At 71.8% G+C, this 57,027-nt stretch carries 50 protein-coding genes and 1 tRNA gene (2 of these 51 running past the window's edge); 29 read left to right on the top strand and 22 right to left on the bottom strand.

Annotated elements, in window-relative coordinates:
* Nucleotides 1-1,808, bottom strand: the 5' portion of a protein-coding gene (gene malQ / locus OG959_RS25960) for a 4-alpha-glucanotransferase (RefSeq protein WP_326662197.1). 433 nt of this gene lie to the left of the window's left edge; the window shows 1,808 of its 2,241 coding nt (coding positions 1-1,808); the start codon lies at nt 1,806-1,808; the stop codon falls past the left edge of the window.
* A complete protein-coding gene (locus OG959_RS25955; protein WP_148018713.1) occupies nt 1,809-2,081 on the bottom strand; it encodes a hypothetical protein in 273 nt (90 codons plus the stop codon). It abuts the gene before it with no gap.
* A 310-nt stretch (nt 2,082-2,391) separates the two neighbouring features.
* Here OG959_RS25955 and OG959_RS25950 point away from each other — a divergent pair, with 310 nt between their 5' ends.
* The 4 genes from OG959_RS25950 (at nt 2,392) to OG959_RS25935 (ending at nt 8,133) form a co-directional block, all read left to right on the top strand.
* Entirely contained in the window at nt 2,392-5,391 is a 3,000-nt protein-coding gene (locus OG959_RS25950) for a beta-N-acetylglucosaminidase domain-containing protein (protein WP_326662193.1), read from the top strand.
* Between the two features lie 114 nt (nt 5,392-5,505).
* A complete protein-coding gene (locus tag OG959_RS25945; RefSeq protein WP_326662191.1) occupies nt 5,506-6,063 on the top strand; it encodes a PadR family transcriptional regulator in 558 nt (185 codons plus the stop codon).
* A complete protein-coding gene (locus OG959_RS25940; RefSeq protein ID WP_326662189.1) occupies nt 6,060-6,800 on the top strand; it encodes an ABC transporter ATP-binding protein in 741 nt (246 codons plus the stop codon). Before OG959_RS25945 ends, OG959_RS25940 begins: the two co-directional genes overlap by 4 nt.
* Nucleotides 6,790-8,133, top strand: coding sequence for an FtsX-like permease family protein (locus OG959_RS25935; RefSeq protein WP_326662187.1), 1,344 nt, complete (start codon nt 6,790-6,792; stop codon nt 8,131-8,133). The genes OG959_RS25940 and OG959_RS25935 overlap by 11 nt, the downstream gene beginning before the upstream one ends.
* A 37-nt stretch (nt 8,134-8,170) precedes the next feature.
* On the opposite strand, the gene OG959_RS25930 is transcribed toward OG959_RS25935, so the two are convergent.
* Entirely contained in the window at nt 8,171-8,707 is a 537-nt protein-coding gene (locus OG959_RS25930; RefSeq protein WP_018552807.1) for an HNH endonuclease, read from the bottom strand.
* 366 nt (nt 8,708-9,073) lie between these two features.
* Between OG959_RS25930 and OG959_RS25925 the strand changes: the two genes are divergently transcribed.
* The 10 genes from OG959_RS25925 to OG959_RS25880 all read left to right on the top strand — a co-directional run bounded on the left by OG959_RS25925 (nt 9,074) and on the right by OG959_RS25880 (nt 21,428).
* A complete protein-coding gene (locus OG959_RS25925; RefSeq protein ID WP_326662186.1) occupies nt 9,074-10,144 on the top strand; it encodes a mechanosensitive ion channel family protein in 1,071 nt (356 codons plus the stop codon).
* A 269-nt stretch (nt 10,145-10,413) separates the two neighbouring features.
* Nucleotides 10,414-11,637, top strand: a complete 1,224-nt coding sequence (locus OG959_RS25920) for an ROK family transcriptional regulator (RefSeq protein WP_326662185.1) — start codon at nt 10,414-10,416, stop codon at nt 11,635-11,637.
* Between the two features lie 62 nt (nt 11,638-11,699).
* Entirely contained in the window at nt 11,700-13,037 is a 1,338-nt protein-coding gene (locus OG959_RS25915; RefSeq protein WP_326662183.1) for an ABC transporter substrate-binding protein, read from the top strand.
* 10 nt (nt 13,038-13,047) lie between these two features.
* Nucleotides 13,048-13,989: a carbohydrate ABC transporter permease gene (locus tag OG959_RS25910; RefSeq protein ID WP_326662181.1), complete on the top strand. Its 942-nt coding sequence runs from the start codon at nt 13,048-13,050 to the stop codon at nt 13,987-13,989.
* A gap of 1 nt (nt 13,990) precedes the next feature.
* The gene (locus OG959_RS25905) at nt 13,991-14,893 is read left to right on the top strand and encodes a carbohydrate ABC transporter permease (RefSeq protein WP_326662179.1); all 903 of its coding nucleotides are present in this window, start codon (nt 13,991-13,993) and stop codon (nt 14,891-14,893) included.
* A 3-nt stretch (nt 14,894-14,896) separates the two neighbouring features.
* On the top strand, nt 14,897-16,162 hold the full coding sequence (locus OG959_RS25900; RefSeq protein ID WP_326662178.1) for a 6-phospho-beta-glucosidase: 1,266 nt from the start codon (nt 14,897-14,899) through the stop codon (nt 16,160-16,162).
* Nucleotides 16,153-17,127 (top strand): N-acetylglucosamine kinase, encoded by a 975-nt coding sequence (locus OG959_RS25895; protein ID WP_326662176.1) that lies wholly within the window; start codon nt 16,153-16,155, stop codon nt 17,125-17,127. Before OG959_RS25900 ends, OG959_RS25895 begins: the two co-directional genes overlap by 10 nt.
* Before the next feature lie 371 nt (nt 17,128-17,498).
* Nucleotides 17,499-18,899 carry a hypothetical protein gene (locus OG959_RS25890; protein WP_442805627.1) on the top strand — a complete coding sequence of 467 codons (1,401 nt, stop codon included), beginning with the start codon at nt 17,499-17,501 and terminating at the stop codon, nt 18,897-18,899.
* 11 nt (nt 18,900-18,910) lie between these two features.
* Nucleotides 18,911-19,993, top strand: coding sequence for a glutamate ABC transporter substrate-binding protein (locus OG959_RS25885; protein WP_442805626.1), 1,083 nt, complete (start codon nt 18,911-18,913; stop codon nt 19,991-19,993).
* Between the two features lie 100 nt (nt 19,994-20,093).
* The gene (locus OG959_RS25880; RefSeq protein WP_326662173.1) at nt 20,094-21,428 is read left to right on the top strand and encodes a hypothetical protein; all 1,335 of its coding nucleotides are present in this window, start codon (nt 20,094-20,096) and stop codon (nt 21,426-21,428) included.
* Between the two features lie 132 nt (nt 21,429-21,560).
* Here OG959_RS25880 and OG959_RS38745 read toward each other — a convergent pair whose 3' ends face one another.
* Nucleotides 21,561-21,890, bottom strand: a complete 330-nt coding sequence (locus tag OG959_RS38745) for a hypothetical protein (protein WP_442805625.1) — start codon at nt 21,888-21,890, stop codon at nt 21,561-21,563.
* On the opposite strand from OG959_RS38745, the gene OG959_RS25875 reads away from it, so the two are divergent.
* The 5 genes from OG959_RS25875 to OG959_RS25855 all read left to right on the top strand — a co-directional run bounded on the left by OG959_RS25875 (nt 21,874) and on the right by OG959_RS25855 (nt 29,294).
* Nucleotides 21,874-24,348, top strand: a complete 2,475-nt coding sequence (locus tag OG959_RS25875) for a tetratricopeptide repeat protein (RefSeq protein ID WP_442805624.1) — start codon at nt 21,874-21,876, stop codon at nt 24,346-24,348. The genes OG959_RS38745 and OG959_RS25875 overlap by 17 nt on opposite strands.
* Nucleotides 24,345-25,658: a PP2C family serine/threonine-protein phosphatase gene (locus OG959_RS25870; RefSeq protein WP_326666609.1), complete on the top strand. Its 1,314-nt coding sequence runs from the start codon at nt 24,345-24,347 to the stop codon at nt 25,656-25,658. Before OG959_RS25875 ends, OG959_RS25870 begins: the two co-directional genes overlap by 4 nt.
* 100 nt (nt 25,659-25,758) lie before the next feature.
* A complete protein-coding gene (locus tag OG959_RS25865) occupies nt 25,759-27,111 on the top strand; it encodes a vWA domain-containing protein (RefSeq protein WP_326662170.1) in 1,353 nt (450 codons plus the stop codon).
* A gap of 106 nt (nt 27,112-27,217) precedes the next feature.
* Nucleotides 27,218-28,618, top strand: coding sequence for an FHA domain-containing protein (locus tag OG959_RS25860; protein ID WP_326662168.1), 1,401 nt, complete (start codon nt 27,218-27,220; stop codon nt 28,616-28,618).
* A 214-nt stretch (nt 28,619-28,832) separates the two neighbouring features.
* The gene (locus OG959_RS25855; RefSeq protein ID WP_326666607.1) at nt 28,833-29,294 is read left to right on the top strand and encodes a MarR family winged helix-turn-helix transcriptional regulator; all 462 of its coding nucleotides are present in this window, start codon (nt 28,833-28,835) and stop codon (nt 29,292-29,294) included.
* Here OG959_RS25855 and OG959_RS25850 read toward each other — a convergent pair.
* On the bottom strand, nt 29,291-30,388 hold the full coding sequence (locus OG959_RS25850) for an FAD-dependent oxidoreductase (RefSeq protein WP_326662166.1): 1,098 nt from the start codon (nt 30,386-30,388) through the stop codon (nt 29,291-29,293). The genes OG959_RS25855 and OG959_RS25850 overlap by 4 nt on opposite strands.
* A 208-nt stretch (nt 30,389-30,596) precedes the next feature.
* Here OG959_RS25850 and OG959_RS25845 point away from each other — a divergent pair, with 208 nt between their 5' ends.
* Together OG959_RS25845 and OG959_RS25840 are read left to right on the top strand one after the other, a co-directional pair.
* Complete coding sequence (locus tag OG959_RS25845) at nt 30,597-31,001, top strand: globin (protein WP_219572350.1); 405 nt, start codon at nt 30,597-30,599, stop codon at nt 30,999-31,001.
* A 76-nt stretch (nt 31,002-31,077) separates the two neighbouring features.
* Nucleotides 31,078-32,127 carry a DUF2804 domain-containing protein gene (locus OG959_RS25840; protein ID WP_326662164.1) on the top strand — a complete coding sequence of 350 codons (1,050 nt, stop codon included), beginning with the start codon at nt 31,078-31,080 and terminating at the stop codon, nt 32,125-32,127.
* A gap of 28 nt (nt 32,128-32,155) precedes the next feature.
* On the opposite strand, the gene OG959_RS25835 is transcribed toward OG959_RS25840, so the two are convergent.
* The 5 genes from OG959_RS25835 to OG959_RS25815 form a co-directional block, all read right to left on the bottom strand.
* A complete protein-coding gene (locus tag OG959_RS25835) occupies nt 32,156-32,839 on the bottom strand; it encodes a hypothetical protein (protein ID WP_326662161.1) in 684 nt (227 codons plus the stop codon).
* Nucleotides 32,836-33,258, bottom strand: a complete 423-nt coding sequence (locus OG959_RS25830; protein WP_326662159.1) for an acyl-CoA thioesterase — start codon at nt 33,256-33,258, stop codon at nt 32,836-32,838. Before OG959_RS25830 ends, OG959_RS25835 begins: the two co-directional genes overlap by 4 nt.
* Nucleotides 33,259-33,263: 5 nt before the next feature.
* On the bottom strand, nt 33,264-34,928 hold the full coding sequence (gene ettA / locus OG959_RS25825) for an energy-dependent translational throttle protein EttA (RefSeq protein ID WP_326662158.1): 1,665 nt from the start codon (nt 34,926-34,928) through the stop codon (nt 33,264-33,266).
* Between the two features lie 251 nt (nt 34,929-35,179).
* Nucleotides 35,180-35,692, bottom strand: coding sequence for a hypothetical protein (locus tag OG959_RS25820; protein WP_326662157.1), 513 nt, complete (start codon nt 35,690-35,692; stop codon nt 35,180-35,182).
* Between the two features lie 112 nt (nt 35,693-35,804).
* Nucleotides 35,805-36,200 (bottom strand): hypothetical protein, encoded by a 396-nt coding sequence (locus tag OG959_RS25815; RefSeq protein ID WP_326662156.1) that lies wholly within the window; start codon nt 36,198-36,200, stop codon nt 35,805-35,807.
* A gap of 270 nt (nt 36,201-36,470) precedes the next feature.
* On the opposite strand from OG959_RS25815, the gene OG959_RS25810 reads away from it, so the two are divergent.
* The gene (locus OG959_RS25810; protein WP_326662154.1) at nt 36,471-37,307 is read left to right on the top strand and encodes a hypothetical protein; all 837 of its coding nucleotides are present in this window, start codon (nt 36,471-36,473) and stop codon (nt 37,305-37,307) included.
* Between the two features lie 210 nt (nt 37,308-37,517).
* Nucleotides 37,518-38,096: a hypothetical protein gene (locus OG959_RS25805; RefSeq protein ID WP_326662152.1), complete on the top strand. Its 579-nt coding sequence runs from the start codon at nt 37,518-37,520 to the stop codon at nt 38,094-38,096.
* 175 nt (nt 38,097-38,271) lie between these two features.
* Here the strand turns inward: OG959_RS25805 and OG959_RS25800 are convergent, their stop codons facing one another.
* The 4 genes from OG959_RS25800 to OG959_RS25785 form a co-directional block, all read right to left on the bottom strand.
* Nucleotides 38,272-39,684, bottom strand: a complete 1,413-nt coding sequence (locus OG959_RS25800; protein ID WP_326662150.1) for an LAETG motif-containing sortase-dependent surface protein — start codon at nt 39,682-39,684, stop codon at nt 38,272-38,274.
* A gap of 317 nt (nt 39,685-40,001) precedes the next feature.
* Nucleotides 40,002-40,580, bottom strand: coding sequence for a single-stranded DNA-binding protein (locus tag OG959_RS25795; RefSeq protein ID WP_326662149.1), 579 nt, complete (start codon nt 40,578-40,580; stop codon nt 40,002-40,004).
* 103 nt (nt 40,581-40,683) lie between these two features.
* Nucleotides 40,684-42,693: a GTPase gene (locus OG959_RS25790; protein ID WP_326662148.1), complete on the bottom strand. Its 2,010-nt coding sequence runs from the start codon at nt 42,691-42,693 to the stop codon at nt 40,684-40,686.
* The gene (locus tag OG959_RS25785; RefSeq protein WP_326666605.1) at nt 42,690-44,342 is read right to left on the bottom strand and encodes a dynamin family protein; all 1,653 of its coding nucleotides are present in this window, start codon (nt 44,340-44,342) and stop codon (nt 42,690-42,692) included. The genes OG959_RS25790 and OG959_RS25785 overlap by 4 nt, the downstream gene beginning before the upstream one ends.
* Before the next feature lie 314 nt (nt 44,343-44,656).
* Here OG959_RS25785 and OG959_RS25780 point away from each other — a divergent pair.
* The 3 genes from OG959_RS25780 (at nt 44,657) to OG959_RS25770 (ending at nt 46,167) form a co-directional block, all read left to right on the top strand.
* A tRNA-Arg gene (locus OG959_RS25780) sits at nt 44,657-44,729 on the top strand.
* A 214-nt stretch (nt 44,730-44,943) separates the two neighbouring features.
* Entirely contained in the window at nt 44,944-45,633 is a 690-nt protein-coding gene (locus OG959_RS25775) for an SDR family NAD(P)-dependent oxidoreductase (RefSeq protein ID WP_326662147.1), read from the top strand.
* Between the two features lie 219 nt (nt 45,634-45,852).
* Entirely contained in the window at nt 45,853-46,167 is a 315-nt protein-coding gene (locus OG959_RS25770) for an L-rhamnose mutarotase (RefSeq protein ID WP_326662145.1), read from the top strand.
* Nucleotides 46,168-46,185: 18 nt separating this feature from the next.
* Here OG959_RS25770 and OG959_RS25765 read toward each other — a convergent pair whose 3' ends face one another.
* From OG959_RS25765 to OG959_RS25750, 4 genes are all read right to left on the bottom strand, one after another.
* Nucleotides 46,186-46,635, bottom strand: a complete 450-nt coding sequence (locus tag OG959_RS25765) for an anthrone oxygenase family protein (RefSeq protein WP_326662143.1) — start codon at nt 46,633-46,635, stop codon at nt 46,186-46,188.
* Nucleotides 46,636-46,721: 86 nt separating this feature from the next.
* Nucleotides 46,722-48,323: a vWA domain-containing protein gene (locus tag OG959_RS25760; protein ID WP_326662141.1), complete on the bottom strand. Its 1,602-nt coding sequence runs from the start codon at nt 48,321-48,323 to the stop codon at nt 46,722-46,724.
* Nucleotides 48,324-48,456: 133 nt separating this feature from the next.
* Nucleotides 48,457-49,335 (bottom strand): ABC transporter permease, encoded by an 879-nt coding sequence (locus OG959_RS25755; protein ID WP_326662138.1) that lies wholly within the window; start codon nt 49,333-49,335, stop codon nt 48,457-48,459.
* Nucleotides 49,332-51,992: an alpha/beta fold hydrolase gene (locus tag OG959_RS25750; RefSeq protein WP_326662136.1), complete on the bottom strand. Its 2,661-nt coding sequence runs from the start codon at nt 51,990-51,992 to the stop codon at nt 49,332-49,334. The genes OG959_RS25755 and OG959_RS25750 overlap by 4 nt, the downstream gene beginning before the upstream one ends.
* 160 nt (nt 51,993-52,152) lie before the next feature.
* On the opposite strand from OG959_RS25750, the gene OG959_RS25745 reads away from it, so the two are divergent.
* Complete coding sequence (locus tag OG959_RS25745) at nt 52,153-52,572, top strand: GNAT family N-acetyltransferase (protein WP_326666604.1); 420 nt, start codon at nt 52,153-52,155, stop codon at nt 52,570-52,572.
* Nucleotides 52,573-52,581: 9 nt separating this feature from the next.
* Here the strand turns inward: OG959_RS25745 and OG959_RS25740 are convergent, their stop codons facing one another.
* Together OG959_RS25740 and OG959_RS25735 are read right to left on the bottom strand one after the other, a co-directional pair.
* On the bottom strand, nt 52,582-53,337 hold the full coding sequence (locus OG959_RS25740; protein WP_326662134.1) for a hypothetical protein: 756 nt from the start codon (nt 53,335-53,337) through the stop codon (nt 52,582-52,584).
* A 135-nt stretch (nt 53,338-53,472) separates the two neighbouring features.
* Nucleotides 53,473-53,955 carry a nuclear transport factor 2 family protein gene (locus OG959_RS25735; RefSeq protein ID WP_326662132.1) on the bottom strand — a complete coding sequence of 161 codons (483 nt, stop codon included), beginning with the start codon at nt 53,953-53,955 and terminating at the stop codon, nt 53,473-53,475.
* 107 nt (nt 53,956-54,062) lie between these two features.
* Between OG959_RS25735 and hemC the strand changes: the two genes are divergently transcribed.
* On the top strand, nt 54,063-54,998 hold the full coding sequence (hemC, locus tag OG959_RS25730) for a hydroxymethylbilane synthase (protein WP_326662130.1): 936 nt from the start codon (nt 54,063-54,065) through the stop codon (nt 54,996-54,998).
* Here hemC and OG959_RS25725 read toward each other — a convergent pair.
* Nucleotides 54,992-55,606, bottom strand: a complete 615-nt coding sequence (locus tag OG959_RS25725; protein ID WP_326662128.1) for a DUF4291 domain-containing protein — start codon at nt 55,604-55,606, stop codon at nt 54,992-54,994. The two genes, hemC and OG959_RS25725, sit on opposite strands and share 7 nt — an antisense overlap.
* A 182-nt stretch (nt 55,607-55,788) precedes the next feature.
* Here OG959_RS25725 and OG959_RS25720 point away from each other — a divergent pair, with 182 nt between their 5' ends.
* Nucleotides 55,789-56,511, top strand: coding sequence for a VC0807 family protein (locus tag OG959_RS25720; RefSeq protein WP_326662127.1), 723 nt, complete (start codon nt 55,789-55,791; stop codon nt 56,509-56,511).
* A 65-nt stretch (nt 56,512-56,576) separates the two neighbouring features.
* Here OG959_RS25720 and mmsA read toward each other — a convergent pair whose 3' ends face one another.
* Nucleotides 56,577-57,027, bottom strand: partial view of a CoA-acylating methylmalonate-semialdehyde dehydrogenase gene (mmsA, locus tag OG959_RS25715; protein WP_326662126.1) — the 3' portion only. It continues 1,049 nt past the right edge of the window; only the last 451 of its 1,500 coding nucleotides appear in the window; the start codon falls outside the window, past its right edge — the gene reads right to left on this strand; its stop codon occupies nt 56,577-56,579.

Below are 57,027 nucleotides of genomic sequence, written 5' to 3'. Positions count from 1 at the left end.
AGCCGGGCGGCGGTGGACGGCAGGTCGTGGGTGGTGGCGGTGGCCAGGCAGTCCTCGCGCCATTCCTCCGGGGCGAGCGGGCGGCCGGTGCCCGACCAGTCGCGCTCGAACCAGAGCACGGAGGTGCCGAGGACACCGCGGCGGGCGAGCGCCTCGCGGACGCCCGGTTCCACGGTGCCGAGGTCCTCCCCTATGACGACGGTGCCGGCGCGGTGGGCCTCCAGGACGAGGACGGCGAGCATCGCCTCCGCGTCGTGGCTGACGTAGGTGCCCTCGGTGGGCGGGCGCCCCTCGGGCACCCACCAGAGCCGGAAGAGGCCCATGACGTGGTCGATGCGCAGGGCCCCGGCGTGCGCGAGAAGGCCGCGCAGGAGTCCTCGGTACGGGGCGTAGCCGGACGCGGCGAGGGCGTCGGGTCTCCAGGGCGGCAGCCCCCAGTCCTGGCCGCGGGCGTTGAAGGCGTCCGGGGGTGCGCCGACGGACATGCCGTGCGCGAAGGCGTCCTGCTGGGCCCAGGTGTCGGCGCCGCCGGGGTGCACGCCCACGGCGAGGTCGTGGACGATCCCGACGGCCATGCCCGCGTCCTTCGCGGCGCGCTGGGCGGCGGCGAGCTGAGTGCCGGTCAGCCAGGCGAGCCGGCAGTGGAAGTCGACCCGGTCCAGCAGTTCGCCGCGGGCGCGGGCCGTCTCCGGGGAGCGGGGGTCGCGCAGGCCGGCCGGCCAGGTGTGCCAGTCGGAGCCGTGCACCTCGGCGAGGGCGCACCACAGGGCGTGGTCCTCCAGGGCCTGCCCCTGCTCGGCGAGGAAGTCGCAGTAGGCGGCGCGGCGGCCGGGTGTGAGGGGGACGGCGACGAGGATGTCGAGGGCCTGCCGCTTGAGCTCCCAGACGGCGTCCCGGTCGATCAGGGCACCCTTGTTCAGCACGGCCTCGCTGAGTTCGGCGGCCCGGCGGCGCAGGTCGTCGAGGGCGGCGGGGTCGGGCGCGTGCCCGTACTCCGGGACGGACTCGATGCGCAGGTGCACGGGGTCGGGGAACCGCCGCGAGGACGGGCGGTAGGGCGAGGGGTCGGTGGGGTTGCCGAGGACCGCGGCGTGCAGCGGGTTGACCTGGACGAAGCCGGCTCCGAGGCAGCGCCCGGACCAGGAGGCGAGATCGGCGAGGTCGCCGAGGTCGCCCATGCCCCAGGAGCGGGCGGAGAGCAGGGAGTAGAGCTGGACGAGGAAGCCGTGGCTGCGCCCGGGCGGCTGCGGCACGCGCGCCGGGGCGACCACGAGCGTGCAGGTCTCCGTCACCGGCCCGTCCGGGCCGCTCCCCCGGTCCTGCGCACCCGGCACCCGGACGGTCAGCCGGTGCACCCCCGACGGCGGCTCGGTCCACCAGCCGGGCGCGGCCGGGGTCCGCGAGGTCCCTCGCCCGGGTGCCGCGGGGTCCACCACCGCGGCCCGGGCGTCGGCCGGGCGGGATTCGGCCGGAACCGTACCCCCGGCGGGGACGCGCATCGGGGCCGGCGGGGCCTCGGCGGGCTCCTCCGGGCGGACCGTCAGCTCCGTGCCGGGCGGCAGCGCGGTCAGGGCCGGGGGCAGCGGCTCTCCGGCCCAGACCACCAGCGTGGCCGGGAGCAGCCGGGAGCCGGCCGCGGACTCGGCGGCGGCGAGCGCCTCCCGTACCGCTTCGGGCGTGGTGGCGTCGACGCCGAGCGCGGCGAGCACCGCGACGACCGTGCCCTCGGGGACGGGCACCGTGACATCGGCGGACGGGGAGAAGGAGGTGGCGACGCCGTGCAGTGCGGCGAGCCGGGACAGGCCCATTCAGACTCCTGGGGACTCCATGCCCCGAGCGCTGCCGGAAGAAGCCGGCTCGCTGGTCAGCGGGGCGAGGACGGCGAGCGGGGGTTCGCTGGTCAGAGGTGTGGCGTCGGCGAGCGGAGGCTCGCTGGTCAGGGGTATGGCGTCGGCCAGCGGCGCCTCGCTCGTGAGCGGGCCGGGCGTGCTCGGGGTGGCCGGGGGTGCGCTGATGTACGGGGCGGGACCCGGTACCTGTTTGGACAGGGCGGAGAGCAGAAGCTGCGCAGCGGCGGGCATGGTGGCCTCCTGGCCGTGGAGAACAGGACACAGCAGACCTACCCAGCGGACGCGGCCGCAGACGTAGGCGTTATGACAACGAGTTCAACGTGCTCCGGGTCACATTCCGTTCCCCCGGGGCGGGTTCTCCGTAAAACGTCCGCTTGTTTCGGCCATTCGGCGTGGTCTTTCGCGTGTGCCGCCGCGCGTGGAGAACCCTTCACCGCGACCGTCATATCGGGCATTTACCCCACGGCGCCCATGCGCATTGACACTCTCGCGCGCGGGTGGTGGGCTCGGATCCCACCGGTGGGCGCGTAGGGAGACAGGCATGCAGCTCAGGCGCAGGAAGCACGCGGCGGCCGTCGCCGTGGCCGTGCTCGGCGGGCTGCTCTCCGCGGGGGCCCCGGCCGCCGTCGCCGCCCCCTCCCCGCCCGGCACCCATCCCGTCACCACACCGGACCGCACCGACGACGCGGCGCCGCCCGCCGTGTGGCCGCGGCCGCAGAGCATCAAGGTGTCCGGGTCCTCGGTCCCGCTCTCCGGCGAGGTGACACTCGTCGCCGGCGACGGGGCGGATCCGTACGCCGTCGAGGCGCTCCGCCGGGTACTGCGCGACGCGGGTGTGCGGTCCGTCCACGAGTCGCTGCCCGGCGGCGGGCCCGTCATCCGGTTCGGCGGGGACGGTGCCGTGGACGCGCTGCGTACGCTGCGCGCGCCCGACCGTGCCGATCTGCCGTCCGGCGGCTACCGCATCGCGGTCGGCCGGGTCGCGGGCCGGGACACCGTCGCCGTGGACGGCGTCGGCGACGACGGCCTGTTCCACGCGGTGCAGACGCTGCGTCAGCTGGCCGGGGACGGCCGGATCGCCGGTGTCACCGTCCGGGACTGGCCGGCCGGTGCCGTACGCGGGATGACCGAGGGCTTCTACGGTCAGCCGTGGTCCCAGGAGGAACGGCTCGCCCAGCTCGGCTTCATGGGGCGCACCAAGCAGAACCGCTACCTCTACGCGGCCGGCGACGACCCGTACCGGCAGGCCCGCTGGCGCGATCCGTACCCCGCCGAGCGGCGCGCCGAGTTCCGTGCGCTGGCCGCGCGGGCCGCCGCCGAGCATGTGACGCTCGGCTGGGCCGTTGCTCCGGGTCAGTCCATGTGCCTGTCGTCGGACCGCGACGTGAAGGCGCTGACGAAGAAGATCGACGCGATGTGGGCCCTGGGCGTGCGGGTCTTCCAGGTGCAGTTCCAGGACGTCAGCTACAGCGAGTGGCACTGCTCGGCCGACGCCGACACGTTCGGCAGCGGCCCGGAGGCGGCCGCCAGGGCGCAGGCCCGGGTCGTGAGCGCGGTGGCGCGGCACCTCGCGGAGCGGCATCCGGGCTCGGAGCCGCTGTCCATGATGCCGACGGAGTTCTACCAGGACGGGGCGACGGCCTACCGCACCGCGCTCGCCGGGGAGCTCGACGAGCGGGTGCAGGTCGCCTGGACCGGCGTCGGGGTCGTGCCGAGGACCATCACCGGCGGCGAACTGGCCGGTGCCCGCACCACGTTCCGCCATCCGCTGGTCACCATGGACAACTACCCGGTCAACGACTACGCCCAGGACCGGATCTTCCTGGGCCCGTACACCGGCCGGGACCCGGCGGTCGCCATCGGTTCGGCGGCGCTGCTGGCCAATGCGATGGAGCAGCCGTCCGCGTCCCGGATCCCGCTGTTCACCGCCGCCGACTTCGCCTGGAACCCGAAGGCGTACGAGGCGCAGGAGTCCTGGCAGGCGGCCCTGGACGATCTCGCGGGCGGCGACGCCCGCAGCCGGGACGCGCTGCGCGCCCTGGCGGGCAACAGCGCGGGGTCCGTGCTGGGCGGTGACGAATCGGCGTATCTGCAGCCGCTGTTCGCCGCGTTCTGGAAGTCCCGTACGGCCGACGGAGCCCCGGCCCGCGACGAGGCGGCGCGCCGGCTGCGGGCCGCGTTCACGGTGATGCGCGAGACCCCGCAGCGGCTGACCGGACTGGCCGACGGGCGCCTCGACGACGAAGTGCGTCCGTGGAGCGAGCAGTTGGCGCGTTACGGCCGGGCGGGCGAGCTGGCCGTCGATCTGCTCCAGGCGCAGGCGCGCGACGACGGGGCGGCCGCCTGGGAGGCCTCGCTGGCCCTGGAGCCGGCGGTCAAGGCCGTGAGGACGGGCGGCGCAACGGTCGGCAAGGGGGTGCTCGGCCCGTTCCTCGACCGGGTACGCAAGGAGTCCGCCGCCTGGACGGGTTCGGACCGCGACAACGGCACGGTGGCCGAGGCTCCGGGCAGCTACACCCTGGACTTCGACCGGGCGCGCCCGCTGGAGGCCGTCACCGCGATGACGGTGCCCGGCGACGACTCGACGGTGTCGGGCGCGACGGTCCAGGCCCATGTGCCGGGCGAGGGCTGGCGGAGCCTCGGTGCCCTGTCGGCGCGGGGCTGGACCCAGTCGCCGGGCCAGGGCGTGCGCGCGGACGCGGTCCGGATCAGCTGGCCGACCGCCACCCCGGCGCTCACCGGCGCACCGCCTCTCATCATCCCGCCGCTCGCGGGTGCGGCCCCGTCCGCCGGCACGGCCCCCCGGGTGCGCTCCCTGGTGCCGTGGTTCGGCGACGAGCCCGCCGCCCGGCTCGATCTCGCACGCGGGGAGACGGACGCCGAGATCGGCGGCAAGCCGCTGCGGGTCGAGGCCCGGCTCTCCGCGCGCCGTCCGGCCGAGGTACGCGGCGTGCTCACCGCGAAGGCACCCAAGGGCATCAAGGTGCGGGTGCCGAAGCAGACGACCGTGCCGCGCGGCTCCCGTACCGAGGTACCCGTGGAGATCACCGTCCCCGCGGACACGCCCGCGGGTGAGTACGCGGTGCCGTTCTCCTTCGGCACCGAGGAGACCACCCTGACCGTCCGGGCCTTCCCCCGCACGGCGGGCCCCGATCTGCTGCGTACGGCCACCGCCTCCTCGTCCGGGGACGAGACCGCGGACTTCCCGGCGGCCGCCGCCTCGGACGGCGACCTGAAGACCCGCTGGTCCTCGCCGCCCGAGGACGGCGCCTGGTGGCAGGCCGAACTGCCGGCCCCGGCCCGGGTCGGCCAGGTGGTGCTGGACTGGCAGGACGCCTACGCCTCCCGCTACCGCATACAGGTCTCCGCCGACGGGCGCACCTGGCGCACGGCGGCCACCGTCCGCAACGGCGGGGGCGGGCACGAGTCCGTCCGGATGGACGCGAAGGACACCCGTTTCATCCGGGTCCAGGGCGACGGACGGGCGACCGAGTACGGCTACTCGCTCTGGTCGGTCCAGGCGTACGCCGTAGCGGAGTAGCCCGCCCGGCGGGCCGTCGCACCGCACCCGCTCCACCGCTCCGCCACCACCTCGCGCCCTCATGTACGCCGAAGTATTCACTCAGTACATATACCGAGTATATAGTCACGCCCCATGAGCACCCGTCACATTCTTCTGGGCCTGCTTGCCGGAAGCCCCTGCCATGGCTACGACCTCAAACGGCGCTACGACGAACTCTTCCCCCAGGCCCGCCCGCTGGCCTACGGGCAGGTCTACACGACCCTGCAACGCCTGGTGCGGGACGACCTGGCCGCCGTGGAGGGCACCGACTCCGACGGCGGCCCCGAGCGCACCCTGTACCGCTCCACGGACCGGGGGGCGGACGAACTCGCCACCTGGGCCCAAGGGGTCACCCCGCCCGCTCCCTTCGTCACGAACGAGATCTTCGCCAAGGTCGTCATCTCGCTCCTGGTAGCGGGGGCCGAGGGCGGCGACCGGACGGCGGAGGCGGCCACGTACCTCCGGGCCCAGCGTGCCGCCCACATGGTGCGCATGCACGAACTGACCGGTCTCAAGACCACACCGGGCGCCGATCTGAGCACCGTCCTCTCGGCCGACTACGCCCTGGCCCATCTGGACGCCGACGTGCGGTGGATGGCCACGACGGCCACCCGTCTCACCACCCTGACCGCGGAGGTCGACGCAGTATGAACACACAGACCGAGCAGCCCTCCGGGGCCGCGGAACCGATGATCAGCGCCACCGGCCTGACGAAACAGTACGGAAGGTCGCAGGCCCTGCGCGGTGCCTCGGTCACCCTCCGGGCGGGCGAGATCCTCGCCGTCACCGGGGCCAGCGGCAGTGGGAAGTCGACGCTGCTGCACTGCCTGGCGGGCATCGTCCGCCCCGACGAGGGCGAGGTGTCGTACGGCAGGGAGCGGCTCGACCGGGCGTCGGAGAACCGGCTCAGCGAGCTGCGGCGCACCGATTTCGGTGTGGTCTTCCAGTTCGGACAGCTGATCCCCGAACTCACCGTGCACGACAACGTGATGCTGCCGCTGCTCCTCGCGGGGACCGCCCGCGCCGCGGCGCGGGACCGGGCGGACGAGTGGCTGGAGCGCTTCGGTGTGCGCGGCCAGGCCGCGCTGCGGCCCGGGGAGCTGAGTGGCGGCCAGGGTCAGCGGGTGGCGCTGGCACGGGCGTGGGTGACGGGTCCGAAGGCCGTCTTCGCGGACGAGCCGACCGGGGCCCTGGACTCGCTCGCCGGGGAGCAGGTGATGACGGCGCTGGTGCACGCCGCCCGCGAGTCCGGCGCCGCGGTGCTGCTCATCACGCACGACGCCCAGATCGCGGCGTACGCGGACCGGGAGGTGTGGCTGCGGGACGGGGCCGTCCACTCCGGTGCCACGCCCTTCGTCGTCCAGGAGGCCGCCCACCATGAGGGCTGACGCACGCATCGCCTGGAACCTGGCCCGCGGCTCGGACCGCCGTGAGTGGTGGCGGATCGCGCTCACCGCGGTGGGCGCCCTGCTCGCCACGGTGTTCGCGCTCGCCGCGATCACGGTCGCCGCCGTCCGGGGACAGGTGTCCATCCCGTTCGGACACGGCTTGCTGAACCAGCCGGGCGAGCGCGCCGGCGTGGTGGTCGCCCTGTTGCTCCTGCTCATCCCCGTACTCGGCCTCCTCGGCCAGTGCGCCCGGATCGGCGCCGTGCACCGCGACCGGCGGATGGCCGGGCTGCGGCTCGCCGGGGCGTCGCCCGCGCAGGTGCGCCGCATCAGCGCGCTGGAGTCCGCGCCGGTCTGCCTGGCGGGGTCGGCCGGCGGGCTCGGCGTCGTCGGCGTGGCTCTCGCCGCGCAGAGCCACACACCTCCCGCGGCGGCCTGGGTGGCCTTCGTGCTGGTCGTCATCGGCGTGCCGGTGGCCGGCACGCTGGTGAGCGTGCTGGCCCTGCGCCGGGTGATGGCGTCGCCGCTCGGCGAGGTGCGCCGGGTGCGGCCGGAGCGCGGGTCCCGGCCGCTGCTGGTCCTGTCCGTCGCGGCACTGCCGATCGCCGTCGGGGCGTACGCCCTCGTGGTGCGGGGCAGCGACCCGGCCGCCGCGTCCCTCCCGATGCTGGTGTTCGGCCTGGTGTTCCTCACCGGGGCGGGCGCGGTCTGGGCGGCCGGTGCGTCGGCGGCCCACATCGGCCGGCGGCTGGCACAGAGCGCGAAGAGCCCGGCGGTCATGATCGCCGCGGGCAGGCTCAGGGACGACCCGTGGGCCGCCGCGCGCACCCATGCCGCACTGCTCCTGGTGACCGTCGTCGGGATCGCCTTCGTGGGGGTGCGGGAGGTGGTGCTCGCCGACCTGCGGGGGAAGGGCATCCGGACACCGGAGGGCCTCGCCTTCTACACGACCGGCATAGACCTCACGGGGGTCGCGATCCTGGTGGCCCTCGCCATCAGCCTCTTCGGCCTCGCCGTGGGCACGGCGGAGTCCCTCGCCACCCGGCGCAGGGGCCTCGCCGCCCAGACCGCGGCCGGGGTGCCGCACACGGTGCTGGCCCGGGCCACGCTCCTGGAGACCGCGCTCCCGCTGGCCCCCGCGGTGCTGCTCGCAACCATCGGCGGCATGGCGGTCCACCTCGCGTACACCGCCGTGGCCGCGCCCGGCACGGTTCCGTCCATGCTGCCGCTGCTCGTCCCCGTGACGGTGTACGCCGCGTGTCTGCTGGCCGCCGCGACCTCGCTGCCGCTGCTGCGCCGCATGGCTCACCCGGCGGAGCTGCGCTTCGCCTGAGGCCCGGCGCGAGGCGGAGACACGGAAGCCCGGATCGTCAGGCTGAGATGCCGTCGATCCGGGCCATCGCGTCGTCCGCGCCGAACGGTTGCAAGTAGGGCAGCCAGCGCGGGTCGCGGTGCCCCGTGCCGATGATCCGCCAGGCCAGTCCGGTCGGCGGCGCGGGTTGCTGGTGCAGCCGCCAGCCGAGCTCGGGCAGATGACGGTCGGCCTTGACGTGGTTGCAGCGGCGGCAGGCGGCCACCACGTTGTCCCAGGCGTGCTGTCCGCCGCGGCTGCGCGGGATGACGTGGTCGACGCTGGTCGCGGCGGCGCCGCAGTACATGCAGCGCCCGCCGTCCCTGGCGAAGAGCGCCCGGCGGGTCAGCGGGACGGGCCCCCGGTAGGGAACGCGTACGAACCGCTTCAGCCGGACGACGCTCGGGGCCGGAACGGCACGGGTGGCACTGTGCATGAAGGCGCCGGACTCCTCAAGGCAAATGGCCTTGTTCTCGAGGACGAGGACGAGCGCGCGGCGGAGCGGTACGACGCCGAGCGGCTCGTACGACGCGTTGAGAACCAGGACATGCGGCACGTGGACGCCTCCTTGTACGCCGGCGGCGCGTGGCTCGCGCCGGGACGATCCGGTCTCAGTCTCCCCTCCTGCCTGGTCGAAGCGCCACCACGTGCGGGTAACGGGCCGGAAGGATTTTCTTCCGGGACCCTGCCGCCCGTACGACGGGACGCGCCGGAACAGGCGCTTCGGGGGCCTGCCCGCCGCGAGCGCGCCCGGTGTGCGATCGGCCACAGGCCGCACACACACACTGCCTCGCGGGACACGTCCCTTACCTCTTCCCTATCCCCGGGTGAGACGCGTCTCTCCCCTCCGTCACGGCAACGGAGCATTCCGGATGCCCCGTTAGTGTGGTTGTTCAGCGCTCGCCCAACTGGAGGTTTCGCCGTGTCCCTGTCCGCCCTGTTGGCCGCAGCCCCGTCTCCCGAGCCCGGCGGCTCGCTGGACGAAGCCGCGAAGCAGGCCGGCAACGCCGCGAGCTGGGTGGAGGAGAACTGGTCCACCTGGCTGAACACCGGCCTGCGGATCATGCTCATCGCCGCGATCGCGATCGCGTTGCGCATCGCCGTCCGCCGCACGCTGACCAAGCTCATCGAGCGCATGAACCGCAGCGCCCAGGCAGTGGAGGGCACCGCGCTCGGCGGCCTGCTGGTCAACGCGGAACGGCGCCGGCAGCGCTCGGAGGCGATCGGTTCCGTACTCCGTTCGGTGGCCTCGTTCCTGATCCTCGGCACGGCCGCCCTGATGATCCTGGGCGCGTTCGAGATCAATCTGGCGCCGCTGCTGGCCTCCGCGGGCGTCGCCGGTGTGGCCCTCGGCTTCGGTGCGCGCAACCTGGTCACCGACTTCCTGTCCGGCGTCTTCATGATCCTTGAGGACCAGTACGGCGTCGGGGACACCATCGACGCGGGCGTGGCCTCCGGCGAGGTCATCGAGGTCGGTCTGCGGGTCACCAAGCTCCGCGGTGACAACGGCGAGATCTGGTACGTCCGCAACGGCGAGGTGAAGCGGATAGGCAACCTCAGCCAGGGCTGGTCCACCGCCGGGGTCGACGTACAGGTGCGCCCCACGGAGGATCTGGACCGGATCCGTACCGTGATCACCGAGGCCGCCCAGCTGATGGCCAAGGACGACCCGTGGACCGAGCGCCTGTGGGGTCCGGTGGAGATCCTGGGCCTGGACAGCGTGCTGCTGGACTCGATGACGGTCCGGGTCACCGCGAAGACGATGCCGGGCAAGGCGCTGGGTGTGGAGCGCGAGCTGCGCTGGCGCATCAAGCGCGCCTTCGACGAGGCCGGCATCCGCATGGTCGGCGGCATCCCGGCCCAGCCGGACGAGCCCTCGGCCGCCGACCCCACGGCAGCGATGGCCGCCCCTTCGGCGTACGCCTCGGCCACCTCGCCCCAGTCCCTGGCGGCGACCCCGATCCCCCCGGCGACGCCGAACATCACGAAGTAGCGCGCGGCCGTACGCCGCACGGCCGAGGGGCACCCCGCGAAGTCCGCGGGGTGCCCCTCGGCCGTGTTTCCCGGGCAACTCGGTTCTTCATGAGCGGCGTTGGGTATCCGGGCCTCCGTGACGCCGCGCCGTCCCGGGCCGCACCGGCCCCGCGCAGGTAACGCTTTGGTTGCCACCGCGGTGCGGACCATTGACGCCCCGGTGACGTGCGGCCTACGGTCCTCCCACCGAATAGGAAACTTTCCTAACAGAGGGCAGGTGCAGTGACCATGGCCGGAACCACGCCGGGTACCCCCCGCGTCCTGCGCGCCATGAACGACCGCGCCGCCCTGGATCTGCTGCTGGAGCACGGGCCCCTGTCGCGGACCCGGATCGGGAAGCTGACCGGGCTCTCCAAGCCCACCGCCTCCCAGCTGCTGGCCCGGCTGGAGGCGGCCGGCCTGGTCGTCGCGACCGGGACCGCGGCCGGGCGGCCCGGGCCCAACGCGCAGCTGTACGCCGTCAACGCGTCGGCCGCGCATGTCGCGGGGCTCGATGTGAACGCCCAGCGGATCGTCGCAGCCGTCGCCGATGTGACGGGCGAGACGGTCGGCGAGTTCGAACTGCGGACCCCCGGGCGTCGCGCCGACAGTGTGGTCCGGCAGGTCGCGGAAGCGCTGGACGGGGCCGTCAAGGAGGCCGGGCTGACCCGGTCCGACGTGCACCGGGTCGTCATCGGCACGCCGGGCGCGTTCGACCCGGGCACGGGCCGGCTGCGGTACGCCTCGCACCTGCCCGGCTGGCACTCCCCCACCCTGCTGGACGAGCTGGCGGCCTTCCTGCCGATGCCGGTGGAGTACGAGAACGACGTGAACCTCGTCGCGGTGGCCGAACAGCGGCTGGGCGCGGCGCGGGGGCACGAGGACTTCGTGCTGCTGTGGAACGAGGAGGGCCTCGGCGCGGCCCTCGTCATCAACGGCCGGCTGCACCGCGGCTTCACCGGCGGCGCCGGCGAGGTCGGCTTCCTGCCGGTGCCGGGCGCTCCGCTGGTCCGCCAGGTCACCAAGGCGAACGCGGGCGGCTTCCAGGAACTGGCGGGCGCCCAGGTGCTCGCCCGGCTGGCCCGTGAGCTCGGAATCGACGACGAGGCGGTGCGCGGCCCGGGCACCCATCACGAGATCGCGGCCCGCCTGGTGGGCCGGGCGGCCGAGGCCGTGGAGCAGGGCGGGGGCGGGCCGTACGGCCGGCTCCTCGACCTGTTCGCCACCGGCCTGGCCACCGGTCTCGCCTCCATGGTCGCCGTCCTGGACCCCGAGGTCGTCGTGCTGTCCGGTGAGCTGATCGCGCGCGGCGGCGAACCGCTGCGCGCCCGGGTGGCCGCCGAACTCGCCGAACTGGCGGCGTCCCGCCCCAAGCTGATCACCGGCGAGGTGACCCACCGCCCCGTCCTGCGTGGCGCGCTGGAGAGCGCGCTCGCCACCACTCGCGACGAAGTGTTCGACACCTCGCGCTGACCCCGCACCTCCACGTACACCTTCCTTCCCCCTGTCCCAACCCTTCATCGGGAGACATCACCATGTCCGGAAACCGCCGGAAGCCGGCCGTCGCGCTCGCCGCGACCGCCGCGATAGCCCTGTTCGCCTCCGCCTGTACCGGTCAGAGCAGCTCCGGTGCCAGTGATGACGCGTCCAAGGAGACGACCATCAACTTCTGGCACGGCTGGAGCGCCCCGAACGAGGTCAAGGGCATCCAGGACACGGTCGCCGCCTTCGAGAAGGCGCACCCCAACATCCATGTGAAGGTCGTCGGCAACATGACCGACGACAAGATCAACCAGGCACTCCGTGCGGGCGGTTCCAAGGCTCCGGACGTCGTCTCGTCGTTCACCACGAACAACGTGGGCAAGTTCTGCTCGTCGAAGGCGTTCGTCGACCTCAACCCGTTCCTGAAGAAGGACGGGATCGACGCGGACGCGACCTTCCCGAAGGCGATGAACGAGTACACGCAGTTCGACGGCGTGCGCTGCACGGTGCCGCTGCTGGGCGACGCGTACGGGCTGTACTACAACAAGGACGCGTTCGAGGACGCCGGGATCGCGAGCCCGCCGAAGACCTGGTCCGAGTTCGCCGCCGACGCCAAGAAGCTGACGAAGACCAAGGGCGACTCGTACGAGCAGCTCGGCTTCATGCCGAACTACCACGGCTACGAGTCGACGACCGAGCACTACCTCGGCAGCTGGAACCCGTCGTACTTCGACGCGGACGGCAAGTCCAACATCGCCAAGGACCCGGCGTTCACGTCGATGCTCACCAACCAGAAGAAGCTGGTCGACTCGCTCGGCGGCTACCAGAAGCTGGAGAAGTTCCGTACCGGCTTCGGTGACGAGTGGGGCGCGAAGCACCCGTTCCACACCGGCCAGGTGGCCATGCAGCTGGACGGCGAGTGGCGGCTCGGCATGGCCGAGGACACCAAGCCGGAGTTCGAGATCGGCGTGGCCCCGATGCCCGTCGCCGACGACGAGGCCGACACGTACGGCAAGGGCTATCTGACCGGTACCATCGCCGGGATCGCCGCCACCTCCAGCAAGCAGAACGCCGCCTGGGAGCTGGTGAAGTTCATGACGACCGACACCGACGCGGTGGTGAACTTCGCCAACGCCATCCACAACGTGCCCTCCACGCTCGCCGCGCTCAAGTCGCCGAAGCTGAAGTACGACCCGCGCTTCAAGACCTTCCTGGACATCGCGGCCAACCCGAAGTCCACCACCACCCCGCCCTCGGTGAACGGCGGCGCGTACCTGACGTCCCTGCAGAACCTCGGCTTCGAGGTCGAGAAGGGCACCCAGAAGGACATCAGGGCGGGCCTGGAGAAGACCGCGAAGGAAATCGACGCGGCGATCGCACAGGCGAAGTAGAGCCGACGCGATGAGCACGTACACACTCCGTTCGAAGCGCCGTCGCTCGGCGCTTCGGACGGCGGCCTTCATGTCGCCGTGGCTGATCGGGTTCTGCGTCTTCTTCGCCTACCCGCTGATCTCCACGCTCTATTTCTCCTTCACCAGCTACGACGGTTTCTCCGCCCCCGAGTTCAGCGGGCTGCAGAACTGGTCGTTCGTCTTCAACGACTACCCGTTGTTCTGGCCCGCCCTGCGCAACACGCTGTGGCTGGTCCTGGTCATGGTGACCTGCCGGGTGGTCTTCGGTCTCGGCGTCGGCCTGCTGATCACCAAGATCAAGACGGGTACCGGCGTCTTCCGGACCCTCTTCTACCTGCCCTACCTGGCACCGCCGGTCGCCGCCACGCTGGGCTTCGTCTTCCTCCTCAACCCGGGTACGGGACCGGTCAACTCGATCCTCGGCGAGCTCGGACTGCCGACCCCCGGCTGGTTCACCGACGCCACCTGGTCCAAGCCGGCGCTGACCGCCCTCGCGGTGTGGGGGGTGGGCGACCTGATGGTGATCTTCATGGCCGCGCTCCTCGACGTACCGAAGGAGCAGTACGAGGCGGCGGAGCTGGACGGGGCGTCCTCGTACCAGCGGTTCCGCTTCGTCACGCTGCCGAACATCTCGCCGATCATCATGTTCGCCGTGGTCACCGGCATCATCCAGACGATGCAGTACTACACCCAGCCGCTCGTGGCCGGGAAGGTCGCGTCCGGTGTCATGGGCGGCTCGGGGCAGCAGTTCGAGCCCGGCTATCCCGACAAGTCGACACTGACGCTTCCGCAGCTGGTCTACAACCTCGGTTTCCAGCGCTTCGACTACGGCTCCGCCTGTGTGGTCGCGCTCGTTCTCTTCGTCCTCGCCATGGCGTTCACCGCACTGCTGATGCGGCGCCGCAGCGGACTGATCCAGGCAGGTGAGTGACGTGGCGCAGGTACTCGACACCCCGAAGGCCGCCGGCCCGGCGAGCGACCCCGTCACCCCGGCCGAGCGGGTAGCGCGCCGCAAGGCGCTGCTGCACTGGATCGGTGTGCACTCGCTCGGCGTCGCGGCCGCGCTCTTCTTCGTGCTGCCGTTCGTCTTCCTCTTCCTCACCTCGCTGATGAGCGACCAGCAGGCACTGACCCGTGACCTGTGGCCGCGCCCCTTCGAGTGGAGCAACTACAAGGAGGTGTTCGACACTCCGGGGTTCCTGACCTGGTGGAAGAACACCCTGCTGTACGCGGGTCTGGGCACCGTCCTCACGGTCGTGTCCTCGCTGCCCGTGGCGTACGCGCTCGCCAAGTTCCGCTTCCGCGGCCGGCATCTGTCGCTGATGCTCGTCATCTCGATGATGATGCTGCCGCCGCAGGTCGTCGTCATCCCGATGTACCTGTTCTGGGCCAAGCAGCTGGACATGTCCGGCACGCTCTGGCCGCTGATCATCCCGATGGCGTTCGGTGACGCGTTCTCCATCTTCCTGCTGCGGCAGTTCCTGCTGACCATCCCCAACGAGTACCTGGACGCGGCGAAGGTCGACGGCTGCGGCGAGTTCCGCACCCTGCTGCGCGTCGTGATCCCGATGGCCAAGCCGGGCATCGCCGCCGTCGCCCTCTTCCAGTTCTTCTACGCCTGGAACGACTACTTCGGCCCCCAGATCTACGCCTCCGAGAACCCGGCTGCGTGGACGCTGAGTTACGGACTGGAGTCCTTCAAGGGCGCACACCACACCGACTGGAACCTGACCATGGCCGCGACCGTTCTGGTCATGGCCCCTGTGATCGTCGTCTTCTTCTTCGCACAGAAGGCATTTGTCGAGGGCGTCACACTGACCGGAGTAAAGGGCTGATTCATGAAGCTCGCAGTAGTGGGTGGCGGGTCCACCTACACACCTGAACTGATCGACGGATTCGCACGGCTGCGGGACACCCTGCCGGTCGAGGAACTCGTGCTCGTCGACCCGGACGCCCACCGGCTCGAACTCGTCGGCGGCCTCGCCCGGCGGATCTTCGCCAAGCAGGGCCACCCGGGGAGGATCGTCACCACCTCGGACATCGACGCGGGCGTCGCCGACGCCGACGCGGTCCTGCTCCAGCTGCGCGTGGGCGGCCAGGCCGCCCGCAACCAGGACGAGACATGGCCGCTGGAGTGCGGCTGCGTCGGTCAGGAGACCACCGGGGCCGGCGGCCTCGCCAAGGCCCTGCGCACCGTCCCCGTCGTCCTGGACATCGCCGAACGCGTCCGGCGCACCAACCCGAACGCGTGGATCATCGACTTCACCAACCCGGTCGGCATCGTCACCCGGGCGCTGCTCCAGGCCGGGCACAAGGCCGTCGGCCTGTGCAACGTGGCCATCGGCTTCCAGCGCAAGTTCGCAGCTCTGCTCGACGTGACCCCAGGTGAGGTGCACCTCGACCACGTCGGGCTGAACCACCTGAGCTGGGAGCTCGGGGTGCGCCTCGGCGGCCCGGAGGGCGAGAACGTGCTGCCGCGGCTGATCGCCGAGCACGGCGACGCGATCGCGGACGACCTGCACATGCCGCGGGCGATCGTGGACCGGCTCGGCGTCGTCCCCTCGTACTACCTGCGCTACTTCTACGCGCACGACGAGGTCGTGCGGGAGCTCGGGACCAAGCCCTCGCGGGCGGCCGAGGTCGCCGCGATGGAGAAGGAACTCCTCGCCATGTACGGGGACCCGGCGCTGGACGAGAAGCCCGCGCTGCTCGCCAAGCGCGGCGGCGCCTTCTACTCGGAGGCGGCCGTGGACCTGGCGGCCTCGCTGCTCGGCGGCGGCGGCTCCGCGGTGCAGGTGGTCAACACCTACAACAAGGGGACGCTGCCCTTCCTGCCGGACGACGCGGTGATCGAGGTGCAGGCGAAGGTCGACGGGACCGGCGCGACGCCGCTCGCCGTGCCGGAACTGGACCCGCTGCACTCCGGCCTGATCGCCAACGTGACGGCGTACGAGGACCTGGCGCTTCAGGCCGCGCTGCGCGGTGGCCGCGACCGGGTGTTCAAGGCGCTGCTCGCGCACCCCCTGATCGGCCAGTTCGAGTACGCCGAGGCGCTCACCGACAAGCTGATCGCGCACAACCGGGAGCACCTGGCGTGGGCGTGAACGGTTCGGTCCTCGCGATCGACGCGGGGAACAGCAAGACCGATGTGGCACTCATCGGTGAGGACGGCACCGTGCTGTCCACGGCCCGCGGCGGCGGGTTCCAGCCGCCTGTGGTCGGCATCGGCACGGCCGTGGACGTGCTCGGCGCGGCGGTGGAGCGGGTGCTGGACTCCGCCGGTGCGGACGCCGGGTCCGTCGCCCATGTGTCCGCCTGCCTCGCCAACGCCGATCTTCCGGTCGAGGAGGAGCAGTTGACCGAGGCGCTGCTCGCCCGTGGCTGGGGTCGCACGGTGGAGGTGCGCAACGACACCTTCGCGATCCTGCGGGCCGGGGCCGACGAGCCGCGCGGGGTGGCCGTCGTCTGCGGAGCGGGGATCAACTGTGTCGGCATGGTGCCGGACGGGCGGACCGCGCGCTTCCCCGCGATCGGCCGGATATCCGGTGACTGGGGCGGCGGTTCGGGACTCTCCGAGGAGGCGATGTGGTTCGCCTCGCGTGCCGAGGACGGCCGCGGTGAGCCGACCGAGCTGGCCCGTACGCTGCCCGCGCACTTCGGGCTCGGCTCGATGTACGCGCTGATCGAGGCCCTGCACCTGGGCCGGATCGCGTCGGAGCGGCGGCATGAGCTGTCGCCGGTGCTGTTCACGACCGCGGCGGCCGGCGACGCGGTGGCGCGCGGGCTGGTGGACCGGCTGGCCGAGGAGGTCGTGGCGCTGTCCTCGGTCGCGCTGTCCCGGCTCGGCCTGCTCGACGAGGCGGTGCCGGTCGTCCTGGGCGGCAGTGTGCTGGCCGCCCGTCACCCTCAGTTGGACGCCCGGATCGGTGAACTCCTCGCCGTGCGCGCCCCCAAGGCGGTGGTGCGGGTGGTGAAGGAGTCCCCCGTACTGGGTGCCGGGCTGCTGGGCCTGGACCACACGGGCGCGGCACCGGAGGTGCACGCCAGACTCCGGACGCAGTACGTCTGACGGGACGGACGCGCCGGGTGTCGGAGGCGTCCCGTAGCCTTCGGGTTACGGGGCGTCTTCTTCGCATGGGAACCGATCAGTTGCCCCGGACGTGTTCATGAGTGGGGAGATCGATTCGCTGCGGGGATTGCTCAGGGGATCGCTTCGGGAATGCTCGGGGATTGCTCCGCCGATCGTCTTGATCGGCGGCGTCGGCCTTGATCGAATGCTGTGTGACCGCGGCTGATCACAGTCGGCTGCTTCGTGGACCGGTGCAGGATCCGTGCGTTCGCCTGTGGACGCCGGTCCCTGCGGCCATACTTCTGGCCGGGTACCAGTCCCCCCGATCGGCCGGGGGGCGGGCCGCCGTCAGTGACCGAGGGGGAGGTCAAGTGACATACCCGCCGAATGTACGCCCGGCGCCGCACCACGCGCCGGAGCAGCAGCCTGGGCCGGCGGCCGTGCCCGCGCCGCCGCCGCACAGTGTCCGGGCGGTCGTGACGGAGCGGCTGCGTGCCGCGGCGACCACCGAGCCGGGCCGGCTCCAGATCATCGGGGCCGTGCTGGCGCTGCTCGTCGTGGCGTTCGGGGCGGTGACGGCGTTCGAGATCAGCGACCGCGCGGCTGCGGCGAACGACGTGGTGGAACGCAGTCAGCCGCTCAGCGCGGACGCGGCGGGCATCTACCGCTCGCTGGCCGACGCGGACGCGGCGGCCGCGAGCGGCTTCCTGGCCGGACCGCAGGAGCCGCGCGCGGTGCACGACCAGTACGTGAAGGACATCGACGACGCCTCCCGGCTGCTGGTGAAGGCCGCGGCCAACACGGACGCGTCCACGGAGTCCGGCCACGAGATCACCACGCTCAACAAGGAACTGCCGCGCTACACCGGGCTGATCGAGCGCGCCCGTGCCAACAACCGGCAGGGACTGCCGCTGGGCGGCGCCTACCTCCGCTACGCCAACCAGAAGATGGCGAACGAGCTGCTGCCGGCCGCCGAGCGCCTGTACACGGCGGAGACGGACCGGCTCGACCAGGACTACCACTCCACACGGACATGGCCGTTCTTCTCCCTGGGCATCGGCGTCATCGCGCTGGCCGTGCTGTTCTGGGCCCAGCGGCGCAACTACCGCAGGACGAACCGTGTGTTCAACCACGGCCTGCTCGCGGCGACCGCGGCGGCGACCGTGGTCCTGCTGTGGCTGGCGGTGGGGCACACGGTGGCCAGGTCCGATCTGGCCGAGGCCAACACGCACGGCCAGCAGTCCCTGGACGTGCTCAACCGGGCGCGCATCGACTCGCTGAAGGCGCGCTCCAGCGAGAACCTCACCGTGGTCGCCCGCGGTGCGGTGCTCACCGCGGACGGCAAGAACGACAAGTACGAGACCGACTACGGCACAAGCATGAAGGCACTCGTCGAAGAGCTGAACCGGGCCGCGAAGCTCGCCGGCGACACCGACGACGCCGAGGGCGCCAAGCCCGTGGCGGATGCCATCGGGGCTGTCACCGAGTGGCAGGGCCGCCACCGGACCGCCCGCAAGACCGACGACGCCGGCGACTACGACACCGCACTGGAGCAGATCATCGGGTCGGAGAACTCGACGGGTCAGTCCTTCAGCCGGGTGGACGAAGCGCTGCGCAAGGCAATCGCCCACGAGCAGAGTGAGTTCACCCAGGCCGCCAAGGACGGGCGCGGGGCCCTGGGCGGACTGCCGATCGGCGCCGCGGCCCTCGCGGTGCTGGGCGCGGTGGCGGCGATCGTCGGCGTCAACCGCAGGCTCTCGGAGTTCCGGTGACAGGGGGAGCGATGACAGCGAAGGACCCGAGGACGGGCCCGGGGACGGCCCGCGGGGGCCGTCCGCACCGGCTGCGCGGCTGGGGCGGGGTGACCGCCATGGCCGCGGCCTGCGCGGTGACGGCATCGCTGACCCTGCTGCCGCTCTCCCACAGCGGCAAGGACGCCTTCGACGCGCAGGGCACGGGATCGGGGACGGCCCACGCCGTCCAGGCCCGGGCCGACGACTGCACGGACCCGGAGGCCAGCCTGCCGCCCGGCCGGGCGGAGGGCGACGCGATCAAGCGGATCAAGGACCGCGGCAAGCTGATCGCCGGCGTCGACCAGAACAGCTTCCAGTGGGGCTTCCGCAACCCGGAGTCCGGGAATCTCGAAGGCTTCGACATCGATCTGGTGCGAGCCATCGCCAAGGACATCCTCGGCAGCCCGGACAAGGTGATCTTCCGGGCGATCCCCACCAACCAGCGGATCGCCGCCCTGCAGAACGACAAGGTCGACGTCGTCGTCCGGACGATGACGATCAACTGTGCCCGGCTGGACCAGGTGTCGTTCTCCACGGCCTACTTCCAGGCCGGTCAGCAGGTCCTCGCACCGAAGGAGGACCCGAAGAAGGGTCCGGAGGAGGACAAGCCGATCACCGGCTTCAACTCCTCGCTGGCCGGAAAGCGGGTCTGCACCGCCGAGGGCTCCACCGCGTACGAGGCGCTGGAGAAGGAGTCGTTCGGCTCCGTGTTCAAGGACGAGCACGACGGCAGCGCGGCCGACGAGGACAAGCTCACCGTCCCCAACCAGCTGGACTGCCTGGTGCGGCTCCAGATGGGCGAGGTCGACGCGGTCGTCACGGACAACGCCCTCGCGGCCGGCCAGGCCGCGCAGGACCCCGCCGTGGAGCTCAAGGGCGCCCCCTTCACCACCGAGTACTACGGCGTGGCCACGAAGAAGGGCGCCGACGACCTGGTGTCCCGGGTCAACAAGGTGCTGGTCGACTACCGCGCCGGTGGTATGGAAAGCCTGTGGATGCAGTCGTACCGGAACTGGCTGAAGGACGGTCTGCCCGGGATAACGGCGCCGCCGGCGCCCAAGTACCGGAACTAGGACCTGGTTCCCGGCCGGCGAGCAACTGACGACCGGCCGGCGGTCGACAGCACTGATCCTGCCGGGCCCCCGCCCGGCAGGAAGAGCGGAGAGGTGATCGATGGGCGTCGCGGGCCCCTTCCCCAGCTACGCGGCCCGGCCTCCCGGCCCGGTCATGGACCGGGACGAGGCCGACCGAGCGCTGGCCCGTCTCGGCGCGGAGCACGAGGCGATCGAGACCTCGCTCCTCGCCCTTCAGGACCACGCCGGGCGCCGGCTGCTGGAGGGCGCCGACCTCACCGGTGTCACCAGGGAACGCTGGAGCGCCACCGAGCAGTCGATCACCCTGCTGTGGAGCTATTTCGACGCGTACGCGGGCGCCCTGAACCGGGCGCGCGAGGTGCGGGCCCGGCGCCGTCAGCCCAACCGCGAGGACCTGGTGGCGCTCACCGAACTGCTGCGCGGCCAGGGGGTCACGGTGGCGCACGCCGCCGCCGGCCACGATCCGTCGATCACCGGCCCGGCCCGGCTCTCGGAACGCTTCACGCTGGAGGACCTGGTCCACCGGATGAACGAGCTGTACGCGCGCTCGCTCGACATGGTCGTCGCCTCCGACTCCGTGTGGTCGGCGATGCCCGCCCGGATAGATCTGCTCGCCGCCGAGCTGCGCCGCACCCACTCGCTGGCGCACTCGGTCGGCGTCCGTCCCGGGGAGCACCCGGCGGGCGACGACCTGGAGTCGATCGTCCAGGAGCTGACCACGCTGCGGGTGCAGGTGATCTCGGACCCGCTGGCGTTCTGGCTGCCGGGGCCCGGCAGTTCGGCGCCGGGCGGCGGACGCCCGGACACGACGCGCTACGACCGGGCGGCCCGGGCGCTGGACGAGGTACGCCGGGAGGTCGAGGCAGTGCTCGCGGTCCGGCAGGACGCCGAACAGCGCCTCGTCCAGCTGCGCGACGTCCTGTCCCGGGCCGATCGCACCCTGGCCGAGGCCAGGGCGGCGCGCGGTGAGGTCCTGGCGAAGATCGCCGCCTCCGAGGTGCCCGCGGTCAACGGCCCGCCGACGGCGCTCCAGGAGCGGCTGGCCGCCGCGTCGGAGTACCGCAGGCACGCCCAGTGGCACCGGCTCTCACCGCTGCTGGAGTCCTTGGAGCAGCAGGCCGACGAGGAGTTGCTGCGGGCCCGGGAGCAGCTGACGGCGGTCACGGCCCCGCTGGCCGTGCGGGCGGAGCTGCGTGGCCGGCTCGACGCGTACAAGGCGAAGGTGGCCCGGCACGGGCTGGCGGAGGACCCGGTCCTCATCGAGCGGTACGACGCGGCGCGCCGGATGCTGTGGAGCGCCCCGTGCGATCTGCGGGTCGCCGCGCTGACGGTGCAGCGCTATCAGGACGCGGCACTGGACATGCTGGCCGGACGCGGGCCGTCCGGCCCCGAGGACCGGCGGGGGCACCCATGACAGGTGCGGGGACTTCGGGGCACATGGTGTGCGGGACGGGTAGTGACGGAGCGTCGTGGCCGCCGCGGCGGCGGGGCGAACAGGGGGAATGACCATGAGTACGCAGTGCCAGCGCCCCGCGTGCGAGGGCAGTTACGAGGACATGGGCGGCGGTGAGCTGTACTGCGACACCTGCGGTCTGGCGCCGGTCGTGTCGCCAATGGGGTCTCCCCTGTTCGAGCGAAGCCGAGAACTCGGGGATGGGATGGTGAGCTCGCCGCCCACCGGTATCGCGGGCGGCGGGCGGGGCAGCAGGGGCAGTAACAGCTCTTCGGCCCGCAGCGGTTCGCAGGCCTCGTCGAGGGCGTCCTCGCGGTCCTCCTCGCGCTCGTCGACGTCGCGGCGTTCGGTGTCGGGGCGGCTTTCGCGCGCGCTGTCCGGGAGCGCCACCTCGCGTTCGGTCTCGGTGCGTTCCTCGGCCAAGTCCACCGGCACCTCGGGACGCAACCGGCTGGGTGCCGGGCTGGTGCTCGTACCGGATGTGCCGCGCCCCGATCCGCGTACCGCGGTGATGGAGAACCCGGAGGTGCCGGAGCGCAAGCGGTTCTGTTCGCGTTCGGACTGCGGAGCGCCGGTGGGGCGGGCCAGGGGCGAGCGGCCGGGGCGCACGGAGGGGTTCTGCACCAAGTGCGGCCATCCGTACTCCTTCGTGCCCAAGCTCCAGGGCGGCGACATCGTCCACGGCCAGTACGAGGTCGCGGGCTGTCTGGCACACGGCGGGCTCGGCTGGGTCTACCTCGCCGTGGACCGCGCGGTCTCGGACCGCTGGGTGGTGCTCAAGGGCCTGCTCGACACCGGTGACCAGGACGCGATGGCGGCGGCCATCTCCGAGCGCCGGTTCCTCGCCGAGATCGAGCACTCCAACATCGTCCGGATCTACAACTTCGTCGAGCACCTCGACCAGCGGACCGGTTCGCTCGACGGTTACATCGTCATGGAGTACGTCGGCGGCAAGGCGCTCAAGGAGATCGCCAACGAGCGCCGCACCCCGGCCGGGAAGCGGGATCCGCTGCCGGTCGAGCAGGCGTGCGCGTTCGGCATCGAGGCCCTGGAGGCGCTGGGCCATCTGCACAGCCGCAACCTGCTCTACTGCGACTTCAAGGTCGACAACGCGATCCAGACCGAGGACCAGCTGAAGCTGATCGACATGGGCGCGGTGCGCAGGATGGACGACGAGGAGTCGGCCATCTACGGCACGGTGGGGTACCAGGCGCCGGAGGTCGCGGAGGCGGGCCCTTCGGTGGCCTCCGACCTGTACACGGTCGCGCGGACGCTCGCCGTGCTCACCTTCGACTTCCAGGGGTACACGAACGTCTTCGTGGACTCGCTGCCCGACCCGGACAACATCGAGGTGTTCCGCACCTACGAGTCGTTCTACCGGCTGCTGGTACGGGCCACCGACCCCGATCCGGCGCGGCGGTTCGCCTCCGCGGCGGAGATGGCGGAGCAGCTGACGGGTGTGCTGCGGGAGGTGGTGTCGTTGCAGACGGGGCGTCCGCGTCCGGCGCTGTCCACGCTGTTCGGTGCGGAGCTGCGGGTCACCGACACGGAGCTCTTCACGATCCGGACCGGTGATGTCTCGCGTCTGGGGGCCAGGGCGGCGGAGCCCGGCCGGGCCGGGCTCTTCGGCCGGCGGCGGGGGGGCCGAGCGCCGCTGGCACCGCCCGTGTCCCCGCCGGTGGCGGTGGCGCCGCCCGGCGGTGTTCCGGGCGCCCTGCCCGCCGGCCCGCCCGCCGGGTTCGCCGCGGGAGCCGGGCCCCTGCCGTCCACCACCACACATGTCCGTGGCGGCGTCCCGGGCGGCCAGGGAGGCGGGACACCGCTCCCGTACGCGCAGAACCAGGCGGCCATTCCGGCGCCCCGGGTGCCGCTCGCGGATCCGGGCTCCGTTCCGGGGCCGTACAGCGCGAACGGGCCCCGGCTGGCCGGGCTCGATGTGCGCGGGACCTCGCTCGCCCTGCCGGTGCCCCGGGTCGACGCGAGCGACCCCAACGCGGGCTTCCTCGCCGGGCTGATGGCCTCGGCACCCGCCGAACTGATCGCCGCGCTCCAGGCCGTACCGGCCGCCTCGCTGGAGACCCGGCTGCGTGAGCTGCGGGCCGCCCTGGAGATGAACGACCTCGCCGGTGCGACGGAGACCCTGGCCTCGCTGGAGGCGAAGCACCCGGACGACTGGCGGGTCGTCTGGTACCGCGGGCTCACCTCCCTGGTGTCCGGCGACAAGGAGAACGCGGCCCTGTCCTTCGACGCGGTCTATGACGCCTTCCCCGGGGAGCCGGCGCCGAAGCTGGCCCTCGGCATCTGCGCCGAGGTCCTGGGCCAGCTGGACAACGCCGCCGAGTACTACCGGCTGGTGTGGATGACCGATCCGAGCTTCGTGAGCGCGGCGTTCGGCCTGGCCCGGGTGCAGATCGCGGCCGGGGACCGGGGCGGGGCCGTCCGGACCCTGGAGTCGGTGCCGGAGGCGTCGATCCACTTCACGGCGGCCCGGGTCGCCGCGGTGCGGGCCCGGTTGCGCGAACGGGCCCCGGACGACCCGCTGATCAACGATCTGATGGCCGCGTCGGCGCAGGTCTCGGGGCTGGCCGGGCTCGGTCTGGACGCGGTGCGCCGCGAGCAGTTGTCGACCGAGGTGCTGGGGACGGCGCTCGACTGGGTACTCTCCGGTAGTCCCACGGCTCGGTCCTCGGACCCGCAGTCGGCCCCGTACTCCGGGGCGCAGGGGCCGAAGACGCTGCTCGGCAGTGACTTGGACGAGCGCGGCCTGCGTTTCGGGCTGGAGCGGTCGTACCGGATGCTCGCCCGGCTGGCGGAGCCCGGTGACGAGAGGATCGAACTGGTGGAGCGGGCCAACCGTTTCCGCCCCCGAACGTGGGTGTGAACATGTCGCAGAAGCCACAGGAGACTGCCTTGTCGAGGTGTCCCGGCTGCGAGGAGCCGCTGGAGCCGGGAGACCTGTTCTGCGGTGCGTGCGGGTACGACCTGTCGGCCGTGCCCGAGCCGCCGCAGGACCGTCCGACGATCGCCATCGCCACCCCTGCCGGGGAGCCCTCGCCGGGCGCCGGCTCCGGACCGGCCCCGGAGGCGGTGGAGCCCGCCCCGTGGCAGGCTCCCGGTTCCACGCCGGGTGCGGAGCGTTCGGTGCCTCCGGGGACCCGTGTCGACGGGCCCGGCGCATCGGGCGACTTCGAGCTGGCCGCGCCCGGAGCCGCGGGGGCGGCGCCGGATCCCCGTACCTCCCCCGACCCGGCTCTGGCCCCGTCGGCCGGCACCAAGGTGTGTGTGGCCTGCCGGGCGGGCCGGGTCGACAGCGACGGCTACTGCGAGAACTGCGGCCACGCCCAGCCGCGCGAGCGCGACCACATGGAGCAGGAGCTCGAATCGGTCGCCGCGGTCAGCGACCGCGGGCTGCGTCATCACCGCAACGAGGACGCGTTCGCCGTGTCGACCACCGCGTTGCCGGACGGTTCGCCGGCCGTCGTCGCGATCGTGTGCGACGGGGTGTCGTCGGCCAGCCGTCCCGACGAGGCCTCGGCCGCCGCCGCGTACGCCGCCAACGAGGCGCTGCTGGAGTCGCTGCCGCGCGGCACGCATCCGCAGCAGGCGATGCACGAGGCGATCGTCGCCGCCGCCGAGTCGGTCAACCGGCTGGCGCAGGACCCCGGTCAGGCGCAGGAGCACGATCCGCACCGCCATCAGAACGCCCCGGCCTGCACCCTGGTCGGCGCGATCATGGCGAGCGGCCTGCTGGTCGTCGGCTGGGTCGGCGACAGCCGCGTGTACTGGGTTCCGGAGGACCGCACCACCGCACCGGCCCGGCTCACCGAGGACGACTCCTGGGCCGCGCAGATGGTCGCGGCCGGCCTGATGAACGAGGCGGAGGCGTACGCCGACGAGCGCGCCCACGCCATCACGGGCTGGCTCGGCGCGGACGCCTACGAACTGGAGCCGCACACCGCGTCGTTCAAACCGGACCGGCCGGGACTCGTGGTGGTCTGCACGGACGGCCTGTGGAACTACGCGGAGTCCGCGGCCGAGATGGCCGCCGCCGTGCCCGAGGACGCGTACGAACGGCCGCTGCACGGCGCCCAGGTGCTGGTGGGCCATGCGCTCGACGGCGGGGGCCACGACAACGTAACAGTGGCCCTGCTGCCGTTCGCCGTACCACCGCAAGGGGCAGGATCCGCCTGAAGCAGCGGGTGAGTCCCGCTCCGTCCGCCCCCGCACCTCCGATGCCGTTGCCCGCACATCTGTCTTCATCTGACATGTGGAGCCTCAAGGAGCCGATCAGATGGCCAACTTCTCCAAGTCGAACGTGCCGCAGTTCTCCGTCGAGGTGTACCAGAACGAATACCTGCCCGAGGGCGGCCGTGAGGTCAACGGCATCATCACGGTCACCTCGACCGGGGGCGGCACCACCGGCGGCGTTCCGCTGACGGGTTCGACGACCCCGCGCCTGCCCGGCGGGGCCACCGACGCGGCGGTGGTGATCATGGTGGACTGCTCGGGATCGATGGACTACCCGCCGACCAAGATGCGCAACGCCCGCGACGCGACGGCGGCGGCCGTCGACACCCTGCGCGACGGCACGTCCTTCGCCGTGGTGGCCGGGACCCACGTCGCCAAGGACGTGTACCCGGGCAACGGGCGGCTCGCGGTCGCGGACGCGCAGACGAAGGCCCAGGCGAAGGAGGCCCTGCGCCGGCTCAGCGCGGGCGGCGGTACGGCGATCGGGACCTGGCTGCGGCTGGCCGACCGGCTGCTCGGCGCCGCCGATGTGGAGATCCGGCACGGAATCCTGCTGACGGACGGGCGCAACGAGCACGAGGCACCCGAGGATCTGCGGGCCGCGCTCGACGCGTGTGCCGGCCGGTTCACGTGTGACGCCCGCGGTGTCGGGACCGACTGGGAAGTGAAAGAGGTCACAGCGATCGCCTCGGCGCTGCTCGGTACGGCCGACATCGTCGCCGACCCGGCCGGGCTGGCCGCGGACTTCACGCAGATGATGGAGAACGTGATGGGCAAGGAGGTCGCGGACGTGGCGCTGCGGCTCTGGACCCCGGTCGGCGTGCAGATCAAGTTCGTGAAGCAGGTCGCGCCGACGGTGGCCGAGCTGACCGACCGCAGGACCGAGGCCGGTCCGCGCGCGGGCGACTACCCCACCGGTTCCTGGGGCGACGAGTCCCGCGACTACCACGTGTGCGTGCAGGTGCCGGAGGCCGGAATCGGGCAGGAGATGCTGGCGGCGCGCGTCTCACTGATCCTTCCCGACCCGGCCGGCGGCGCGCCCCGGACGCTCTCGCAGGGTCTGGTACGGGCGGTGTGGACGGACGACATGGTGGCGTCGACCTCGATCAATCCGCAGGTCGCGCACTACACGGGTCAGGCCGAACTGGCACAAGTCATCCAGCAGGGGCTCGATGCACGCAAGTCGGGAGACTTCGACGGCGCGACGGCCAAGCTGGGCCGTGCGGTGCAGTTGGCATCGGCGTCCGGGAACGAGGACACTGCGAAACTGCTTTCGAAGGTGGTAGACGTCGTCGACGCGGCGACCGGTACTGTGCGACTGAAGGCGAAGGTCGCGGAAGCGGACGAGATGACACTCGAAACGCGCTCCACGAAGACAGTTCGCGTCAAGAAATAGTCACATATCCGCACTGATGAGCCGCCCGACCGGTCAGGTCCGCCGGGCGGCGACGCAAGAAGAATGACGGCCCACGGGCCGGACGAGGAGAGGGGGAAGCGCCGACATGCCGACCTGCCCGAACGGACACCAGTCGGGTTCCGAGGACTGGTGCGAGGTCTGCGGCCACCGCATGGCCGGGGCGGGCGCGCCTGCGGGCGCCGTTCCCCCGCCGCCTCCCCCGCCACCCGCGCCCGGCTACGGATATCCGCAGGGTTCCGGCCCCGATGCGACCCAGCATGCCGAGCTCTGCCCCCAGTGCCGCACCCCGCGCGAGGCCATGGCCCCGTTCTGCGAGGAGTGCCGCTGGAACTTCCTCACGAACACGGCCACGTCGTACACGCCGCTGGCTCCGCAGCACGGCGCGCCGGCCGGTCCGGTCCCCGGGCTCAATCTGCCGCCCGGCTTCCAGGCCCAGCAGCCGCCCGGCCCGCCGCAGCCGCGTGAGCCCCGCGATCCGTTCGAGTACCAGAGCTCGCGCCCCTCACAGATCAACCGGTCGGCCGAGCCGCTCTCCTCGGGCCCGGGCCGGCCCGGCCCTCCGGGACCGGGTCAGCAGCCCCCTCACCCGTTCCAGCAGCAGGGACAGCAGCAGGGGCAGCACCCAGGACAGCAGCAGGGTGGCCCGCCGCCTCCGCCGCCGTTCCAGCAGCAGGGGCAGCAGGGCGGCCCGCAGGGGTTCCCCCAGGGCCAGCAGCACGCCCAGCAGCAGAACTCACCGCAGGGTTCACCCCCGCCGCCGTTCCAGCAGCAGAACTCACCGCAGGGCTCGCCCCCGCCGCCGTTCCAGCAGCAGCAGAGCGCGCCGCCGGCCTTCCAGCAGACGGCTCCCCCGGTCTTCGAGCAGCCCGGACCGCCGGCCCCGCCGCAGACCGGCGGTGACGACTGGCTGCTGTCCCCGCCCTCGCAGGCCCAGGGTCCGCAGACGCCGATGCAGCAGCCGCCGTACCCGGGGCAGCAGAACCAGGGACCGGGCCAGAACCAGGGCCCTGGCCAGGGTCAGGGTCAGGGTCAAAACCCCGGCCAGGGTCCCGGCCAAGGTCAGGGTCAGGCTCCTCTGTCCATGAACTGGACCGCGGTCATCGCGCCCGACCGTGAGTACTTCCTGGCGATGATGCAGCGCAGCGGCCCCGAGGCCACCGGGCTCAACCTCCCGGCGTACTCCCCGGAGCAGCAGCTGCCGCTCACCGGCAACCAGATCACCATCGGCCGCCGCCGGCACAGCACGGGCGAGTCCCCGGACATCGATCTGTCCGTGCCTCCGGAGGACCCGGGCGTCTCGCACCAGCACGCGGTGCTGGTGCAGCAGCCGGACAGCAGCTGGGCCGTCGTCGACCAGAACTCGACGAACGGCACGACGCTGAACGGCGCCGAGGACCCGATCCAGCCCTACGTCCCCGTACCGCTCCAGGACGGCGACCAGGTGCACGTCGGAGCGTGGACGACGATCACGATCCGCCGGGACTGACCGCTCGGACGCACACGACGGCCGGCGAGGGGGTGACCACCCCGTCGCCGGCCGTGGTGCTGTCCCCTGCCGGCCGTTGTGCTGTCCGCACCGGCCGTCACTCTCAGGGCGGCCGCGCACATAGTTCGCACCACGAATGTCAGGGCTCCCGGCGAGGCCCCGCCACCAGCACCTGCCGTATTCTGAGGGAATGCGAAAGGCAGAGCACGGACAGATGGGGATCGTCACCGCATTGGTGCGCTCCTCGTTCCTGGTGAATGCCGTGTACGCCGATTCCGGCCGCGAACACGGAATCACCGCACAGCAGGGCCAACTGCTGTGCGTGCTGATGGTGCAGCCGTACGGGATGAGGGAGCTCGGCGCGATGCTGGGGCTGGCGAAGTCCAGCCTCACCGGCCTGGTGGACCGCAGCGTCCAGCGCGGTCTGGTGCGCCGCGAACCCGACCCCGAGGACGGCCGCGCCGTCCGGGTCGCCCTGACCCCGGCGGGCGACGCGCTGGCTGACGCGTTCTACGCCGAGACCTGCCGGCGGGTGGACACCCTGTCGGCGGGTCTCGACGAGGCCGACCGCGAGCAACTCGCGGCGCTGCTCGGCCGGCTGGTGCTGAGCAACAAGGTGCCGGTGGTCTTCATGGAGTCGGACGAGAGCACCCCGCCCGCCCCCCTCAGCCCTTAGCCGCGCGTCACCCCGAACAGTTCGGCGAACCGGCCGACGAACAGATCCGCGCCCTTGTACTCGCTGACCGCCGCCGCCGGCAGGATGACCGGCCCGTCGGGTGACGGCACCTGCCCCACCCCGCCGCCGGGGCCGAGCGGGAGCAGGGCCGAGGGAACGGGGGACGGCCGGTAGGTGGCCGTGGGCCGCTCGCCGCGCAGCCGGGCGAGGACGTTCGCCGCGACCACCTCGGCGTGCTTCATCGCGTAGCCGGCCATCTTGGCCTCGGCCACGTCCGTGATGTCCCCGAGGGCGTAGATGTGGTAGTGGCCCTCGACGTTGAGCGCCTCGGTGACCCGGACCCGGCCCTGCGGGGTGCGGACGGCGACCCGGCCGTCGGCGAGGTAGTCGCCGTTGGTGCGCACGCCGTAGCAGCGGAACCAGATGTCGGCGGAGATCTCGCCGCCGTCGGCCGTGGCCACGGTGAAGGCCTTGGCCCGGCCGGGTTCGGCCGGCGGCTGCTCGGCCAGCGCGGTGCCCAGCCGCAGCTCCACACCGAGCGCGTCCAGCTGGCGGTGCAGTTCCTCGCGGAACTCCGGCAGGAAGCCCGGCACCAGTTGGCCGGCGGGGTCGGTGACGGTCACGTGCTTGTCCGGCCAGACCGCCTTGATCTCACCGGACAGCTCCAGCCCGACCGGGCCGGCCCCGGCGATCAGGACCCGCCCGGCGGCGGCGAGTTCGGCGTGCGCCTCGTGGATACGCCGCAGCGCCTCGCCGGAGAGGTCGGTGTCCATCTTGGCGGGGAACGGGTAGTCGGAACCGGTGGCGAGCACCAGATAGGCGGCCGCTATCCGCTCCCCGGAGGCAAGGGTGACCCCGCCGGGATCCACTGCGGCGGCACGCTCGCGGCGGACGGTGCCGCGACTCAGGAGGGTGTCGTAGGGGAAGAAGATGTTGTCCGCCCAGTCGGGCCGGACCAGCGCGCGGAGTGACCCCGCCGCATGCACGAACGCGTCCTTGGGATCGATGAGGACGACGTCGGCCTCCTCGTCGAGCGCCTTCGCGACCGCCGCACCGCCGTACCCGCCGCCGATGACCACGACCGTACGATTCACGTTCCCGCCCCCCGCATTTTCGCTCATCATTTACCCCACTCCCGATGGCCACATTAATCATTCGCTACACGAACCATAGTAGTTCGTGTAGCGAACTTCAACGAAAGGATCTGGCCATCACCGCCACCGCCTCCCGACGGGGCCACGGCTGGCGTGATCCATGCCCCGGGGGCCCCTGCCCGGCCGACGCGTCTGCGACCATGGACGGGTGACTGAGAATCCGCGCGACACGCTGCAGGAGCTGACCTTCTACGAGGCGGTCGGCGGCGAGGACACCTTCCGGCGCCTGGTCCACCGCTTCTACCAGGGCGTGGCCGGTGACCCGCTGCTGCGGCCGATGTACCCGGAGGAGGATCTGGGTCCGGCCGAGGAGCGGTTCACGCTCTTCCTGATGCAGTACTGGGGCGGTCCCCGCACCTACAGCGAGGAGCGCGGGCACCCCCGGCTGCGGATGCGGCACGTGCCGTTCCGGGTGGACCGCGCCGCGCACGACGCCTGGCTGAGCCACATGCGGGTGGCGCTGGACGAACTCGGCCTGGCCCCGGAGCACGAGCGCCAGCTGTGGGACTACCTCACGTACGCGGCCGCGTCGATGGTGAACACCGAGGGCTGACCGCGGCCGAAGGCGAGCCGAATCCGGCGCTCCAGCTCACCGGCCCGCCCGGCCGAGCCCCTTATAGGATCCGCGCATGACGACGTCCGAACGCGAGATCACCGAGCCGGTCGACCTCTGCCTGCCCCATGGAGGCCTGAACCCGGCTGCGGTCGGCTGGTCCCGGACGCCTCTTCATCGCGCCAATCTGCGCGGCTGGGGCCGGACGAAGCGGTGGGAGTACTGGTGCGTGACGACGCCCACCCACCTGGTGGCGCTGACCGTCAGCGATCTCGACTTCCTCGCCCTGAACACCGTCTACCTGCTCGAATACGCACCGGGCGGACTCGAACTGGAACGTACGGCGATCATCCCCGGCGGCTTCGGCGTCGAGCTCCCCGACACCGTCGCGGGTGCCCCGGGCTCCCGGGACGTGGTGGTGGGGCCCGGGCGGCCGTCCGGCGGCAAGGTGCGGGTCGAGATCCGCGACGAGAACGCCGGCACCCGGCTGAGGGCCCGCTGCCTGACCCCGGACCGGCTTCCGCTGGAGGTCGACCTCCTGGTCGCCCGGCCTCCGGAGCACGAGTCGCTCTCCGTCGTCGTGCCGTGGAGCGAGCGCCGCTTCCAGTACACCTCCAAGCACACCGCCCTCCCCGCGTCGGGCCGGGTCCGGATCGGCACCGAGTACCTGGAGTTCGACGGGGACGACACCTGGGCCGTCCTGGACCACGGCCGCGGCCGCTGGCCGCGCACGGTCGACTGGAACTGGGGAGCCGCGTCCGGACGCACCGGCGGCCACACGGTGGGCCTGCAGTTCGGCGGGCGCTGGACGGCGGGCACGGGCTCCACCGAGAACGGGCTCTGCGTGGACGGCCGGCTGACCAAGATCGGTGAGGAGCTGGACTGGCGGTGGTCGCCGGCCGACCGCCTCGCGCCCTGGACCATCCGTACGCCGTCGTCCGGCCAGGTGGACCTGACGTTCACCCCGTTCCACAACCGGTCGACGCGCACGGAGACCGGCCTGATCGACAACCGCACCGACCAGTGCTTCGGCCACTACGACGGCCGTATCCGCACCGACGACGGCACCGACATCACGGTGGAACGCCTGCTGGGCTGGGCCGAGGACGTCCACATGCGCTGGTGAAGCGCGTTCCTGCGGGGTCCCTACCGCCCTACCCGCCTACGGAGACGGCGAGCGTCCCCAGGCCCCCCGCCGCGCCCGCCCGCCGCAGGGCGACGGACCCGTAAGGGGTACGCAGCCGCAGCCAGGCGCCCGTCGCCAGCAGGGCCACGGGGAAGTCCGGGGCGGCACGCAGGAAACCGAGTGCCTGTGCCGCGTGCACGGCGCGCAGCGGAAGCTCCGTGCCGCCGACGGTCCGCGACCAGATGTCCCGCCCGATGAGGTCCCGCTCCGTCCGCGTGCGCCGTTCCTCGGGCAGTGCCCCGTCCCGCGTACGGAACTCGGCGACGGCCTCGCTCACTGCCGCACCCAGAGCGACGGGACCTGGCAGCCCCGGCTGCTCCTGCCAGCCGCCGCGCGGAGGCAGCACACCGGTCCAGGGCGGCCCCGTCACCGGTGGGGGCAGCGCGCCGGAGCGGGTCGACTCCTCCAGCGATTCGAGGAGCTCACCGGCGGACACGGTCACGTCGAAGTCGTACGAGTCCATCAGCCGCACGGCCCGGATCGCCAGAACCTCGAACGAAGGCGGCCGGCCGAACACCGCCAGCGCGCCGCCGCCCGCCTGCAGTCGTACGGCCGCGGCACGGTCGTAGTGGAGCAGCCGGCCGAGGAAGGCCGCGAGATCCGCGGCCTCCCTCGTATCGGCGAACTGCAACGACTGCACGGACACGGTCATGCCGCCGCGGGCTCCTCGGCCAGGTACTCCTGGAGGAAGAGCTTCTCCTCCGCGGAGATCCGCCGGGGCCGCTCCTCGGCCAGGTTGTACGGGACGACGATGGTCGACGCCCGTACGTACACCTGCTCCGGGTCCTTGATCTCGTACGCGATCGTGAGCGAGGCGGCACCTATCTTCGTGACCCACGACTCGACGGTCACCGGCGCGTGCCGGTGGACCAGCGGGCGCACGTAGTCGATCTCGTGCCGGGCCACGACGGAGCCCCCGGCGAAGGACGGCGAGCCGTCCCCCGGCGCCAGCCGGAACATGAAGTCGATGCGCGCCTCCTCCAGGTAGCGGAGGAAGACCACGTTGTTGACGTGCCCGAAGGCATCCATGTCCGACCAGCGCAGCGGGCAGCTGTAGATATGACGAGCCAAGACGATCAGCCTCGCGTGAGCTTCTTGTACGTGGCACGGTGCGGACGGGCCGCGTCGGCACCGAGACGCTCGACCTTGTTCTTCTCGTACGACTCGAAGTTGCCCTCGAACCAGTACCACTTGGACTCGCCCTCGTAGGCGAGGATGTGGGTGGCGACCCGGTCCAGGAACCAACGGTCGTGGGAGATGACCACGGCCGCACCCGGGAACTCCAGCAGCGCGTTCTCGAGCGAGGACAGGGTCTCGACGTCGAGGTCGTTGGTGGGCTCGTCGAGGAGCAGCAGGTTGCCGCCCTCCTTGAGCGTCAGCGCCAGGTTGAGGCGGTTGCGCTCACCACCGGAGAGCACACCGGCCGGCTTCTGCTGGTCCGGACCCTTGAAGCCGAAGGCGCTGACGTACGCGCGCGAGGGCATCTCGACCTGACCGACATTGATGTAGTCCAGCTCGTCCGAGACGACCGCCCACAGCGTCTTCTTCGGATCGATGTTGGCGCGGCTCTGGTCGACGTAACTGATCTTGACCGTGTCGCCGACCTTGATGGAACCGGTGTCCGGCGCCTCCAGGCCCTGGATCATCTTGAACAGCGTGGTCTTGCCCGCACCGTTCGGACCGATGATGCCGACGATGCCGTTGCGCGGCAGCGTGAACGACAGGTCGTCGATGAGGACCTTGTCGCCGAAGGCCTTCGAGAGGTTCTCGACCTCGACGACGATGGAACCGAGCCGCGGGCCCGGCGGAATCTGGATCTCCTCGAAGTCCAGCTTCCGCATCTTGTCCGCCTCGGCCGCCATCTCCTCGTACCGGGCGAGACGGGCCTTGGACTTGGTCTGGCGCCCCTTGGCGTTCGACCGCACCCACTCCAGCTCTTCCTTGAGCCGCTTCTGCCGCTTCTCGTCCTTGCGGCCCTCGACCTTGAGGCGGGTGGCCTTCTTCTCCAGGTACGTGGAGTAGTTGCCCTCGTACGGGATGGCGCGGCCGCGGTCGAGCTCGAGGATCCACTCGGCGACGTTGTTCAGGAAGTACCGGTCGTGGGTGACGGCGACCACGGCGCCCGCGTACTTCGAGAGGTGCTGCTCCAGCCAGTTCACCGACTCGGCGTCGAGGTGGTTGGTGGGCTCGTCGAGCAGCAGGAGGTCGGGCGCCTCGATGAGGAGCTTGCAGAGCGCGACGCGGCGCTTCTCACCACCGGACAGGTTCGTGACGGGCCAGTCACCGGGCGGGCAGCCCAGCGCGTCCATGGCCTGCTCCAGCTGGGCGTCCAGGTCCCACGCGTTGGCGTGGTCCAGGTCCTCCTGCAGCTTGCCCATCTCGTCCATGAGCGCGTCGGAGTAGTCCGTCGCCATGAGCTCGGCGACCTCGTTGAACCGCTTCAGCTTGCCCATGATCTCGGCGGCGCCGTCCTGGACGTTCTCCAGCACGGTCTTCGACTCGTCGAGGTGGGGCTCCTGCATGAGGATGCCCACGCTGAACCCGGGCGACAGGAAGGCATCACCGTTCGACGGCTGCTCCAGCCCCGCCATGATCTTCAGCACCGTGGACTTACCGGCACCGTTGGGACCCACCACACCGATCTTCGCGCCGGGCAGGAAGCTCAGCGTCACGTCGTCAAGGATGACCTTGTCGCCGTGCGCCTTGCGTGTCTTGCGCATCGTGTAGATGTACTCAGCCAAGAGAAACCGTCCGGCAATCGATGAGTGGGCAGATACACCCCATCTTGCCTGACTGCTACCTCTTGACGGAAACCCGTATCGGTGGGTGGGCCTGACCTGGCCGTATGTCTGCCCGCGCTTGTAGGTGATCTGTCACTGACTGTCGCCGCCAACCGCTGTTGAGCACCGTCGCGCAGCCCAGGGACGGCCCGGGAACGATCACTCGGTGGCCGTAGACCATTCACCGAGCCTGGTCTCACCAGCAGACGGCATCAGGAGTCACGGTCGGCCCGACAGTCCTCGTGGAGACACTGGTCGTCCCGAAGGTGCAGCCGCCGAAGATCATGTAGAGCTGCGACAGGGAACGGGTGCTGGACCCACTTCTCTCGATAGGCGACTTCGCCGTGAAGCCCCAGCACCCCCGCGGCAGCCTCCGTCACTGCGTGGGCGAACACTCGGCGGGGTTGCGTGGAGGTCCAGGAGAGGGCGCCCTCCGCGTCAGGCGCGTCCCAGCTCTGGTTCAGGTCCGGGAACCGATAGATGGCGATGTGTACGTCCATCCCCCGACGCCGGAGCCGCCACCTCTCCTCGGCCGGTTCGAGGTCGAAGGAGACGCGCTGGTCGGTTGCGGTTCCGTAGAGGCCTGCCACCGCGTGCAGCAGGTCGGACAGAGCGTCGGTGCAGTAGCTGACGGAGCACTTCTGCTCCGAACCGCCGTCGGCAATTCGGCATGTGGCCCACCCCGAGCCGCCCAGCTCCCAGCTGAACTGGAGAACACCCGTCATCCTGCCCCTCCGCCGTGTCTGCCTGCCGGACGACAGGGCCAAGACCGTCGGGCGCGGCACGCGGTCACCCAGTTCGACCGTCGGCGGCGCGTGGCACCACGAACAACCCACCTCATGGGCGCCGGAGCCAGGGAGCGAGCACATCCACGAGCACGTCGTATGCGGGGTCTGCGCACGGCCAGAGCAACTTGTGATGCGCCCCGTCCTTCATACGCAGGCTGACTCGGGCGGAGGCAAAACCACGGTGAATGCGGGCGGAGGCGATGTCGGCCAGAGGCAGCACCGTGTTGGTCCGGTGCTCCGCCCGAATCCGCGCGACGGCGGCCTCGGTCACGTCGGCTTCCGGCAACGGCCAGACCACCGTCGGCCCCTTGCCGTTCGCCACGGTGGCCATGAACCCGAGCCGCCGACGGACCAAGGAGGACGGCAGCAGCCACAACTCCCCGTGGATCCAGTCGCCCCAGCCAGTGGTGCAGGCCCGCGAAAGCAGTCGCGCCCGTCCGTTCATCGGGCCACCGTAGTGGGCGTGTCATACCTGCGCCACGAAGTATTGGAGCCGCTGAGGTGGAGATGCCCCGGCCGCACCGACGGATGCAGCCGACCGGGCGCGGGGCGACTGAGGTCTCACTCGACGACAGCCGGCTCCCCCTTGCGCGGGCGCCGGGACGCGGCACCCGAGGGAACGCGCTCGGAGAGCGTCGCAAGTAGCCCTTCACACACACCTGCTACGCACGAGCCATATGCGGGCATTTAGTTACCAAACGGCTAGGGTCGAGCGGTGAGTCGAATCGAGAGGACCGCCGAGGGTGCGGGGCCGTTCACGACGCGGCTGACATGGCGCCTCGGTGACGGCGGCACCGCGGTCTGGGAGTCGCGGCGGGCGCGCAAGCGCGGGCTGCTCACCGTGCGGGCGGCCGGCGATCGCGAACCCCGCTCCCGTAGGGCGGACAGCGCGTCGGTCAGTCGTCTCCGCAGGCTGAATGCCATCGCGGCGAGTGCGTTCGCGGTGGGTGGGGGCCTCTTCGCCTTCGGGGCCGCTGTCGCGCAGTTCGGCGCAGGTGATGCGACGGGAGCCTGGATCTACTTCGCCGGCGGCCTGTTCTTCAACACGGGCGGCTACGCGTCGCTTCTCCAGGCGGTCAACGCCCCTCGCCAGGACAACGGAGCCGGGGCACTTGCCGCGCGGCGATGGAGTTGGTGGAGCTACGAGCCCGGCCGGATCGACTGGCTGAGTACCTTCCTGCTGTTCGTGGGCACGCTTGTGTTCGGCATCAACTTGCTGAGCTCCCTGTTGCAAGGCCTCTCGGTGCAGCAAGTGAACCGGCTGATCTGGGCCCCTGACCTGGTCGGGTGCACCCTGTTCCTCGTCTCGGGGCATCTGGCCCTGGTGGAGGTCTGCCACGGCCGGCCGGGAATCCGGCCCCGCGATCTCGGCTGGTGGATCGTCGCGGTCAACCAACTCGGGTCCGTGCTCTTCATGGTCGCGGCACTGGCCGACTTCACCCGCCCTGCCACGGCGAGCGTCTTGAACGGCGACATCGCCAACTGGGGCACCCTCACGGGAGCACTGTGTTTCTCCGCCGGAGGGGTGCTCCAGTATTTCGAGCGTCCGTGAGCTCCCGTTCACGAACGCGCTCGACGGACGCCGGTGAGGCCCGAGGGAGTGTCCAGGGGCCGAGCGAGCCGCCCCCTCAGTGGTCCTGAGAATCGTCGTGGCGAGAGTCAGCGCGGGTCCGGAGCCGCCACCCGGTCGGTAGACCCGAATGCAGGGAACGCCCCCGGGCAGGATGGCAGCGGAGTCCGGGCCGTCTTCTGGGGGGACATCATGGGCAGCACCACGCTTGCGCTCGTCGTTGCGACAGTCGGCGTAACCGGCACCCTGCTCTCGCCGCTTCTCGCACAACGAGTGGTCGCACGCGTCCAGGCGGAACAGTTCGATCGTGAGCAACGAGCGGCTCACGCCCAATGGCTTCGCGAGCAGCAGGTTTCGGAGCTCATCCGCCGACGTGACTGCTACGTGACGGTCAACGCGGCCTTCCGTCTCTACCGGACACGTCTGATGGACTTCCTCTGGGACTTCGACAGGGGGCAGGCGACCCCGGAGGGACGAGAGGCTGTCGAGCAGGCGAGACGCGACCATCATTCGACGTTCGCCGAGGCCCAGCTGATCGTGTCCGGGACGGTACTGGGCGAGCTGGACGGCATGACCGCGGCGCTGTCGGAGGTGTACCGCCGGATCATGTCTCTGGCGGAAGGACACCCGGACGCCGATGGCTCCTTCGAGGAGATCCGGGCAACCGACTTCCCGCTGCTCTGGGAACGGTGGGACCGCATGCGCAATGTCATGCGAGCGGATCTGGGAGTGGGGCCGGGCCCGGAGGGTCGTCCTCCGGCCGGCTCCTAGCGACCTCGTACCGCGCGGGCCGCGGCCCCGCTCGCGCACCGCGGGACTCCGGCCCGAACACGCCACGGCCCCGGCCGGCCGAAGCCGTACCGGGGCCGTGGTCAGGGCATGGTGCCGTGCGCCTGGCGGGTGTGCTCGTTACTCGCCGGCGGACTGGTCCTTCGGCGGGTGCTCGTTACTCGCCGGCGGACTGGTCCTTGCGGCGGCGCAGGAAGAAGACCGAGCCGCCGCCGATGACCACCAGGGCGATCGCGATGCCCGCGATGACCGGGGTGGCGTTGGAGCTGCCGGTCTCGGCCAGGTTGCCTTCGGCGGCCGCCGTGCTGCCGCCGGCGGTGGCGGTGGTCGTGGTGGGCTGTTCGGCGGTCTGGGTGGTGAGGCCGTCGGTGCCGCTGCCGGTGGTCTTGCAGTCCAGGACGCCCTTGAACGTGCGGCTGAACCCACCCGGTCCGGTGACCGTGACGTCGTACGCCTGGTCCTCGGCGACCGGCACGGTCACCGTCTCGGACTTGCCGGGCTCGACGGTGTGCTGTGCCCCGGCCAGTTCGTACGTGAAGGCTTCGTCGCCCGTGTTGCTCGTGGTGACGTCCACGCCGCCCTTGGCGCAGTTCTTCTTCGCGGTGACCGCGGGGATCGCGCCCTTGCCGGCCCAGGTCGCGGTGGCGCTCGCGGAGACCGTGGACTCGCTGGAGCCGGCCAGGATCTGCGTCTGGCTCTTGGTGGCGCCGGCGAAGGCCCGGCCGACGGGGACCGACGTGGTGGCCTGGACCGTCAGGGAGGCGGAGCCGTCGGAGGCGCCTGCCGGGATGTCGAAGTAGAGCTGGGAGCCGTTGGTGGCCGTGGTGACGGCCTTCCCCTTCTTGTCCGTGATCCTGACGCCGCTGGCGGAGTCCGCGGGCGGTGTCACCGAGACCTGCCCGGCGTTGGTACGGACGGTGACGGGGCCGACGCGCCTGCCGGAGTTACCGGACACCGCGGCCGGGTCCAGGGCGAGAGACGCCTTGGGCTCGGCGGTGTCGGTGGCGGAGCCCTGCAGCCAGTCGGCGAGCTTCTCCGCCTGGACATCGGATGCCGTCACGTCGGCGTTGTCCGAGTAGCGCCAGATGGCGACCTGGGTGCCGGCCGCCGCGGTCCGCTCGGTGAGCGGGCCCGTGCCGGCCTCCTTGGCGAGTGCCTGGAGGTCGTCGATCTTCGGGTAGGAGTGCTCCAGGATCCAGCGGATCCTGCCGGCGTTCTTGTTCGTGCCGAGCGAGGTCTGGTTCCAGGGGGTCTCCAGGTACTTCGCCTGGTCCTGGGTGGGGTTGTGGATGTCGATGCAGTACGTCTTGAACTTGCCGCCGCCGTCGACCGTCATCTCGAAGAGCCCTGCGGGCAGCTTCTGATTCTTGCCGTCGGCGTGGAGGACCGCGCTGTCGAACGTCTTCAGCCCGTCCAGGGTCGCGGTCGCACCGCCCTGGTGCGGGGGTGCCTCGTCGGCGACCGCGCTACCCGCACCGGTGAGTGCGCCCGCCACGACCAGGCCGGTCGCCACCACGGAGGCGGCCAGCCGGGCTATGCCCCGGGTCCGTCGGGGTTCGGCCGTCGTCATGGATGACGAGGCGGTCGCTGAAGAAGCAGAAAACACAGAATTCCCCTCCGGGCGAGACCCTCGCGTCCGTTACGCGTGTGGGGAATGTCCCGCCAGCCGACTCAAGTGCCCTGTGAGTACTGAGGAATCCTAAAGACCGCGCGAAGCGCAGTCCCCCGTCATACCGTCTGACAACCATTCCGAATCGGAATCGTTATGCCGGGTAACGTCCCGCCCCGGGAGAGGACCTGGGAGGAGACCGAGAGGGAACCGGCGAGAGGACAGGCGAGAGAGGCCGGGCCGGAATGCGGTCCTCGTCGCCTGAACCAGGTGGCGGGTCAGGGCGCCGACACCAGTTCCGGAGCGGCCTTCTGACGTGTCGTCCGGCGCCTGGTGACCGGGCGTTCCGCCCGGACGGCCTCGGCCGGCTCATGCTCCGTATCCCCCGGCTCCGCCCGGTCCGCTGGCTGTTCGCGCTCCGCCGGACGGTCCCGCACGGCCCACTGGTCCGGCTCGTCGGCTCTCCGCGCCCCGTTCCGCGCCGTCAGCCCCGGCTCGCCCCTGACCACACGCCGGAAGGCCGACGTCCCCCGGGTCAGATCGTGTCCCACCGCCACCGCCTCGATGTCCACGAAGGTCCGGCGCTGCCCCTCCCGTTCCTCCTCGCGCACCTTCAGCCTGCCGTGCACCACCAGCGGTTCCCCCACGGCCACGGAACCCGTCAGATTCGTCGCCAGGGTGCGCCAGGCCCATACCGTGTAGAAGCTGGTGTGCCCGTCCGTCCAGAGCTCCTTCTCCCGGTCCCACCGCCGCGGCGTCACCGCGAACCGGAATCGCGCCATTCCTCCACTCGCCGTTTCCCGGAACTCCACACCGGTCGCCGCGTTCCCCACCAGCGTCACCAAGGTCTCGTTCATGACTCCGCCTCCCCTTCGGTCCGGATATCGGTGACCGCGCTCCTGCGTCCGGTCACTGATCCCATGGTGAAGGGGAGGCGAAATTCCCGCTGAAGCCTGTGGACTAACGGCCCATTGTGGAAAACTCCGTCACCGCCACGAAGCGCTCGCGGACCTCCCGATAGCGCACCAGTTCCGCCGACACGGGATCGAGCACCCGCGCCCGCCCGCAGGCCGCCGCTGCTTCGCGCAGCCTTCGTTCGGCCTCCTGGCCGTACCGACGCGCGGGCCCCCGGGCAGCCGCCGCGCACGACCACTCCACCAACGGACCGCCGATGATGCCCGCCAGCATCACCAGAGCGGGCGTCAGCAGCCCCGGCTGCAGGACGCCGATGATCTGGCCGGCCAGCCACAGACCGCCGAAGATCTGCAGCAGCGTCATCACCACCTGGGCCAGGACGGCCGCGGGCCACCAGGCCGGCCGCGGGGGCTTCGTGCCACGCCCCGGCTGAGCCTGGGCAGAACCTCCTCGGGCATCCGTCGCCACACCGGTCGCCCCCGCGGTCGTACCGCCGCCGTCCGCGCCCCGGCCCTCCGTCCCCGCTGCCCGCCCTGCCAGTTCGTCGAGTGCCTCCGGCAGCCCCCGCGCCCCGTGCACGGCGGCCTCGCGCACTGCCTGCGCCCACGGCCCGGGCAGTCCGTCGGCCGCGTCGTCGGCCACCGTGCGCACGGCCTGTTCGACGCGTTGGCGTGCGGTGAGCTGTTCCTCGGGCGGGGCGCCGAGTGCGCCGCGGTCCGGGCCGCCGGGCTGCCGGGCCGACTCGTACCAGCGCCACAGCCGCAGCCACGGCGTTCCGCACGCCCGTCCGGCGTTGCGGCGCCACTCGCGTTCGGCGGCCTGTCCGGCGGCGGCGGCGCCGACGGCCTCCGCGAGACGGTCGGCGAACTCCTCCCGGGCCCGCTCCCCCAGTCCCGGCCGCCCCTCGGCGACGTACACCGGACGGAGTCGGTCCGCGGCGGCGTCCACGTCCGCGGAGAGCCGGCGCGTAGCTGCCGTACGGTCCTGGACGAACCGGCCCAGCAGTTCGCGCAGTTCGCCGACTCCGTCGCCGGTGAGCGCGGACAGGGACAGGACGGTGGCGCCGGGTTCGCCGTGTTCGCCCAGCGCCATGCCGTCCTCGTCGAGGAGCCGGCGCAGGTCGTCCAGGACCTGGTCGGCGGCCTCGCCGGGCAGCCGGTCGATCTGGTTGAGGACGACGAAGGTGACCTCCGCGTGCCCGGCGAGCGGCCGCAGGTAGCGCTCGTGGAGGGCGGCGTCCGCGTACTTCTCCGGGTCCACCACCCAGATCACCGCGTCGACGAGCGCCAGCACCCGGTCCACCTGGTCGCGGTGTCCGCGCGCCGCCGAGTCGTGGTCGGGCAGGTCGACCAGGACGAGGCCCTGGAGCGCCTCGTCGGCCGCCGCGCTGCCTGGCTGCGGCCTGCGCCTGAGCCGCCCGGGGATCGCGAGCCGGTCCAGCAGCCCCGCGGCACCGTCCGTCCAGGAGCAGGCGAGGGGCGAGGCGGTGGTGGGCCTGCGGAGTCCGGTCTCGGAGATCTGGGCGCCCGCGAGGGAGTTGAAGAGGGTCGACTTGCCGCTGCCGCTCGCTCCGGCGATGGCGACGACGGTGTGGCGGGAGGAGAGCCGCCGGCGGGCCGCGGCCTCGTCGAGGACCCGCCCCGCCTCCGCGAGGTCGGCCCTCTCCAGCCGGGCCCTGGAGAGGCCGACGAGTTCGCGCAGCGCGTCCAGACGCGAGCTGAGCGGGCTGTCGGAGGGCACGTACGCCTCGACCTGGGGCCGTACGTCGTCCTCCGGGACGGCTGCGGGGGCCTCGTCGGGCGCCGTCTCCTCGGTGACGGCCGCGGCCCTGCGGGCGATGAGTCCGTCGTCCCAGCCTCCGGGCGGCCTGCCGTCGTCGTGCCCGGAATGCTCGCCGGGTCCGGAACCATCCGGACCGGAACCATCCGCTCCGGAACTGTCCGGGCCGGAACCGTCCGGGCCACGCCCGGGTACCGGTCCACGCCCGGGTACCGATCCACGCCCGGGTACCGATCCCCGGCTCTGTCCCGGACCTTCGTCAGTGACGGCAGTCATCGCTGCCACCTCTCCTTCTGCAGTACGGACAGCGCGGCGATCAGTTCGGCCTGCGGCTCGGGGGCCACGTCGAGTGCGTCCAGCGGGGCGAGCCGGCGGTCGCGTTCGCCGCCGAGCACCTGGTCGAGATAGGTGGTGAGCAGCGCGCCGCCCTTGTCGCGCAGCCGCAGGGCGCCCTGGACGCCGATGCGTTCGGCCAGTTGTTCTCCGGCGGTACGGGCCCGGCGTCCGCCGAGGAGGGCGGCGGCGAGGAGGGCGGCGACGGTCTCGGTGTCGGGTGCGGTGTTGCGTTCCATGAGCCGCACCTCTTCCTCGGCCAGTTCCTCCAGGACCCGGCGCCACCTCCGTACGGTCATGGCGATCCGGCCTCGGATGTCCTCGGGCGGTCCCCAGCCGCCGGCTTCCCGGCCCGTCGTCTCGAAGCCGAGGACGGCGGCCGCGGGTTCCCGCCGCCAGGTCGTGCGGATCGTTTCGTCGGCGGCGGCCACCGCGCACTCCAGGAGCGCGGCGAGCGATTCCACGAGTGCGTCGAGCACTTCCTCCGAAGTGCTGTAGAGCGGGTAGCCGCGCCACCGGGTCCGCGCGTCCCCGGCGAGCGCCCCGCCGCTCTGGAGCCGCTTCCGGACGCGTGCGCCCTCCTTGCGGTACGCCTCCTCCACCACCCCGGTCAGCCGTACGGCGGCCGCGTACTGCGCCGCGACGGCTCCGGCCAGGGCCGGCATCCGGACGTCGAGGGAGTCGATGACCCCGGCCGCCGTCCGCCCGACCGCCTGCTGACGGGCCGCCGGGTCCTGCGCGCGGTGGGTGAGCCAGGCGCGCAGCGGGGCGACGGCCGTGGTGGGGAGCAGCCCGCTGCCGCCACCGGCGGACTCGGGCAGTTCCGGGATGGTGAACCGCGGCACCTCGCCGAGTCCGGCCTTGGTGAGCAGCGCGCCGTACTGCCGTGAGACCTCGGCGATGACCTGGTGCGGTACCCGGTCGAGGACGGTGACGAGGGAGGCGTCGTACTCCTTGGCCGTTCGCAGCAGATGCCACGGCACGGCGTCGGCGTAGCGGGAGGCGGTGGTCACCATGACCCAGACGTCCGCCGCGCAGATGAGTTCGGCGGCCAGGACACGGTTGCGTACGACGAGCGAGTCGATGTCGGGGGCGTCCAGCAGGGCGAGGCCGCGCGGCAGCCCGGCGGCGGTCTCGACGCGCAGTGCGGTCCCTTCCTCGGCCGCGTTCCCGTCGGGTCCGTCGAGGTCGTCGCACTGGCCGGGGTCGGCGGACTCCTCGGGCGGCAGCCATACGCGGGTGAGCTGGGGCAGGACGCGGATGTCGGCGAACCAGTGATGATCATCCGGATGGCAGACGAGAACCGGCGTCCGCGTGGTCGGCCGCAGCACTCCGGCTTCGCTGACGCGGCGTCCGACGAGTGAGTTGACGAGCGTCGACTTGCCCGCGCCGGTGGATCCGCCGATGACCGCGAGGAGGGGAGCCTCGGGGTCCTTGAGCCTGGGCAGCAGGTAGTCGTCGAGCTGGGCGAGCAGTTCGATCCTGGTCTGCCGGGCGCGTGGAGCTCCTGGGAGCGGGAGTGGAAGACGCACGGCAGCGACACGGTCGCGCAGGGCGGAAAGTGCGTCGATGAGCTGAGGCCGTACGTCCAAGGTCACCACATGCGAAGAATGCCCAATTTTGGCGCCTTTTTGAAGCGTATAGACACCTCTGCGCGCCGGTTCCTCCGTCCGGACAGAGGGGACGAGTGGGGCGCAGGCATAACGAGTGCACAACACCCGGGGCGTCAGGCGTCAAAAGCGATGCATGAATCGCACCCACCTGCGATTATCGTCTCGCTTCACTGAACCTCCACATCGTGCCACGCAGGTGAAGCAACCGGGCCGAGTCAATCGGAGCCCTATCCTTGTCCCGGCAAGGTCACGGACCGCCCGGGTCCAGGGCTTCAGGCCACCGAGGCCACCCGGCCCCCGTAGCTCAGTGGATAGAGCAGGCGCCTTCTAAGCGCTTGGCCGCAGGTTCGAGTCCTGCCGGGGGCGCATCAGCCCAGCCCATGACAGGCCCTCCCTCGGGAGGGCCTTTCCAGCAGGTCACAGCACGGTAGCGAGGGCTGTGTAGCGAGCGCGTAAACGCCGGGCCGCGACCCTCCGGTCGCGCGGCCCGGCAATCCGGCGGCCCGAAAGTCCGGCGGTCTCGCGGGCGACGGCGTAAACCGCTGGCGGGCCGCATCGCCCCGGGGAGACGCTGTGCCCCATGACGACAACCTTGATCACCGGGGCCAACAAGGGCCTCGGCCACGAGACCGCCCGCCGCCTCACCGCCGCGGGCCACACCGTCTACGTGGGAGCGCGCAACATCGAGCGGGGCTCGGCGGCCGCGGCCGCGCTCGGTGCGCGGTTCGTCCAACTCGACGTCACCGACGACGCGTCGGTCGCCGCCGCCGCGGCCACCATCGAGTCCGACGGCGGCCTGGACGTCCTGATCAACAACGCCGGAATCGAGGTGCGGTCGCCGGAGGGCGGCATCATCGGAGCCGCGGAGCTGACCGCCGACGTGATGCGAGAGGTCTTCGAGACCAACGTCTTCGGCCTGGTCCGGGTGACCCACGCCTTCCTGCCCCTGCTGGAACGTTCCGCCGCCCCCGTCGTGGTCAACGTCAGCAGCAGCCTCGCCTCGCTGTCCCAGGCCGGAAAGGGCTACCCGGGTGCCGCCTACCCCGCCTCCAAGACCACGGTCAACATGCTCACCGCGCAGTTCGCCAAGGCGTTCCCGCGCATGCGGATCAACGCCGTGGAGCCCGGCTACACCGCGACGGACCTGAACCGGCACGAGGGTGCGCAGACCGTCGAGCAGGGTGCCGAGATCATCGTGCGAATGGCCCAGCCGGGGCCGGACGGCCCGACCGGCGGCTACTTCGACGCGGCGGGTCCGCTGCCCTGGTAGACGCCGCGAACCGCGGCCGTCGCGCTGGCAGGACTGCGAGACGGCGGGACGACGGGACGACTGCACGCCGGGACGACGGGACTACAGGGCGCCGGGACTGCTGCGCCATTGACCCGGCGCCCGTCGCCCGTCTAACTTTCGACGAGCTCGATTGAAACCTTTCAGACCGTGCGCCCTGCGGCCCAGCGCCGGCGCGCCCCTCGCCCGGGAGTCCCGATCATGCAGCGCGTCTGCTTTCTGCTGAACGTCCGCAAGGACCGCATCGCCGCCTACCGCGAGCGTCACGCCGCCGTCTGGCCGGACATGCTCGCAGCGCTCTCCGAGGCGGGCTGGCGCAACTACTCGCTCTTCCTCCGCGAGGACGGGCTGCTCGTCGGCTATCTGGAGACGGAGGACTTCGACGCGGCCCGTGAAGCGATGGCCACGACCGAGGTGAACGAGCGGTGGCAGCGTGACATGGCGGGCTTCTTCGAGCAGTCGGAGGCGGCGGACGAGGCGATGGTGCCGCTCACCGAGGTCTTCCACCTGGCCTGATGCGGTGCCCGCGCCCCGTCAGATGTCAGCAGCGGCCAGCAGGACGAACGCGGCCAGCGAGAGCGCGGTACGGACGCGGTGGAGGGCGTTCCAGCGGGCTTCGAACGCGGTACGGGCCGCGCCGTCGTCGCCTCCCTCGGACTCGGCCAGTGCCGTGTTCAGCGGGATGTTGCCGGCGATCGTCACCAGATGGGAGACGACGGCGCAGACCAGTGCCGCGGCGACCAGCGGCCACCCGTCCTCTCCGTACTCGGTGAAGGCCGCGACCGCCGGGAAGGCGATCACGCCGAGGAAGAGGACCAGGAAGACGGGCCCGGGGACCTTCTCGTTGAAGCGGCGCATCGCCGCGGTGAAGCCCGCGTCGGGCAGCGCGGCCAGACCGGGCATGATCGCGACGAGGAAGGTCAGCATGAAGCCGGCGTAGAGGCCGGTCGTGATCACGGCGAGAGTCAGGAACAGGGAGGCCATGGGCCCATCATGGCCTGGCCGGACCGGCCGAACGGGCCGAATTCGCAAGCCCGTACGACCATCCCCGCCGCGGCGCAGTGCGCCGGTCAGTCCATCTCGCCCTCGCCCGCACCCGTTCCCGTTTCGGTACGGCCGCCCTTGAGGCGGTCCGCCTCGGCGATTGCGGTGGCCAGCTTCGCCACCGAGGCGTCCTCGGTCGTCCGCGCCAGTTCGTCGGCCCTGGTGGCGAGTTCACCCAGCCCGGGTGCGCCAGGGAGCGCGCCGCCTCGCAGGTTGTCTGCGAAGTAGGCGGCAGCCGCGGTCACTTGCAGCCGGGTGCTGCTTCCGCCCCACAGCTTGCCGTCGATCGCGCCGGTCTCGACCGAGCCCGTCTCCTCGTGCGCCGCCCGGGACTTGGGGTCCAGCCAGCGCACGGTCGCGGTGGCGACATGGCCGGAGGCTCCGTCCCGCAGGAGTACGGCGTAGAGCGCGGTGACCGTGTGGCCGGGGCCGACCTCGCCACCGTCCACACGGTCGTTGCGGAAGTCGTCGTCGGCGACCTCGCGGTCCTCGTAGCCGATCAGTTTGAACTTCTCCACGGTCTTCGGGTCGAACGCGACCTGCGCCTTGGCGTCGCGCGCCGTCAGTTCGATGTGGGCGGGCAGCTGGTCGACGAAGACCTTGCGGGCCTGTTCCTCGTCGGCGATGTACGTGGTGTGGCCGTCGCCCTTGTTGGTGAGGCGTTCCATCAGGGCGTCGCCGTAGTCGCTGCCGACGCCGACCCCGAAGAGGGTGATGCCGTAGTCGCGGCGGGCCGAGTCGACGCGTTCGAGGATCGCGTCGGCGTCGGTGTCACCGGTGTTGGCCAGCGCGTCGGAGAGCAGGACGACGCGGTTGTTGGCGCCCTTGCGGTGGCCGTCGACGGCCTCCTCGTAACCGCGCCGGACACCTGCCCCCACATTGGTGGAGTCGGCGGGCTCCATGGAGTCCACGGCGTCGTGGATCTCCCCGCGGTGGTCCTTCAGCCGGGTCATCGGCAGGACGGTCTTCGCCTCGTCGCTGAAGGTGACCAGGGAGACCGAGTCGTCGTCGCGCAGCTCGTCGGTGAGGATGCCGAGCGAGGTCTTCACCAGGCCGAGCCGGTCGGACGAGGCCATCGAGCCGGAGATGTCGACGACGAACGTGAGGGCGGCGGGCGGGCGTTCGGCGCTGCTGGGCGCGGCCTTGGTGGCGAGGCCGACCCGTACCAGCGACCAGTCTCCGTCCTCGGCGCCGGCCCGTGCCCCGTCGACGGAGACCGTGAAGCCGTTCCCGTCCGGGCGGTGGTAGCCCTGGCGGAAGCTGTTGACGAACTCCTCCGGCCGTACGGTCTCCGGGCCCGGCAGCCTGCCGTCGGCGAGGGTGCGGCGCGCGTAGCCGTAGGAGGCGGTGTCCACGTCCAGCGCGAAGGTGGACAGGTAGTCGGGCGCGGCGGGCTCCCTCAGTCCCTCCGACTTCTCCGCGCCGTCCGCCGGCTTCGCCGCGTCCGCCGCCGATCCGCCCGTCGAGGACCCCCCGCCGGTGGCGGCCGGCGCGCGACCGACCGCCCGCTTACCGTTGTCGGCGGAACTCGTGTCGCTCGTCCCGCCGCCCGAGCAGCCGGTGAGAAGTACGCCCCCTGCGAGGAACAGCCCTGCCGTTCCTCGGTACATCCGTGTCCTGCGTCCCATCGTTCGGCCCCCAGTGTCGTCGTGTCACCACTTGTGAATGTGACGTGCCGACGGGGGCGCCGGAGCCGTCGAAGACGTTGCGGAACGATCTCGATGCGGCAACGACGGACGGTGATCCGGCGGAATGTCAAGGTCAGGACACGATGTCCTTACGACTGAACCCCCGGAAGGCGAAGGCGAACAGGATCAGGGCATATGTCACCGAGATCGCCGCGCCCTTCGCCATGCCGGCCCACTCCAGATCGGGCTGGAGTGCGTCGGCCCACGCGAACTGCCAGTGGGCGGGCAGGAAGTCGCGCCAGGAGCCGAGCGCGGTGACCGCGTCCAGCACATTGCCGACGATGGTCAGTCCGACCGCGCCGCCGACCGCGCCGAGCGGGGCGTCCGTCTTGGTCGACAGCCAGAACGCCAGCCCGGCGGTGACGAGTTGGGACACGAAGATGAAGGCGACGACGAGCGCGATCCTGGGCACCGTGTCCCCGGTCGCGAGCGCACCGCCGGTGGGCAGTTCGAGCGGCCCCCAGCCGTACGCGGCGGCCCCGGCCGCCAGCGCGACCAGCGGCAGCAGCACCATCGCGGCGAGGCTGAAGCCGAGCGCCACGACGAGCTTGCTCCACAGCAGCCGGGCCCGGGGCACGGGTGCCGCCAGCAGGTAGCGCAGCGAGGACCAACTGGCCTCGGAGGCCACGGTGTCGCCGCAGAACAGGGCGACCGGGACCACGAGCAGGAAGCCGGCCGAGACGAACAGGCACGTCGCCGCGAAGTTCGCCGCAGAAGCGGTCGCGGTGTCCATCAGGGTGACCCGTTCGCCGCCCCCGGGGCCGCCGTCCGGGGTGCCGCCGATGGCGAACGCGACGATCAGGATGAACGGCAGCGCGCCCAGCACCCCGCCCATCAGCAGGGTGCGCCGCCTGCGCAGCTGGCGTACGGCCTCCACGCGCAGGGGAAGGGTGCGCCGGGCGCGGTATCCGGGCGCCTCGGGGGCCTCGGCGACTTCGGCTGCGGTACTCATGCGGAGCCTCCGGAGATCAGGGTGAGGAACGCGTCCTCCAGGCGGCGGTGCGGCCCGACACCGGTCAACGGCAAGTCCAGGCGCACCAGTTCGGTGACGAGCTGCGGCGAGGTGGCGCCGTCGAGCCGGACGAGCAGCCCGTGCGCGTCGTCGGTGCGGACGGCGGAGCCGATGCCCGCGAGTGCGGCGATCTTCTCGACGAGCGGTTCGGTGATCTCCTCGGCGGAGGTGACCAGCACCATGTCGCCGGAGCCGGTGATCTCGGCGACGGGTCCGGCCTGGACGAGCCGGCCGCGGTCCATGACCACCAGATGGGTGCAGGACTGCTCGACCTCGGACAGGAGGTGGCTGGAGACGATGACGGTGCGGCCACCGGCCGCGTACCGGATCATCACGTCGCGCATCTCGCGGATCTGGGGCGGGTCGAGCCCGTTGGTCGGCTCGTCGAGGATGAGGAGGTCCGGCATCCCCAGCATGGCCTGGGCGATGGCGAGGCGTTGCCGCATGCCCTGCGAGTACGTGCGGACGGCCCTGGCCAGCGCGTCGCCGAGCCCGGCGATCTCCAGGGCCTCCTCGATGTGCGAGTCCCCGGCGGGGCGTCCGGTGGCCTGCCAGTACAGCTCCAGGTTGGCGCGGCCCGACAGGTGCGGCAGGAAGCCGGCGCCTTCGACGAACGACCCGACGCGGGACAGCACGGGAGCGCCGGGCCGGATGGCCCGTCCGAAGACGCGGATCTCGCCGTCGTCGGGCGTGATGAGCCCCATGAGCATGCGCAGCGTCGTGGTCTTGCCCGCACCGTTCGGCCCGAGGAGCCCGAGCACCTGCCCCTTCTCGACGCGGAACGACAGTTCCCTGACGGCGTACCGGTCGGCGGACTTGGCGTACTTCTTCGACAGGCCGGTGATCTGCAGCGGTACGTCGGTGAGTGCGGGGTCCGGGGCGGGGGTGGCGGTACGGCGGCGGGTGGAGAGCAGCAGGACCGCCGCGATCACGACGGCGGCGGCCGGGAGGCCCCAGGTCCACCAGGGCAGGGCGGCCGCGGCGGTCGTCAGGCCGGGTGCGGTGGGCAGGGTGAGCGGGCCGTCGAGGGAGACGGTGTACGTGGTCGGCGCGGCCGGGGACGCGTAGCCGAGGTCGGTGGCGGCCAGCACGAGGCGAAGGCGGTGTCCCGAGTCGATTTCGTGGTCGACGGCGGGCAGCGTCAGCTCGATGGGCTTGCCCTGTTGCGCGGGGGTGATCCGGTAGGGGGCGACGAGCTGGGAGGGCAGCACCTGCTGCTTCCCGTCCGGCGACACGTCGTACACCTTGCCGAACAGCACGGCGTCGCCCGCTCCCGCCTTCACGTTCACGCGGACGGTCGGTGAGCCGGTGATGCGGCGCGAGGTGGTGAGGGGGGCGGAGTCGAAGCGGGCGTACTGCCCGGGGAAGTCGATGGAGAGCCCGACGCCGAGCGTGGACAGCTGGGCGAGGCCGCCGCCGACGCCGGGGACGGCGGAGATGGCGGGCGGGTTGGCTCCGGCGGGATTGCTGAACTTCTGTGTGCCCCCGCGCAGCTCGACGCTCTCGGCGCCGCTGCGCAGCCCTGGGTAGGTGTCGCCGCTCGCGCCGCGGGTGAGGGCGGCCCCGTCGGTGGAGTCGATGCCTCCGGTACGGGTGACGCGGAAGGCGGGGCCGGTGGCGGCGCCCTCGTCCTCCTTCAGGTAGCGGTCGAACCAGTCGCCGACACGCTTCTGCACCCGGCCGGTCTCCATGTCGCCGCCGTCGTGCCCGCCGGCGATCCAGTCGACGGAGACGGGTGCGCCGTTGGCCTCGATGGCCCGGGCCATGGCGTCGGCCTGGCCGAGCGGGAAGAGGGAGTCGGTCTGCCCCTGCACGATGAGCGCGGGCACCTTGATGCGGTCGGCGACGGCGCTCGGGGACCGTTCGGTGAGCAGGGCGCGCGCGGCGGCGTCCGGCTTGCCGCTGACGGCGACCCGCTCGTACATGTCGCAGAGCTGCTTCTCGAAGTTCCCGCAGCCCCCGCCGGTGGTGACGAAGATGCCGGCCCAGAGCTTCTTGAACACCCCGTCGGGGAAGAGCGCGTCCGCGAGGTTCCAGTACGTGATCTCCGGGGCGATGGCGTCGACGCGCTTGTCGTACCCGGCGGCGAGGAGCGAGACGGCGCCGCCGTAGGAGGCGCCGGTGATGCCGACGCGGGGGTCGCCCTTGGCGTCGAGCTGTACCTCGGGGCGGGCGGCGAGCCAGTCGATCAGCCGGGAGACGTCCTTGACCTCGCGGTCGGGCGCGTTGAGCGAGATCCTGCCCCCGGACTTCCCGAAGCCGCGCGCGGACCACGTCATGACGGCGTACCCGTCGGCGGCCAGCTGTTCGGCCTGCGCCCGCGTATCGGCCTTGCTGCCGCCGAATCCGTGGCCGATGAGCACGGCGGGCCGGCGCTGTGTGCCGCCGGTGGTGAAGTACGAGGTGTCGACGGACACCCCGTCGACGCGCATCATCCGGTCCTGCCGGTGGACGGCCGGCGCGCTGTCGTCGGCCACGGCGGTCCAGGTGCCCGCACCGGCCAGCACGACGAGCGCGGCGACACCCGCCGCCCACCGGCCTCGGGAGCGGGGCAGCAGACGCCGCCACCTGGACGTACGCGCAATAGGGGTCTCCATGATGTCGAGCCTAAGCGGACCGCCGCCCCGCCTACGCTGCCGTCAGGCGGAAGTGCCCGGCCTCCTCAAGGCGTACGGCGCTCCCCCGGCGTACTCCGCTCGCGGTATGCCCGCCGCGCGGCCCGGCCCGACCTCCGAAAGGCGTTCCATGGACAACCCGGTGGAAATCCGGCGCGCCACGACCGTCGCCGAACTCGAAGCGGCCCAGCACCTCTACGACGGCCCGGCCCGCACGGAGTGGGCGGCCCGCTTTCTCGCCGCGGACGGCCATCTGATGGTGATCGCGTACGTGGCCGGCGTCCCGGCGGGCTTCGTGTCCGGCATCGAGATGCTGCACCCGGACAAGGGCGCGGAGATGTGCCTGTACGAACTCTGCGTCGACGCGCCCTACCGCCGGCGCGGCATCGGCCGCGCACTGACGCGGGCGCTGGCGGCGGTGGCCGAGGACCGGGGCTGCTACGACATGTGGGTCGGCGTGGACCTCGACAACGAGGCCGCGCAGGCGACGTACCGCTCGGCGGGGGCGGCGCAGGACGGGCGCTTCGCGATGCTGACGTGGAGGTTCGGGGCGGCGGAGTGAGCGGGGGCTTCAGCCCTTCAGGTCGGTCATGAGGTCGCGCATGTCGCTGATCATGGCGGCCTTGTGGGGGGTCAGGTCCGGCAGTTCCACCGCGTCGTCGGGTGGCATCCCGCCACCTTCGAACGCGGTGTAGGACCCCAGGCGCAGCGAGAGAACGGCCCCGCCCTCCAGCACCCGAAGCTCCAGCTCCCCGCTCTCCAGGGAGAGCAGGTACGCCTTGTCGCCGAGCTCCGGAACCGCCTCCACCTCGGTGCCGGGCTCGACGCCGAGATCGGTCTCGTTCCGCTCGGCCTCGAACTCGGCGGCCGGGTCGGTCTGCTTGTGCAGGGCGATCTCGACCCTGACGGTGTAGCCGACGGTCCAGGCCTTGTCCGACCGCTTCTGTCCGCTCTCGGACCGGAGCGGGATGGAGCACTGGGCCCGGTCGAGGGCGGCGTGCCGCAGCATCTCCGCTTCGAACCGGTCCGCCGGCTCTCTCGGCGAGATCGCCGCCCCGATCGACTTCAGCCGCACGTCCGCACAGGGGTCCTGGCCCAGCCGGTACCCGTGCAGGTCGGGCGCCCCGTCACGCGATCCGTCCGTGAACAGCACCGCCCCCCACACGGCCGACGCCACCACGGCCCCGCCGAGCGCCCACAGCCACCTGCCCCGGGGCCCAGGAACGCGCGGCGGGCGGTCGACCGCTGGCCGCATGCCCGCACCGGCCAGCACTTCGCGTTCGGCGGAAGCTGCGAACTCCCCCGCCATCTCCGGCTCGGAAATCATCCCGCTCCCCCTCGGTCGGCCGTGCCACCTGCTGCTCCGCACCATGATTCACCACCAGTCGCCCGCCCGGGGCCGTTCGGCGGCGCCCGCCCGGGAGCCTCCGGTGTGCGCACGGTGGCGCCAGATCCGGTCAACTCACAGTGCGCTGCCGGCTCGGCCCCCGAGTTCGGCCGGCAGCACCGGCGGATTGCCCTGGGTCCACGTGATGTGCAGGTCGGCGCGGTGCAGTCGCCAGCCGTCGGCGGTTCGCACCAGCTCGTTGTCCGTACGGCCCCCGGAAAGGAACAGACCCCCGTCGCCGGCGAGCACATGGGTGCTGAGCTGGTTGCCGCGCAGAGTGGCACGGTCGCCGGCCACCTCGATGACGTAGTTCGAACCGAAGTGCACGGTGCCGTCGAAGAGGCGCATGGCCGTGCGCACGTTCTCCAGGACGGCACGGCGCCCTCGTACGTGCCCCGCGGGTGTCGCGGTACCGGCCTGCTCGGTGAAGAACGAGGCAGCCCACTCCTCGTCGAACGCACGGTCGTCCAGGGACCGCAGATAGCGGTCGAACAGATCGGTGATCTCGGCCCGGTCGGTCAGGGTCCGGATCTCGGTACGCAGTGTCTGGCTGTCCATGCCGACGACCTTGGCCCCTCAATTGCGGTTGAGGTCAAGGCTTCTCATCCGGACGACCAGGGAGCGGCGGGACGTACCGCCACACCTGACGGCCTATCATCGATGCCATGTCGGCCCCTGATCTGATCCGCATCGTGTCCCGTGACTCGCCCATGGCCCTCGCTCAGGTGGAGCGGGTGCGCGCCGAACTGGCCGCGCTTCACCCCGGCACCCGCACCGAGGTCGTCCCGGTGAAGACGACCGGCGACAAGTGGATGGGCGACCTGAGCGCCGTCGAGGGCAAGGGCGCGTTCACCAAGGAGGTCGACCAGGCGCTGCTCGCCGGTGACGCCGACCTCGCGGTGCACTGCGTCAAGGACATCCCCGCCGACCGGCCCCTGCCCGCCGGGACCACCTTCGCGGCGTTCCTCAAGCGCGACGACATCCGGGACGCCCTGGTCCACCCGGCCGGAGTCCGCCTGGACCAACTCCCGCCCGGCACCCGGATCGGCACGTCCTCCGTGCGGCGCTCCGCCCAACTGGCCGCGTCGCACCCGCATCTGGACTGCGTACCGATGCGCGGGAACGCGAACCGCCGCATGGAGAAGCTGGCCGCCGGAGAGGCCGACGCGCTGCTCCTGGCGGTGTCCGGCCTGGAGCGCATCGCCCGTACCGACGTGATCACCGAGGTTCTGTCGCCGGAGGTCATGTGCCCGCCGATCGGAGCAGGGGTGCTGGCCCTCCAGTGCCGCGAGGGCGACGCCGAACTCATCGACCTGGTGAGCGCCCTCGGCGACCCCGCCACCCACCGCGAGACCACCGCCGAGCGGATGTTCCTCCACGTCCTGCAGGGCCACTGCAACTCGCCGATCGCCGGCTACGCGCAGGTGGAGGGCAACGGCGAACTCTCGCTGCGGGCCAAGGTCTTCACCCCCGACGGCAAGACGGTCCTCAACGCCCACGAGTGGGCCGGCCGTCTCGACCCCGCCACCCTCGGCACCTCCGTGGCCGTGGCCCTCCTGCGTCAGGGGGCGCGCGAACTGATCGACGGCATCGCTCACTGAGTGAGCCGGAGCCTATTCATCCCGTCCCCGGGGCCGCCTCCGGGGTAGGGCCGCTCCTCCGGCAGCAGCCGGGCCGCCTCATCCGCCTGGCCCGCCCTCACCAGTTCGTGGATCTCCCGGGCGAGCGGGGTGACATCGCGGATCGCCACCGTCCACGCGTCCGCGTACCGCCGCGCCGCCTCTCCCGCGAGTCCGAGCTGGAGGGAGCGGTACGCGAGCCGGTTCAGGTGCAGGTCGCGCTCGGGGTCCCACTGGACGCGGGCCGGGGCCTGGCGGAGGCTGCGCTGCCAGGTGGCGAGGTCCGGGTGCACGCCCCTTTCGTAGTGCGACAGTTCAGCGTTGGCGAGCGCCCAGTCGAAGCCCTCGCGGGTGATCTCGACGGCCAGGACCGTCTCCTGGCCCTCCTTCGCCGCCCAGCCGCAGCGGTACATCATCCACAGGAAGCTCGGCTTGATCCATGTCATCCGGTCACGCTTCCAGGCGGGCGGGAAGCGGCCGTCGCGGGCGGCGGGGAGGCCGAGGGCCGGGGTGTACGCCTGGTAGACGGTGACGGTCGTGTCGGTGTGCAGCGCGCGGATCTCGTGCTGTGGCGGGGCGGGTGCGGTCATGTCCTTATCCCAGCATCCGCCGTGGCCCTTCGGCGACCGCGTTTCGTCCCTGCTCCGGTACTGACATTCGTCATACGGAGATCGGTACACCCGGCTCTGCCGGGGACCGGGGTCCGGCGGCCAGTCTTTACGTATCGAGAGCGGGAGCCGCGAGGGCCCCGCCGATACGGGAGGAACCCGTCATGAGCAGCCCGGTCGCCACAGCCACCGCACCTGTCGCCGGCGTTCCGGCCGGTGTCGCTCCGTTCTCGCCGCGCAAGGCGCTGCTGGACGGCATGATGCCGCTGCTCGTGGATGTGGCGGTGCCGCTCGCCTCGTACTACCTGCTGAAGGCGGCGGGGATGGGCACGTTCGGTGCGCTGGCCTGGAGCAGCGTGGTGCCGGCGGTGCGGACGGCGTGGGGTGTGGTGCGCGACCGGCGGCTCAACGGGCTCGCCGCGCTGATGGTGACCGTCAACGCGGTGGGGCTGGCGCTGAGTCTGGTGGCCGGGGACCCGCGGCTGATGCTGTTGAAGGACAGCGGCGTCAGCAGCACCATCGGCCTGGTGTTCCTGGTGTCCGCACTGCGCGGGCGGCCGATGCTGTCGGCGGGGCTGCGGCCGTGGCTGACACGGGGCGAGGCCGCCAAGTCCGCTGCGTACCAGCGGCTTTCGACGGGGTCGGACGCGTTCCGGCGCGCGGAGATGCGGTTCTCGGCCGTGTGGGGCGTCGCGCTGCTCGCCGAGTGCGTGGTGCGGGCCGTGGGGGCGTACACCGTGCCGGTCGAGACGATGGTGTGGGCCGGGACCGTGGTCATGGTGGCCGCGATGGTGCTGGCGTTCGTCGTCTCGGGGCGGGTCGCGGTCGTCCCGATGGAGCGGATGATCGAGGAGGCGGCCGGCGCGGAGCGCGAAGCCGGTCGCTGACCTCGTCAGGAACCGCTGAAGGGCCACTCCGGGGGAGTGGCCCTTCAGCTCTGTGCGTGTCCGGGTCAGTGGTTGCTGGGGAAGCCCAGGTCGACGCCGGCGGGGGCGTCGGCCGGGTCGGGCCAGCGGGTGGTGGTGACCTTGCCGCGGGTGTAGAAGTGCACGCCGTCGTTGCCGTAGATGTGGTGGTCGCCGAAGAGCGAGTCCTTCCAGCCACCGAAGGAGTGGTAGCCCACCGGCACCGGGATCGGGACGTTGATGCCGACCATGCCGGCCTCGATCTCCAGCTGGAAGCGGCGGGCGGCGCCGCCGTCGCGGGTGAAGATCGCGGTGCCGTTGCCGTACGGCGAGGCGTTCATCAGCGCCACGCCCTCCTCGTACGTGTCGACGCGCAGCACGCACAGGACCGGGCCGAAGATCTCGTCCTTGTACGCGTCCGAGTCGGTGGAGACGTTGTCGAGGAGGGAGAGGCCGATCCAGTGGCCGTCCTCGAAGCCCTCGACCGTGTGACCGGTG

The sequence above is a fragment of the Streptomyces sp. NBC_00385 genome, from assembly GCF_035917155.1.
GTDB lineage: Bacteria > Actinomycetota > Actinomycetes > Streptomycetales > Streptomycetaceae > Streptomyces > Streptomyces poriferorum.
This window is presented reverse-complemented; position numbering and strand designations above follow the sequence as displayed.

Bases quoted from the DNA above. Each gene is read 5' to 3' on its own strand.
- OG959_RS25955 (WP_148018713.1), bottom strand. From the start codon at position 2,081: ATGCCCGCCGCTGCGCAGCTTCTGCTCTCCGCCCTGTCCAAACAGGTA.
- OG959_RS25950 (WP_326662193.1), top strand. From the start codon at position 2,392: ATGCAGCTCAGGCGCAGGAAGCACGCGGCGGCCGTCGCCGTGGCCGTG.
- OG959_RS25945 (WP_326662191.1), top strand. From the start codon at position 5,506: ATGAGCACCCGTCACATTCTTCTGGGCCTGCTTGCCGGAAGCCCCTGC.
- OG959_RS25940 (WP_326662189.1), top strand. From the start codon at position 6,060: ATGAACACACAGACCGAGCAGCCCTCCGGGGCCGCGGAACCGATGATC.
- OG959_RS25935 (WP_326662187.1), top strand. From the start codon at position 6,790: ATGAGGGCTGACGCACGCATCGCCTGGAACCTGGCCCGCGGCTCGGAC.
- OG959_RS25920 (WP_326662185.1), top strand. From the start codon at position 10,414: ATGGCCGGAACCACGCCGGGTACCCCCCGCGTCCTGCGCGCCATGAAC.
- OG959_RS25915 (WP_326662183.1), top strand. From the start codon at position 11,700: ATGTCCGGAAACCGCCGGAAGCCGGCCGTCGCGCTCGCCGCGACCGCC.
- OG959_RS25910 (WP_326662181.1), top strand. From the start codon at position 13,048: ATGAGCACGTACACACTCCGTTCGAAGCGCCGTCGCTCGGCGCTTCGG.
- OG959_RS25900 (WP_326662178.1), top strand. From the start codon at position 14,897: ATGAAGCTCGCAGTAGTGGGTGGCGGGTCCACCTACACACCTGAACTG.
- OG959_RS25885 (WP_442805626.1), top strand. From the start codon at position 18,911: ATGACAGCGAAGGACCCGAGGACGGGCCCGGGGACGGCCCGCGGGGGC.
- OG959_RS25880 (WP_326662173.1), top strand. From the start codon at position 20,094: ATGGGCGTCGCGGGCCCCTTCCCCAGCTACGCGGCCCGGCCTCCCGGC.
- OG959_RS25865 (WP_326662170.1), top strand. From the start codon at position 25,759: ATGGCCAACTTCTCCAAGTCGAACGTGCCGCAGTTCTCCGTCGAGGTG.
- OG959_RS25860 (WP_326662168.1), top strand. From the start codon at position 27,218: ATGCCGACCTGCCCGAACGGACACCAGTCGGGTTCCGAGGACTGGTGC.
- OG959_RS25855 (WP_326666607.1), top strand. From the start codon at position 28,833: ATGGGGATCGTCACCGCATTGGTGCGCTCCTCGTTCCTGGTGAATGCC.
- OG959_RS25840 (WP_326662164.1), top strand. From the start codon at position 31,078: ATGACGACGTCCGAACGCGAGATCACCGAGCCGGTCGACCTCTGCCTG.
- OG959_RS25835 (WP_326662161.1), bottom strand. From the start codon at position 32,839: ATGACCGTGTCCGTGCAGTCGTTGCAGTTCGCCGATACGAGGGAGGCC.
- OG959_RS25820 (WP_326662157.1), bottom strand. From the start codon at position 35,692: ATGACGGGTGTTCTCCAGTTCAGCTGGGAGCTGGGCGGCTCGGGGTGG.
- OG959_RS25815 (WP_326662156.1), bottom strand. From the start codon at position 36,200: ATGAACGGACGGGCGCGACTGCTTTCGCGGGCCTGCACCACTGGCTGG.
- OG959_RS25805 (WP_326662152.1), top strand. From the start codon at position 37,518: ATGGGCAGCACCACGCTTGCGCTCGTCGTTGCGACAGTCGGCGTAACC.
- OG959_RS25800 (WP_326662150.1), bottom strand. From the start codon at position 39,684: ATGACGACGGCCGAACCCCGACGGACCCGGGGCATAGCCCGGCTGGCC.
- OG959_RS25795 (WP_326662149.1), bottom strand. From the start codon at position 40,580: ATGAACGAGACCTTGGTGACGCTGGTGGGGAACGCGGCGACCGGTGTG.
- OG959_RS25790 (WP_326662148.1), bottom strand. From the start codon at position 42,693: ATGACTGCCGTCACTGACGAAGGTCCGGGACAGAGCCGGGGATCGGTA.
- OG959_RS25775 (WP_326662147.1), top strand. From the start codon at position 44,944: ATGACGACAACCTTGATCACCGGGGCCAACAAGGGCCTCGGCCACGAG.
- OG959_RS25770 (WP_326662145.1), top strand. From the start codon at position 45,853: ATGCAGCGCGTCTGCTTTCTGCTGAACGTCCGCAAGGACCGCATCGCC.
- OG959_RS25765 (WP_326662143.1), bottom strand. From the start codon at position 46,635: ATGGCCTCCCTGTTCCTGACTCTCGCCGTGATCACGACCGGCCTCTAC.
- OG959_RS25760 (WP_326662141.1), bottom strand. From the start codon at position 48,323: ATGGGACGCAGGACACGGATGTACCGAGGAACGGCAGGGCTGTTCCTC.
- OG959_RS25755 (WP_326662138.1), bottom strand. From the start codon at position 49,335: ATGAGTACCGCAGCCGAAGTCGCCGAGGCCCCCGAGGCGCCCGGATAC.
- OG959_RS25750 (WP_326662136.1), bottom strand. From the start codon at position 51,992: ATGGAGACCCCTATTGCGCGTACGTCCAGGTGGCGGCGTCTGCTGCCC.
- OG959_RS25740 (WP_326662134.1), bottom strand. From the start codon at position 53,337: ATGATTTCCGAGCCGGAGATGGCGGGGGAGTTCGCAGCTTCCGCCGAA.
- OG959_RS25735 (WP_326662132.1), bottom strand. From the start codon at position 53,955: ATGGACAGCCAGACACTGCGTACCGAGATCCGGACCCTGACCGACCGG.
- hemC (WP_326662130.1), top strand. From the start codon at position 54,063: ATGTCGGCCCCTGATCTGATCCGCATCGTGTCCCGTGACTCGCCCATG.
- OG959_RS25725 (WP_326662128.1), bottom strand. From the start codon at position 55,606: ATGACCGCACCCGCCCCGCCACAGCACGAGATCCGCGCGCTGCACACC.
- OG959_RS25720 (WP_326662127.1), top strand. From the start codon at position 55,789: ATGAGCAGCCCGGTCGCCACAGCCACCGCACCTGTCGCCGGCGTTCCG.